Origin of the sequence: Falsirhodobacter halotolerans (genome assembly GCF_022899245.1) — a bacterium.
Lineage (GTDB): Bacteria > Pseudomonadota > Alphaproteobacteria > Rhodobacterales > Rhodobacteraceae > Falsirhodobacter > Falsirhodobacter halotolerans.
Window position 1 is genome coordinate 57,229 of sequence record NZ_JALJAZ010000003.1, and the last position, 55,837, is coordinate 113,065.

The window sequence follows — 55,837 nt, forward strand, 5'->3', positions numbered from 1 at the left end:
CCGGAGGTCGGCTCCACCAGCCCCGCGATCATCCGCAGGATGGTGGTCTTGCCGCAGCCGGACGGACCCAGCAGGGCAAGCATTTCCCCCCGTGGAAGCGAGAAGCCGACATCATCGACCGAAGGCGTGGCCGCGCCGGGATAGGTCTTGACCAGATGTTCGACGATGACATGGGAATCGGTCACGAAAGACCCTTTCAGTTGAAGGCGATGACTTCGCGGTTGATGCGCTGGATCCATTGGGCATAGACATCCGCGACCCACGGCCAATCCAGCGTCATCTGCGCCGCTTGCGCCTCGGGGCTGCCATAGATGCGTTCGGCCACCTCGGGGGGCAGTTCGACCTTGGTGTTGACGGGGCCATAGAAGCTCTGCTCGGCGAAGGCGGTCTGCGCCTCGGCGCTCAGGGCATAGTTGATGAAGGTCTGCGCGGCTTCGGCATTGGCCGACCCTTCGATCAGGTTGATCGTGTTCGTCTGACCGATCGACCCTTCGACGGGGGCCGACACGCCGATGATCCCGCCTTGCGTGTCGTGCAGGTATTGCGACCGGCCGTTCCAGCAGATCGACAGGTCCACCTCGCCCGACTGGACGACGGCATAGCAGTCGGGGGCGGGCTCCCATGTCAGGACGTTCGGGGCGAAGGCCTTCATCGCCTCGATCCCCGGATCGATGCTGTCCTTGTAATCGCCGCCCGCGATATGGGTCAGGATGGGCAGCAGGATGACGCCGCGCGTGTCGCCCAGCTTGGCCGCGATACGCCCCTTGTATTCCGGGTCCACCAGATCGTTCCACGAGGTCGGGGGTTCGGACACCGTTTCCGTGTTGTAAAGGATGGTCAGGTTGTCCTGCGAGAAGGCGATGGTGCGATCATCGTCGATCCGGGCCCAGTCGGGCTGATCGGCCAGGTTCGGCACCGCCGCTTCGTCCAAGCGTGCGAACAGGTCGGATTCGTTGGCCTTGATGGCGACGGCCACGTCGATCAGCGCCACGTCGATGGTAGGGTTGCGGGCCTGCCGCGTCAGAAGGGCCAGCGTCTCGGCCGAGTTCTTGGAGGGCTGGTAGTTCACCGTGATGCCGGGATTGGCCTGTTCGAACGGGTCGATGATGAACTTCTGGTAATTGTCGGCGAACACGCCGGAAAAACCGATGACATTGATCTCCTGCGCCTGCGCCGTGCCGGTGGCAAGGAGGGCTGCGAGGGTGAGTGATAGGGCCTTCATGTCCGTCTCTCCTGTCTCAGGTGGTGGGGGTCCAGGCGGCGTCGAACAGACGCATCCAGTTCCCGCCCAGAATGTCCGTCACGTTGTCGTTGCCCCAGCCGCGTGCCAGCATCCTGGCGGTCATGTGGGGCATGTCGGTCATCCGCCGCACGCCCAAGGGCTTGTTGATCTTCACGCTGCCGAATTCGGTCAGCTTGCGGGCCGTGCCCTTGTCCTTGTTGGCCCAAAGCAGCCAGTCGGACGGGCGCGGACGGTCGAGGCTGAAATCGGTGCCGATGCCCACATGATCGACGCCGACAAGGTCGATCACATGCTCCATCGCGTCCAGAACATCCTCCACCGTCGCGTCGTTGCCGGCCTTCAAGCCGGGCGCGAAGAAGCTGATGCCGATCAACCCGCCCTTTTCGGCGCAGGCCAGAAACAGATCGTCGTTCTTGTTGCGCTTCACATCGTGCAGGGCGCGGGGCAGGATGTGGCTGATGCAGACCGGCGCCTTGGAATAGGCGATGGTGTCGGCCGAGGTCTTGTCGCCCACATGGCTCAGATCGCACAGCACGCCAAGGCGGTTCATCTCCGACACCACCTCGCGGCCAAAACCCGTCAGGCCGCTGTCGTTCTCCTCCAGATAGCCCGCGCCGGAATAATTCTGGGTGTTGTAGGTCAGCTGCATGATGTTGACGCCCAGATCCTTGAAGATCTCGACATGATCCAGCTTGTCCTCCAGCGGCGAGGTGTTCTGCCAGCCAAGGATGATGCCCACGCGGCCTTCGGCCTTGGCCGCGCGGATGTCGGCCGTGGTGCGCACGGGGCGCAGGATGTCGTCATTCTCGCGCAGGAAGCGTTTCCACATGGAGACGTAGTCGATCCCCTCGCGGAAATTCTCCCACAACACGGTGGAGACGTTCACGGCGGTCAGGCCGCCGGCCACCATCTCCTCGAAGATCGGGCGGCCCCACAGGCAGGTCTGCAGGCCATCGACCACGATGGCGCGGTCGTGCAGGGCTTGGGCATCGGCGGGAACGGGGGTGTCCATCATGCGGGCTCCTTCATCTTGGTCAGGGCGCGGGCCACGAAATCGAGGCGGTCCTGACCCCAGAACAAGTCGTCATTCACGACATAGGTGGGGGTGCCGAAGATGCCCCGCCGTTCGGCTTCGGCCAGATTCTCGTGCCAGTCGGCCACGATGTCGGGCGTCTGCGGATCGCGCACAAGGCTGTCGTCGCCAAGGGTGGCACGGGCCAGGTCCCGCAACGTGTCCAGATCGGCGATGTCGCGATCCTCGGCCCACAGCGCGCGCTGGATGGCGAAGGAAAATCCGGTGGCGTCGATCCCGGCCTTCTGCACGGCGATCACCGCCTGCGCCGCCGTCTCGATGGTGCGGCAGGGATAGTATTTCGGTTTCAGGTTCAGCGGGATGCCCAGATGCGTCCGCCAGCGGTCCAGCTCCACCTCGTGATATTTCTGGCGGTAATCGGGGCGGGTGCGCAGGGGGATGCCGCCATTCGCCTCGATGATGCGGATGGGGCGCAGGATCAGCCTCGCCCCCACGTCGCGCGCGATCTGCCCCATCCGCTGCGCCCCGAAATAGGCCCAAGGGGAGGAGATGCCGTAAAAGGCCTGCAGGACGGGTTCAGACATGCGACGGTTCCTTCAGGTCGGCATCGGTGAATTCGTCGCCCAGAAGTTCGGGCGTGGTGAAATCGTGAAAGCGTTGCAGATGCAGGTCGCCCTCCTCGACGAAGATCGACCGCGCGATGCCCTGGGCCAGACGCATGGCCCCCTCGCCGATGGAGGGCACGCCGCTTGTGATCTTTCCATGGCTGGGCACGGCGGGATAGGCGAAGCAGTGCACATGCCCGACATTCGCGCCCGCCACCTTGGGCAGGAATTCGAAGGCCGGCCCCAGATAGGGCATGGAACCCAAACCGTCATGATCCATCCCGGCCGGGGGCGCATAGGCGTCGCGCCACAGACGCACCTGCCCGTCCAAAGCGGCAAATTCGGGGCGCTTGGCGAAATCCACCGTGAAGCCCGTGGCGAAGATCGCGAAATCCACGGGATAGCGGCCCTTGGGCGTGGTGATGACGATGCCGTCGCCCACCTCGGCCATATCCTCGATTGGGCTGGACAGGTGGAACCGCGCGCCCTTGTGCCGGACGACGCGCAGGACGCTGTGGCGCGGCGGGGGGATCTGCGCGCGCTCGCCTGCGACCATGAAGGCCCATTTGAGCGCGTCCGGCAGGGCGACATAGCCTTGGGTCATCCCCTGGCTGCCGATCCCCGTGAACTTGTCCACGCGCGGAATGTCGGGCCGACGCACGAAAATGTCGACCGAGGCGGCCCCCGCCTCCAGCGCCGCCGCCGCGTTGTCCATCGCCGATGCGCCCGCGCCGATCACCGCGACCCGTCGGCCCTGAAGGGCGGCCATGTCGATCATGTCGGCGCCATGGGCCACGAAGCGGGACGGCACGCGGCCCGCCACCGCGGGCAGGCTGGGTGCGCCCAGGCCGTCCAGGCCGGTGGCGATGACCACCCGGCGGGCGGTCAGTCGTTCGCCCCCCGCCGTCAGATGCACCACGTCGCCGTCGGGTCGCACCTCCGTCACGGCGGCGTCGTTCGTCAGCGGCAGGTCCAGAACGCGGCGATACCAGACCAGATACTCCATCCACTGCGCGCGGGGGATCAGGCCAAGCGCGTCCCACGCCGCCGCGCCGAACTGCGCCTCATACCATGCGCGAAAGGTGAGGGAGGGGATGCCGAGCGCCGGCCCCGCGGCCTCTTTCCGGGTGCGCAGGGTTTCCATGCGGGCATAGGTGATCCACGGACCTTCCCGCCCTGCCGGGGCACGGTCGAACCCGCGAATGTTGGTGATGCCCACGCGCCGCAGGGCGGCCAGCGCCGTCAGGCCCAGAACGCCGCCGCCGATCACCGCCACGTCCAGAACGCCCGCCCGCTCCGGCACCCATGCCTTGGGCGGCAGGTTCAGCCAAGCAAGATCCTGCGCCAGGCGCTGTTCCAGATGATCCAAGGGGTGGGGCGTCATCATGCCATTCCGCGATACTCTCGAAAGTATTTTGCGCAATCTACATGATAAGCAAGCGATGATTTCGCGGGCCGGCAAGATCGGACCCCTGTCCCACCCTCTGACCGTGTCGCGGCACGTTGTTCCAATAATCGGGCGTTGTGCGAAGGATTCGTTCGTGATCGCGGGGCTGCTTTTATTTCATCACCCCCGGCGAATAATCGTGGCGTGCCATAGCCCATTCATGCACAGATGTGAATCGGACGGGCGACATCGCGGTCCGGGTCTTTCCACGGCATCCGACCAGATCGGCCCGCGGGACGGGTCCGGCCCATGCGATCCCCGCGCCACGGCGTCCTGCGGGATGGGAGTGACCCCGCCGGACCTTCTGGAACATGGGGAGGAGAGGATCATGGACCGCAGGGGTTTCTTGATGACGACGGGGGCCGTCGGCCTGATGGCGGGGATTCCCCATCTGGCTTGGGGGCAGGAGATGGACTCGCTGGAGCTGTTCGTTCCGGCGGCACCGGGCGGCGGCTGGGATCAGACCGCGCGGGTGATGGATCAGGTTCTGCGCCAGGATGGGCTGATCGGATCGTCGCGCATCACCAATGTGGGCGGCGCGGGCGGCACGATCGGCCTGCCGCAGTTCATCAATCAGTATGCGGGCGAAGGCAACGCGCTGATGGTGGGCGGCATGGTGATGGTGGGGGCCATCATTTCGAACAACGCGCCGGTGACGCTGGACATGGTGACGCCCATCGCGCGTCTGACCGGGGAATATCTGGCGGTGGTCGTCCCCGCCGCGTCCGAGGTGCAGTCGCTCGATGATCTGGTGGCGATGATGAAGGCCGATGCCGGGTCGGTCTCCTGGGCCGGGGGCAGCGCGGGCGGCAGCGATCACATGCTGGCAGGCCTGATCGCGCAGGCCGCGGGGGTGGATCCCGTGGCGATCAGCTATGTCGCGTTCGCGGGCGGAGGCGAGGCGCTGGCGGCTCTTCTGGGCAATCAGGTCACCTGCGGCGTGTCCGGGTGGGGCGAGTTTTCCGAACAGGTGGCGGCGGGCGCCTTGCGCGTGATCGCCCTTTCCGCACCGGAGCGGGTGCCGGGCATCGACGCGCCCACCATCCGCGAACAGGGGCTGGATGTCGAACTGCTGAACTGGCGCGGCGTCTTCGGCCCGCCTGACATCAGCGATGACGACCGCGCGGCGCTGATCGACCTTGTCACGAAGATGGACGCCTCCACCCCTTGGCAGGAAGCCTTGGCCGCCCGATCCTGGGATCGCCTGTTCCTGACGGGGGATGAATTTTCCGAGTATCTGACGGCGGATACGGCGCGCATCCGCAACGTTCTGGTCGGCCTCGGTCTGGCACAGGGGTAAGACGGTGCTTCGCGCCCGGCTTGGCCCCGTCGTCGTCGCGCTGGTGGTGCTTGTCACGGGGATCGGCGTGGTCTGGGCGACCACGCTGATCAACGTCTCGCCCGCCTATGCCCGCATTGGCCCGAACGTGTTTCCGCGCATCGTCGGGGGGGCCTTGGCCGTGTTCGGCCTGTTGCTGCTGATCACCGCCATCAACGGCCGGTGGCAGTGCGAGGCGACCGACCCGGACGAGCCGCGCCCCGATCTCGGCCCGCTTTTGTGGGTGGGCGGGGGGCTGGTGCTGAACCTGCTGCTGATCAAGGCGATCGGGTTCATCCTGTCCTCCACGCTCATGTATGTTTGCATCGCCAAGGGGTTCGGTGCGCGGCGGTGGTGGCTGGCGGCCCTGATCGGGTTCGCGCTGGCGCTTCTGGCCTATTACGGATTCGCCCGCCTGCTGGGTCTGCGCATGGGCGGCGGATTGATCGAGGATCTGATCTGATGGACGGTTTCGTGTCACTTGCCCACGGGTTTTCGGTCGCGCTGACGGCGATGAACCTTCTGTGGTCGGTCGTCGGGGTCACGCTGGGCACCGCGATCGGTGTGCTGCCGGGATTGGGACCGGCGTTGACCATCGCCCTTCTGCTGCCCATCACCTTTCAAGTGGAACCGGCAGCGGCGTTCATCCTGTTCGCCAGCATCTATTTCGGGGCGATGTTCGGCGGATCGACAACCTCGATCCTGATCAACACCCCCGGGGAAAGCGCAACCATCGTCACCGCGCTGGAGGGGCACAAGATGGCTAAGGCGGGACGTGGCGGCCCCGCGCTGGCGACGGCGGCCATCGGGTCGTTCGTCGCAGGCACCATCGGCGTCGTGGGCATCACGCTTCTGGCGCCGGTCATCGTGCGGCTGGCGCTGTCCTTCGCGCCGGCGGATTATTTCGCGCTGATGGTTCTGGCCTTCGTCACGGTGTCCGCCGTCCTTGGCACTTCCGTGCTGCGGGGACTGTCGGCGCTGGCGGTCGGTCTGCTGATCGGCCTGGTGGGGGTGGACCTTCAGACGGGGCAGGCGCGGTTCACCTTCGGGCAGATGTCGCTTCTGGATGGAATCGACGTGGTCATCGTCTGCGTGGGCCTGTTCGCGGTGGGCGAGACGCTGCATCTGGCCGCCCGCTATCGGCGGGGGCAGGATGAGATCGTGCCCATCAAGGGGTCGCTGTGGATGACCGCGTCGGACTGGGCACGGTCGTGGAAGGCGTGGCTGCGTGGGGCCGCCATCGGGTTTCCCATCGGGGCGATGCCGGCGGGCGGGGCGGAGATTCCGACCTTCCTGTCCTATTTCATCGAAAAGCGCCTGTCGAAAAAACCCGAGGAGTTCGGCAAGGGCGCGATCGAGGGCGTGGCCGGGCCGGAGGCGGCGAACAACGCCTCGGCCGCGGGAGTGTTCGTGCCGCTGCTGACGCTGGGCCTGCCCACCTCGGCCACGGCGGCGATCATGCTGTCGGCATTCCAAAGCTATGGCATCAATCCCGGTCCGCAACTTCTGTCGTCCCAGCCCGATCTGGTCTGGGGTCTGATCGCCAGCCTTTATATCGGCAACGTGATGCTGCTGATTCTGAACCTGCCGCTGGTGGGCCTTTGGGTGCAGATCCTTAAAATCCCCGCCCCCTATCTTTATGCGGGCATTCTGGTGTTCGCGACCATCGGCACCTATGGCATCAGCCGGTCGGTCTTCGATCTGGGATTGCTTTACGGCATCGGGCTGATGGGGTTCTTCATGCGACGCTATGATTTCCCGACCAGCCCGGTAATCATCGGCATGATCCTGGGGCCGTTCGCGGAACAGCAATTCCGCCGCGCCATGACCATCAGCCAAGGGGATCTTTCCGTTTTCTACACCCGCCCGATCGCCGGAACGATCCTGGCCATCGCCGCCCTGGCCATTCTTGTTCCCATCGGGCTGGAGGTTGCGAAAGCCGTCCGTGCCGCGCGGGCGCGGCCGAAAAGGACAGGGTGATAAAATAATGAAGTGGCCGGGAATTGAACGCTTGCCGGATGCGCACCCCGTTTCTAATCTGATGTGATAAAACAGGGTGCTGCCGCCGGGGGAGTGGCGGACAGCACGCGAAGATGGGGGGGAAGGCCATGGGCGCAATGCTCATGCTGTCACGTGCGATTGACGCGCTCAACACGTTCATCGGCAAAGCGGCCTCGTGGCTTATTCTTGTCGCGGTGCTGATCAGCGCGGTCAACGCGGTGATGCGAAAGCTGTTTTCCATCAGTTCCAACGCATGGCTGGAATCGCAATGGTATCTGTTTTCCGCGGTCTTTCTTCTGGCGGCGGCTTATACCCTTTTGAACAACCAGCATGTGAAGGTCGATCTCGTCTATTCCGCGCTGTCGCGGCGCGCGCAATTGTGGATCGAGGTTCTGGGCACGATCTTCTTCCTATTCCCCTTCTGCGTGATCACCATCTGGCTGTCCCTGCCGATCGTTGCCGCTAAAATCGCCTCGGGCGAGGTGTCGAACAACACCGGCGGCCTGATCCAGTGGCCGGTCTGGATCCTGATTCCCATCGGATTTGCGCTGTTGGCGCTTCAGGGGGTTTCGGAATTGATCAAGCGCATCGCCATCCTGAAAGGGGACATCCCCGATCCGGTGCTTGAGGCGGATGCCGAAGCGGCCAGATTGTAAGGGGGCGGGATGTACGAATTCTTTGCGGAAAACCTCGCCCCGATCATGTTCGCATCGCTGATCGTGGTGCTGTTGATCGGATATCCCGTGGCCTTCGCGTTGGCCTTTGTCGGCTTTGTCTTCGGCTTCATCGGGATTGAGATGGGGCTGTTGCCAATCAACCTGTTCCAGGCGATCCCCGACCGGATCTTCGGGCAGATGTCGAACGAGACATTGCTGGCCATCCCCTTCTTCACCTTCATGGGCCTGATCCTGGAACGATCCGGCATGGCCGAGGCGCTTCTGGACACGATCGGCCAGTTGTTCGGCACGGTGCGGGGCGGTCTTGCCTATGCCGTGGTGTTCGTGGGGGCGATTCTGGCGGCGACAACGGGGGTTGTCGCGGCGTCGGTCATATCCATGGGGTTGATCTCGTTGCCGATCATGCTGCGCTATGGCTATGACCGCCGGGTGGCGGCGGGCGCGATTGCGGCGTCCGGCACGCTGGCGCAGATCATCCCGCCCAGTCTGGTGCTGATCATTCTGGCCGACCAGCTGGGCCGGTCGGTGGGGGATATGTACAAGGGCGCGCTGGTGCCCGCGCTTATGCTCGTGGCGGCCTATGCCGCCTATATCGCCGTGGTGTCCTTCGTCAGCCCCGCCAAGGTTCCGGCCCTGCCGCCCGAGGCGCGGACGCTGCACGGCTGGCGGCTGGCGGGGCGCGTGCTGACCGCGCTGGTGCCGCCGCTGGTCCTGATCTTTCTGGTTCTGGGCACGATCTTCTATGGCATCGCCACCCCGACCGAGGGGGGCGCCATGGGGGCCGTCGGGGCGCTGGTGCTGGCGGCGATGAATCGCAAGCTGAACATGGACCTGTTGCGCCAGTCGCTTTATTCCACCGCGCGGCTGTCGGCCTTCGTGCTGTTCATCCTCCTGGGGGCGCGGGTCTTCTCGCTGACTTTCTACGGCGTGGACGGGCATGTGTGGGTCGAACATCTGATGACCTCGATCCCCGGCGGGGTGGTGGGATTTCTGATCGTGGCGAACCTGCTGGTCTTCTTTCTTGCGTTCTTTCTGGATTATTTCGAACTGGCCTTCATCATCGTGCCGCTTCTGGCGCCGGTGGCCCATGTGCTGGGGATCGACCTGATCTGGTTCGGGGTGATGCTGGCGATGAACATGCAGACCTCGTTCATGCATCCGCCCTTCGGCTTCTCGCTCTATTTCCTGCGCTCGGTCGCGCCGACGCGCGCTTACCGCGACCGGATCACGGGGGCGACGATCCAGCCCGTGACCTCGGGCCAGATCTATATGGGGGCGGTGCCGTTTCTGGTGATCCAGCTGGTCATGGTCACCACCGTCATCGTTTTTCCCGATCTGGTCATGCATTACAAATCCGGCGCGGTGGAGTTCGATCCGGCCACCATTCAGTTGAACGTGCCGATGCCGGGGATGGAGGCGCCCTTCGGCGCCACCCCCGCGCCCAGCTTCGGCGGGGCGGCCACACCGGCCCCCACCTTCGCACCACCACCCCCGCCGTCCTTCGGCGCACCGCAACCATGATGTTTCTGGGAGGAAACCGATGACCATCGACCGCCGTAAATTCCTGTCGCGCAGCGCCGTCGCGGGCGTGGCCGCCGCAGGCCTTGCCAGCCCCGCCGTCGCGCAATCGGGTGCCCCGCAGGTGCGCTGGCGTCTGACCTCGGGCTTTCCCAACAACCTCGACACCATCTATGGCGGGGCGGTGGTCATGGCGGACGCGCTGCGCGCCATGACGGGGGGCCGGTTCGACATCCAAGTGTTCCAGGCGGGCGAACTGGTGCCCGGCCCGCAGGCCATCGACGCCGTGCAGGCCAACACGGTGGAGATCGCGCATACCTGCGGCTATTACTTCACCGGCAAGAACCCCACCTTCGCCATCGGCTCCGCGCTGCCCTTCGGCCTGAATTCCCGCTTGCAGAACGCGTGGCTGTATCACGGCGGCGGGAACGAGGCGTATGACGAGTTCCTGTCGGCCTATGACATCATCGGCAAGCCCGGTGGTGGGACGGGCGCGCAGATGGGCGGATGGTATCGCAAGGAGATCAACAGCCTGGCCGACCTGCGCGGGGTGAAGATGCGGATTGCCGGCGTGGCGGGCGAGGTGATGTCCCGTCTGGGCGTCGTGCCGCAGCAGCTTCCGGGGGGCGACATCTATCCCGCGCTGGAACGCGGCACGATCGACGCGGCGGAATGGGTCGGCCCTTATGACGATGAACGGTTGGGGTTCTATCAGATTGCGCCCTATTACTATTACCCGGCGTTCTGGGAAGGCGGGCTGACCATCCACTTCTATATCAACCGTCAGGCGCATGAGGCCTTGCCCGAGGAATACAAGGCCGCGCTCGACACCGCCTGCAAGGCCGCGAACATCAACATGCAAGCCCTGTATGACGTGAAGAACAAGGATGCGATCCGGTCGCTGGTCGGCAAGGGGGCGCAGCTTCGCCCCTTGCCCGCTGACGTGATGCAGGCCGCCTACAAGGCGACGTTCGAGCTTTATGCCGAATATGGCGAACGTTTCCCCGAATGGGCGGCGATCTATCCCGGTTGGAAGACCTTCCGCGACCAGGGGTTCGAATGGTTCCGCGTGGCCGAATACAGTTATGACAACTATGTCTTCGGGGCGCAGGCCGCGGGGCAATAGGGCCGCATCACGCGGGCACGGCAACCGGCGGTCCGTTCGGTCGCGTCAGAACCGTCATCGGCAGGCCATAGACATGGCGCAGGGTGTCCGGGCGCATCAGGTCGGCGGGCGTGCCCTGCATCACCACGGCCCCGTCGCGCAGGGCGATGACATGGTCGCAATAGCGGGCGGCCATGTTCACCTCATGCAACACGACCACGGCGCTGCGCCCCTGATCGTGGCACATGGCGCGGACCAATGTCATCACCTCCACCGCATGGCTGACATCCAGCGCCGAAATCGGCTCGTCCAGCAGCAGCGCCTCGGCCCCTTGCGCGACCATCATCGCCAGCCATGCCCGCTGCCGTTCGCCCCCCGACAGGGTGTCCACAAGGCGATCGGCCAGCCCCGCCACCCCGCATTCGGACAGGGCGCGCGCCACCGCCGCGTGATCGTCGGGGGTGAACCGGCCAAGCGCGCCGTGCCAAGGGTAGCGCCCAAGTGCTACCAGTTCCGCCACGGTCATCCCGTCGGCGGGCGGGGTCGCCTGCGGCAGAAAGGCCAGACGGCGGGCGATCGCCCGGGCGGACCACGCCCCCAGATCGCGCCCATCCAGCCGCACCGCCCCGCCCGAGGTGGGCATCTGCCGCGCCAGCGTCTTCAGCAGGGTCGATTTTCCCGACCCATTATGCCCGATCAGCGCGACCAGCTTGCCCTTCGGCACCTCCAGCGTGAGCCCGTGCAGGAGGCGCCGGCCGGGCACATCCACGGTCAGATCGGTCAGGGAAAACAGCGTCATCGCACCCGTCTCATCATCAGGCCGATCAGCCAGGGCGCGCCGATCAGCGACGCGAACAGGCCAAGCGGCAATTCATAGGGGAATCCGGCCATGCGGGCACCGAAATCGGCCGCCAGCATCAGACCCGCCCCGATCAGCGCGGCCCCGGCCAGATGCGCGCCGGGCGACATCAGGCCCAGGCGGCGTGCCATGTGCGGCGCCATCAGGCCGACAAAGCTGAGCGGGCCGACAAGGATCGTGGCCCCCCCGATGGCGACCCCCGCCGTCAGGATCAGGGCCAGCCGCGCCTGCACGGTGCCCACACCCACCCCATCGGCGATGCCCGCGCCCAGGGGCAGGATGGCCAGCCAGCGCCGCGCCGCGACCGCCGCCCCCGCCACCACGGCGACGACGCCCGTCAGCGCCGCCGCGCCAAGCGGCGTCACCGAGGCCGCCGATCCCGACAGCCAGGCCAGAATGACGAAGGCCCGCGTATCCCCGACGGACATGATCGTCGCCAGCACCGCCGAGGCCAGCGCCGATACGGCGATCCCGGCCAGCAGGATGCGTTCGGGCGGCATCTGCCGGCGGCGCGTGAACAGGGCGACCACCCCCAAAGCGCCCGCCGCCCCCATCATCGCCCCAACGGACAACGCGACGATGCCGGGGGTGGTCAGCGCTAGGACCGTCGCGGCATAGCCAAGCGCGGCCCCGCCCGACACGCCCAGAACCTCGGGCGAGGCGAGGGGGTTCGCGGTCAACCGCTGCAGTATCGCGCCCGCAAGGCCAAGCGCCGCCCCCGCCGCCGTGGCCGCCACAAGGCGCGGCAGGCGCAACGGCAGGAAGGCGGCCATGCTGTCGCGGTCCAGAACCGCCCAACCGCCCGGCAGACGGCCGACCCACAGGAACACCATCCCCGCGAGCATGATCCCCGCCGCCATGCCCAGCATCCGCCGCAGGGGGCGGCGGGCGCGATGGATCACACCCTCGGCCTGTTCGGTGCCCGGCGGCGTCGATCCCCGCAGGCGTGGCAGCAGCGCGATCAGAAGGGGGCCGCCGATCAGCCCGGTCAGCGCGCCGGTCGGAAAACTCTCGGCCCCACGCCCGGCCAGCATCAGCACCACCCCATCGCTGAGCGACAGAAGAACCGCCCCGCTCAGCGCCGACCAGATCATCAGATGGCCGATGCCGCGTATCCCCAGGGTGCGGGCCACCGCCGGTCCGGCCAGACCCACGAACGCGATCAGCCCCACTTCGGCCGAAACGGAGGCCGCCATGACCACCGCCACCATCACCGCAAGGAAGCGGATCAGACGGACGTTCAGCCCCAATCCCTGCGCCCCCTGCACCCCCAGCGACAGGACGCGCAGCGGGCGGGCCAAGGCCGCCGCCACCGCCGCCCCCACGATCAGGATCGCAAGCAGCGTGCGCACCCCGGACCAGTCCTGCTGCACCAGCGATCCGCCGTTCCAGATGACCAGCGACAGCAGGTATTCCCCCTGCGACAGGGTGACGGCGGTGGCGATGGCGCTGCAGGTCATCCCCACCAGCATCCCCGCGATCACCATCGTCACGGGGGCGAAGGCGCGTCGTGCCCCGATGCCCATCACCAGCGCCGCCGCCAGCGCCGCCCCGCCATAGGCCAGCGGCCAGCGTCCGTAATCCATCAGGCCGGGGGCCGCAATGGTGCCGAAAACCAATGCCACCTGCGCGCCGGACTGAATCCCCAGCGTGGTGGGATCGGCAACCGGATTGCGCAGCACGACCTGAAGAACCGCGCCCGACAGGCCCAGCATCGCCCCCGCGATCAGCGCCATCACCCCACGCGGCATCAGCCCGAAGGCCAGCCGGATCTGATCCAGCGTCATCGTTGCCGGATCGAAGGGGAAGGGCGGCCAGTGCCCCCCCGCAAGCGGGATGGCGGCCAGAAGCCACAGGCCTGCCGCCAGCGTCATGGCGCCGCCGATGGCCGCGCTGCGGATCATGCGATCTCCTCGGGTCCGCGCTTCAGGGCCTGCACCAGCGCCTCGGCGAACCGCAGGGCGGAGGGCACGGCCCCGAACGGGTTGAGCGGGGGGAGAACGTGCACGCGCCCCTCGGCCACGGGCGGCAGGGCGTGCCACAGCACGCTGCCCCGCAGGGCGCGACGCGCGGCGGGGGGCGGGGGGCCGATGACGATGATCCGCGCCTCGGGCATCTTGGCCAGTGTTTCAATCGGAACGGGGGCCATGAAGCTGAACGCCGTCGGCTGGCTGCGCGCGTTGGTCAGGTGAAGCCGCGCCAAGGTGCTGCCGAACAGGCTGTCGGGTCCGAAGGCCCGCATGTGCCGCGCGTCGCCGATGTCGATCAGGGCCAGCGGCCGATCGTTGAAACGGGCCAGTTCAACGCTCAGGGCATCGAACCGCGCCTCGGTCCGGGACAGGGCGCGCGCCCCGGCGGCAACATCGCCGATGTCGCGCGCCAGATCGGACAACGCGGCCAGCGCGCGCGGCAAAGGCGGTTCGCCCTGGGCAAAGAATGTCAGCGACAACACGGGCGCAATCGCCCGCAGCCGCGTTTCGAACTGCGTGTAATAGGGGGAGGACAGGATCATGTCGGGGCGGACAAGCTGCAAAAGTTCGAAATTCGGCGCGCCGCGCAGGCCAAGGTCCACCACATCGGGGGGAATGGCGGGCTGCCCCACATCGGCGCGGTAACGGATGAGTTCGGCCCCCGCCACCGGCATGTGGCCCAAGGCGATGGCGGTTTCCATCATCGCCCAGTCGATCGCCGCCAGCCGGGGGCGCCCGCCCGCAAGCGCCCCGGAGGTGGACGCCGCCAGCATCACGCCGGCGGCGGTCAGAACGGCGCGGCGCGTGATCACCAAGTGTAGGCGACTTTGGCCGACACGGTCCGCCCCTCGCCATAGGAGCAGTAGGAGAAGCCGCAGGCGCTGACATACACTTCGTCCGTGACGTTCTGGACATTCACCGAGGTGCGGATGTTTTCCCAGTCATAGCGCAGGGCCAGATCCACCAGCGTCACGCTTTCCAGTTTGCTGGCATTGGCGTTGTTGCGATACCGGTCGCCGATATACCGCAGGCCCGCGCCCGCGCTGATGCCGTTTTCAAAGTCGTGATCGACCCACAGGCTGGCCAGGTGGTTGGGCGCGTCGGCCAGTTCGTTGCCGTTCAGCGGATCGCCGTTCGGGGCCACCTGTTCAGTCTTGTTGTAGGCATAGCCGCCGCGAACGGACCAGCCCTCGGCCAGTTGGGCGGTCGCCTCCAGTTCCAGCCCTCGGGATTTCACCTCGCCGATCTGGCGGAAACCACGACGGACCTCGCCGCCGATCGTTTCCTCCACGGTGCGGTTCACATCCGTCTGGCGCAGGTCGTAAAGGGCGGCGGTGAACAGGCCGTCAAACCCGAGGGGGCGGTATTTCACACCCACTTCCAGCTGCTCGCCCTTGGTCGGCTTCAGCGCGCCGCCTTCGATATCCGTGCCCGCCTGCGGATCGAACGAGGTGGAATAGGTGCCGTAGGGTGTGACGCCATTGGCCATGACATAGGACAGCCCGACGCGCCCGGTCAGCTGGTTGTCCTTGAACTCGGACGCCGCGCCATAGCGTTCGCCCTCCTGCTCCACCCAGTCATAGCGCAGGCCCAGAACCCCGCGCCAGTTGCCATAGCTCAGCTCGTCCTGCGCATAGGCCCCCGCCTGACGCAGCACGACATCGCCCGCGTTCGGGGCAAAGAACGCGCGTTCGCCCCCCACGCTCTGCCCCGTGCGCCAGTTGATCGCGGGGGCGGTGCCGAACTGGCTGCTTTCGAACGCGTCGTATTTGCGGATATCGGCGCCGAACAGCAGCTGATGGCTGACATCGCCCGTGACCACCTGTCCCGACAGGCGGGTATCAAGGCTGATCGTGTCGGTATTCTCGCGCTGGCGGCTGGACCCGCGGGAGAAGATGTCCCCCCCTGTATAGGCGCTGGCATAGGTGCCGTCGTAACTCCAGTTGAACGTCTCGTAACGCAGACCCTGGCCCAGCGTCCAGCCGTTGCCCAGATCGTGGCTGATCTCCACCCCGAAGCTGATCATTTCACGATCGCTGTCGTCGAAATCCTTCTGGCCGGTGTAAAGATCGCGCAGGTCCTTGCCGTCCGCCACCTCGGTCAGGGCGAAGGGCACACCCGTCGGCGACAGAGGCGCGTCCTTTTGATAATTCAGAAGCACGTCCACCGTCGTCGCATCGTCGGGCGTCCAGCGCAGGGCCCCGGCAAGATAGCCGCCCTTGTTGTCCAGATCCTCGATCTGCGTGTTCTCATCCCGGGCGATGCCGGTCAGGCGCAGGGCCAGCGTGTCCGACAGGGCGCGGTTGGCGTCGAAGAAGGCCTGCGCGCTGCCGTTGGAATCGGTGCCCACGCCCACCTCGCCGAAATCGAAGGACCGGGCGCGTTTCTGGACCATGTTGATCACGCCAAGGGGCGATCCCGCGCCGTAGATGGTCGAGGAAGGGCCGCGCAGCACTTCGATCTGTTGCAGGCCGTAAATCTCCTGCGCCGCCGCGCCGAAGAACCGGCCTTGGCGCAGGCCGTTCACATATTGCGCGCCATTCGCGTCGAATCCCCGGATTCGCGGGGAATCGAACCGGGGGTCGCGGCCGAAGGGTTCGGCCAGCACACCGGCGGTGTAGCCTAGCGCCGCGCCCACGCGTTCGGCGCCCTGATCGTCGATCTGATCCTCCGTCACCACCGACAGGGACTGGGGAATCTCGTCCACCGGCAAGGTGGATTTTGCGGCCTGCGCCCCGGTCGCGACATATCCCGCGACATCGTCGGCCTGCACGATGATGGGGCTGAGGACGATGACCCGGTCGCTGTCCTGCGCCTGTGCGGTGCCGACGGCCAGAAGGCTTGCCCCGGCAAGCAGGATGGAACGTGCGGAATTGGTCATGTGAAGGCCCCCGTTATCGACGAATGCCCATCCTCTGACCTGCGTTCACGGCGCTGTCAATGAAATTGACAAGTTTTGTCGGAATAAGGTGATCCAATTCAGGGCGGGGCTGGATCTACCAGCCGGTCATCCCCTCGCGCGCGGGCAGGGGGACCGGTTGCGTGACCAATGCACGCGGCCTGCGTTCATAAAACGCGTTGCCGCCCGTGGTCAGGACGTAATGCATGTTGGTGTATTCCGCGCGATAGGAGGCGGCGTGAAAGAACTGCGCGTTCCCCACCAGCGGGTGGCGTTCGCCGCGCAGAACGGCCCGCGCCGCCTCGCGCAGGCGGGGGGCGGAGGCGGTGTTCATCTTGCGCGACATGACACCGGGGGCGAACTGGTTCTTCTGGGCCACGACCTTGCACACGGTGCCCGGATAGGCGGGAGATTCGACGCGGTTCATCACCACGCTGCCCACGGCCACCATCCCGTCGCGGCTGGATCGGTTGCTTTCGAAATACATCGCCCGCTCCATGCAGTCGAGTTCGGTGTGACGCTGGAATATCCCGCATCCCGACAGAAGGGTCGCCACGCTCAGGCCTAGGATAGTCATTTTGGTCATGCGCGCGGTCGTCCCTTTGATCCACTGTGGGGCAGGTGTAACGGAACCGTGCCGCGATGCAACGCGGGCGGTGGGTCGCCGTCCTGTTCCAGCGCGCGTCCGACGTCCCGGACCACGTCGCGGACCAGCGTCAGGATCGGGCGGCCGGGATCCTCGATGCCGATCAGATGGGTAAGGGCCATATCGGGGGCGGGGGCAAGCGGGCGGAACACCACGCCGTCACCCCCCGCAAAGCGCGCATGTGCCGGCAGGATCGCCACACCCAGCCCCACACCCACCAGCGACAATATGGCCCGCGCCTGCGCCATGCCCTGCACGACATCGGGGGCGACAGCGTGGGCGGACAGCGTGCGGCGGATCAGGTCGTGCATATACGGCGCGTCGGTGGAATATCCGATGAAGGGCAGCCCGTCGATCTGCGCCAGCCGAACCGTGCGGCGGCGGGCAAGGGGATGGTTGGCGGGCATCGCCACGACCAGCCGTTCGCGCAGGACGATGTCGGTGCGCAGCCCGTCGGGCTGGGGCGAGGGGCGGACCAGCCCCATGTCAAGCCGCCCGAAGGCAAAGGCCTCCCGCTGACCGGCGGCATCCAGTTCCTTCAAGTCCAGCCGGATGCGGGGATATCGGTCCCGCACTGCAAGGATCACGCGCGGCAAAAGGCGGAACGCGGCGGCGCCGTAGAATCCCAGCCGGATCGTGCCCTCAGGCTCTTCAGTGCGGGCGCGCACCGAAAGTTCGGCGGCCTGCGCCTGGTTCAGGAGGCGGCGCGCCTCGGTCAGAAAGGTCTGGCCGGCCGGGGTCAGGGTGACGCCCGTGCGCGCGCGGTAGAACAGGCGAACGCCCAAGCGCCCCTCCAGCAGCATGATATGTCGGCTGAGCGGGGGTTGGGACAGGCTCAGTTTGGCCGCCGCGCGACCGAAATGCCGTTCCGTCGCCACCGCGACAAAGGACCGGACATGCACCAGATCAAGCATGACGATACATGATCGACATCGAACCCATCCAACCTTGATATTAGACTGATATGTAAGACAGGCGTATCACGAGGGGCAACCCAAAGGATGTTCCCCATGTTCGATCTTGCCGACGGCAAACGCCTTCTGCCCGTGAATCCCCTGAATGCCGGTCTTCCCCCGGGCGAGGCCACGACCGACCGCGTGGTGGGGATCCGCCTGTCACGCGTCACGCTGCCGCTGCACTCCGCCATATCGGACGCGAAGGTTCTGGCCGGGCGGCAAAAGCCAATGACCGAGATCGCGTTCCTGTTCTGCGAACTGAAAACCGAGCAGGGGTTCGAAGGGGTCGGCTATTCCTATTCCAAACGTGCGGGCGGGCGGGGGCAATACGCTCATGCGTGCGAGATCGCCGACGCCCTTCTGGGCGAGGATCCGAGCGACATCGCCCGGTTGTGGGAGAAGATGAATTGGGCGGGCGCGTCGGTGGGGCGGTCGGGTCTGGCGACGCAGGCGTTGGCCGCGTTCGACATCGCGCTGTGGGATCTGAAGGCGCGGCGGGCCGACCTGCCACTGGCGAAGTTGTTGGGCGCGCACCGCGATTCCGTGCGCTGCTACAACACCTCCGGCGGGTTCCTGTCGATGGAGATCGCCGAGGTGAAGGACCGGGTCACCGCCGCGCTGGATCAGGGGATCGGGGCGATCAAGCTGAAGGTGGGGCAGCCCGACCCGATGATCGACCTGCAGCGGATCGAGGCCATTCGCGCCCATGTCGGCGGCAATGTGCCGCTGGCGATCGACGCGAACCAGCAATGGGACCGCACGACCGCGCTGCGCTTTGGCCGCATCGCCGAACAATTCAACCTGACCTGGATCGAAGAGCCGCTGGACGCCTATGACGCCGAAGGCCACGCGATGCTGGCCGCCGAGCTGGCCACCCCCATCGCGACGGGAGAGATGCTGACCTCGGTGGCCGAGCATTGGGAACTGATCCGCCATAACGCCGTCGATTTCATCCAGCCCGATGCGCCGCGCGTGGGGGGGATCACGCCGTTCCTGAAAATCTGTGCATTGGCCGATCACCACAAGCTGCAACTCGCGCCGCATTACTGCATGGAGATCCACCTGCACCTGACCGCCGCCTATGGGCGCGAGCCGTGGGTCGAGCATTTCGAATGGTCCGAAGCGATGTTCGAACACCGGCTGGAGGTGAAGGACGGGCGCATGATCGTGCCGAACCGCCCCGGCCTGGGGCTGACCCTGTCGGGTCAGATGCGCGCTTGGACGGATGAGACGGCCTGTTTCGGCACCGGATTCTGATCCATCCCCACGATATGAAAAAGGCCCCGCAGATGCGGGGCCTCTGTATCGTTCCTGCGGGCTTCAGACGTTGTCGCCCAGCTTGCCCTTGACCGTGCCCGACACGTCCTGTGCCGCGCCTTTGGCCTTCTGGGCTTTGCCTTCGGCCTGAAGATCGGGATTGTCGGTCGCCTTGCCGATCGCATCCTTCGCGCCGCCGGCCAGCTTGTTTCCAGCTGCCTTTGCCTTGTCTACCATCTCGCCCATGGAACCCTCCTGTCGCGATAAATCACTCATGCAAGGATAACACGCGTACAGCGCCTTCGGTTCCCTCGGGGCGCGGCATGTGTGTCAGAGGGGCACGATATCCACATCCACGCCGGTGGCCCGCAGATCGCCCAGGGCCTGCGGGGAAATCCGGTCGTCCGTGACGATCCGGTCGATCTCGGTCACATGCGCGAACCGGCAGAAGGCGCGAGTGAAGATCTTGCTGCTGTCCACCAGAAGGATCACGGTGTCCGCGGCGGCGACGATGCCGCGCTTGATCTCGGCCAATTCGATCGAGGTGTCGGAGAGGCCGTCGATCGCAACGGCGTGGGCCCCGAGGAACGCGATGTCGGCATGAAGGCGTCCGAGGTCGCGAAGGCAGGCCGCCCCGATCAGCGTGTCCGATCCGTGCCGCACCCGACCGGCGGGCATGTGGCATTCGATCTGCGTGGCGGGGGCCAAGGTGGCGGCGATCATCAGATCGTTGGTGGTCGCGGTGAACGGCACCCCGCGTTTCATCGCGGCGCGGGCGCAGGCGGCGGTGGTGCTGCCGCTGTCGAACAGGACGGTCTGGCCCGGCTCGATCAGGGCGGCGGCGTGCTGGCCGATGCGGTCCTTCGCGCCCCGTTCGATCTGGGAGGAGATGGCAGGCTCCGTCTCGCGCGCGCGTTCGCCGCTGGAATTGATCATCGCGCCGCCATGCGTGCGGGTCAGATGGCCCGTCAGGCACAGATATTCGACATCCCGCCGCGTGGTCGAAAGCGAGGCCCCCACCTGCGCCGCCAGATCGGGAAGCGCCACGATGCGGTCCCGACGCAGGATTTCGATGATCCGGGCGCGGCGTTGTGCGGGAAGCATGACCCATCCTTCGAAAAACGCAACCCTAGGCGGGCGCGCGGGGGCGGTCAACATCGGTCAAAAGATGCCAGCAGCGTTCATCGGGTTGCATGATCGGTCAATCTGGGCCAAGGATGTGCCATCGGCCTCAGCCGGGTGTTCCCGCCCTGCGGCCCCAATGGCGGAGGATTCATGCAGATCAAGGCGACACTCGAACGCATTCCCGGCGGCATGATGGTCGTGCCGCTTCTTCTTGGGGCCACGATCAACACGCTGGCGCCCGATCTGCTGCGGATCGGCAATTTCACCGAAGCCCTGTTCGTCAACAGCGCAAGCACGCTGATCGCCCTGTTCCTGCTGTGCGCGGGCGCGCAGATCAACCTGTCGAATGTCGGCACCGCGGCGGCCAAGGGGGCGACGCTTCTGGTCGTGAAATGGCTTGTCGGCGCGGCGGTGGGTCTTCTGGCCTTCCTGCTGGCGGGGGAGAACGGGCTGTTCTTCGGCATGGTCCCGCTGGCGATCATCGCGGCCATGACCAATTCGAACGGGGGGCTGTATGTCGCCATCGTGGGGCAATATGGCCGCGCGGACGACAAGGCGGCCTATTCCCTGCTGGCGCTGAACGACGGGCCGTTCCTGACGATGGTCGCGCTGGCGATCTTCGGCGCGATGGGCTTCGTCGACGGGTTCTTTTCCATCGTGACCTTCGTGTCGGTGCTGCTGCCCATTCTGGTGGGGATGGTCCTTGGCAATCTGGACGGCAACATGCGTGCGTTCCTGGCCAAGGGAAGCGACATGCTTATCCCCTTCTTCGCCTTTGCCCTTGGGATGAACATCAGCTTTTCGGCCATTCTGGCGGGCGGGTTGTCGGGCGTCCTGATCGGGGTGCTGACGGTGTTCGTGACCGGCACGGCGGGATACCTTGTCTTCCGCATGTTGGGCTGGAACCCCATCGTCGGGGCGGCCGAAGGCTCCACCGCGGGCAACGCCGTCGCGACCCCGGTGGCGATCGCCGCCGCCAACCCCGCCTTTGCGGCGCTGTCGCAACTGGCGACGGTGCAGGTGGCTGCGTCCGTGGTGACGACGGCCATCCTCATGCCGCTCTACATCTCGTTTCTGGTGACGCGCACGGACCTAACCGGCCTGCGCGATCCCGATCCCATCCACGACGACCGCTGAAAGGATCCTGACATGACCGAGGCCGAGATGAAGCCGATCATCGCCATCACCATGGGGGACGTGTGCGGCGTGGGCCCCGAGATCGTCGCGCGCACGATCGCGGATCCCGCCACCCATGCCATGGCCCGCCCCATCGTCGTGGGCGACGCGGCCATGCTGGCCCGCGCGGCCGAGATCGTCGGCGCGACCTTCAAGATCGTGAAGGTCGCCCCCGGCGCCCCCCTTCCGGCGGACCCTTCGACCGATGTGGCGATCTGCGTCGATCCGGGGCTGGATGTCGGCGACCTGCCTTTCGGCAAGGTCGATCCGCGCGCGGGCCATGCCGCCTATGAATTTCTGCGCATCGCAGTGGAAATGGCGCAGGCCCATACCGTTGCCGCCATCGCCACCGCCCCCCTGAACAAGGAGGCGCTTCACGCGGGCGGGCACCTGTTCCCTGGCCATACCGAGATTCTGGCCGAACTGACGGGCACCGACAGCTACTCCATGATGCTGGCGACGCCCAAGATGAAGGTCATCCACCTGACGACCCATGTCGGGTTGATCGAGGCCATCCGCCGCATCACACCCGATCGGACGTATCAGGTGGTGAAGCTGGCGCATGACACGCTGTCGGCGGCCGGGCAGGCGAACCCGCGCATCGCCGTGTGCGGCATCAACCCCCATGCGGGCGAAAACGGCTTGTTCGGTGAGGGGGAGGAGGAAGAAAAGCTGATCCCCGGCATCGAACGCGCCCAAGCCGACGGCATCGACGTTCAAGGGCCGCTGCCCGCCGACACGCTGTTCTATCGCGCAAGCCGGGGGGATTTCGACGTGGTCGTGGCCTGTTACCACGATCAGGGGCATGGGCCGGTCAAGGTTCAGTCGATCGACGAAGGGGTCAACATCACCGTGGGCCTGAACGACAACATCATCCGCACCTCGGTCGATCACGGGACGGCATTCGACATCGCGGGCAAGGGCATCGCGCGGTATGAAAGCCTGGTCGCCGCCATCCGCTATGCGATCCAGCTGGCGCCGGAAGGGCGGGGACGCCAGGCCCTCTGACCTGCGGCATCGGGGCCGTCCGCGCCACAAATCGGTGCGGACGAACCTGCGGTTTCTTCGAAATTTCTGGCCGTGCCTGCGGATCGCCATATCATCTGGTCACACCCGCGTTACAGGACACGCCCATGCCCACCGTAAAGACGATAGCCCTTGCCCTGATTCTGGCGTCCGGCCCCGCGACGGCGCAGGTCGTCGTATCCTCCAAGATCGACACCGAAGGGGGGGTTCTTGGCAATATCATCCTTGCGGTGCTGGATGATGCCGGGGTGCCGGTCCAGAACCGCCTGCAACTGGGGGCGACGCCCATCGTGCGTCAGGCCTTGTTGGCGGGCGAGATCGACATTTATCCCGAATACACCGGAAACGCCGCATATTTCTTCGAACTCGCCGATGATCCGGTGTGGAAGGACGCCGCCGCCGCCTATGCCAAGGCGCGCGATCTGGACGCGGAGGCGAACGATCTGGCATGGCTGACGCCCGCCCCCGCCAACAACACCTGGGGCATCGCCCTGCGCGACGATGTGGCGGAACCGGAGAACCTGCGCACGCTGAGCGATTTCGGCACGTGGATCGCGGAGGGCGGCATGGTCAAACTGGCCGCGTCGTCCGAATTCGTGAACTCGGCCCCCGCGCTGCCCGCGTTTCAGACCGCCTATGGGTTCGCCCTGACCGCCGATCAACTGATCGTCCTGTCGGGCGGTGACACGGCGGCCACGATCCAGGCGGCGGCGAACAACACCAGCGGGGCCAATGCCGCCATGGTCTATGGCACGGACGGGGCCATTCCCTTCGCCGATCTGACCGTGCTGGAGGATGACAAGGGTGTGCAGCCCGTGTATCAGCCCGCCCCCGTCATCCGAAACGAGGTGCTGGAGGAATACCCCGTGATGGCCGAGCGGCTTGCCCCCGTCTTCGACGCCCTGACGTTGGAGACGTTGCAGTCCCTGAACGGGCGGGTTCAGGTCGAAGGCCTTCCGGCCGAACAGGTGGCGACCGAGTTTCTGGCGGAAAACGGATTTCTGACGCCGTGAAACGGTCCGGCGCGCTTTCGTTGGTCTTGGGCCTGCCGGCCCTTGCGGCGCTGGCGCTGCCTTTTGTCGGGGTCCGCCCCAACCGGATCGCCCAGCCGGAGGCCCTGCATCTGCATCAGGTTTTCGGCTGGGGCGGCACGGCCCTTGGGCTTGCGATCGTCGGCGCGCTTGTTCTGACGCAGCGTGCCCCCATCCGCGGCGCGCTGGCGGGGATGGGGCTTTGCCTTTGGATTTGGGCCTTGGGCATGGGCGCGGCGGGGCAAATGGCGGAGGCCAGTCCCGCCGCGCGCGTCTCGCCCGCCGTCGGGTTCTGGATCGGCGGCGCGGCGCTGACCCTGTTCATCATGGATGCCGTTGCGCGGATGCAGCCCGGCCCGATGCTGCGCCTTGCCCTTCTGGCGGGCGTAGCGGGGCTGATCGGGGCAACGTTTGCCACCGGGGTTCTGGACCACATCTCCATCCTGCAGGAATACGCCGCGCGACGCGCCGTGTTCTGGACCGAGGGCGGGCGGCATCTGACGCTCGCCTTCGGATCCTTTCTGGCGGCCATGGGCGTGGGGGTTCCGCTGGGCATCCTGTGCCAGCGCAAGGCGCGGGCGGGCGGGGGGATCCTTGGGGTCCTGACCCTGATCCAGACCATCCCGTCCATCGCCTTGTTCGGTATGCTCATCCTGCCGCTGGGATGGGTGGCGGCGCATGTTCCGGGGGCGCGGATGCTGGGGATCGGCGGCATCGGGATGACGCCCGCGCTGGTCGCCCTGTTTCTTTACGCCCTGCTGCCCGTGGTGGCCAACACCGTGGCGGGCCTGAACGCCGTCCCGGCCACGGTGGTCGAGGCGGCGCGCGGCATGGGGTTCACCAAGACGATGCGGCTGCGTCAGGTTGATCTGCCTTTGGCATTGCCCATCATCCTGACGGGGGCGCGCATCGTTCTGGTGCAGGGCATCGGTCTTGCCACCGTCGGCGCCCTGATCGGGGCCGGGGGATATGGAACATTCGTGTTTCAGGGGCTTGGCCAGACGGCCCCCGACCTTATCCTTCTGGGGGCCCTGCCCACCGTCGCGCTGGCCTTTTGCGCCTCGATCATCCTGGGCGCGGTGATCGATTTGACCAAGGGGGTCCGATGATCGAACTCGACAATCTCTCCAAACACTATGGCGATACCCGCGCGGTCGATGACGTGTCGCTGCGTATCGAAAACGGGTCGGTCACGGCCATCGTGGGCACGTCGGGGTCCGGCAAGTCCACGCTGCTTCGGCTGGTGAACGGGCTGGTCACGCCCACATCCGGCACGGTGCGCATCGACGGCGTGGACACGCGCGACATTCCCGCCCACGACCTGCGGCGCCGGATCGGCTATGTCATTCAGGATCACGGCCTGTTCCCGCATTGGACGGCCGCGCGCAACATCGGCTGCGTTCCCGCGCTGCTGTCCTGGCCGCAGGATCGCATCGACGCGCGTGTGGCCGAACTGATGCGCCTGTTGCAGTTGGATCCCGACGTCATCGGGCCGCGCTTTCCCCATCAGCTGTCGGGCGGGCAGGCGCAGCGGGTGGGCGTGGCGCGGGCCCTTGCGGCGGAGCCGTCGGTTCTTTTGATGGATGAACCTTTCGGCGCCCTTGATCCGGCGATCCGGGCGCAGGCGCAGACCGATCTGGCGGCGATTCAGGCCCGGCTGGGCACGACGATCCTGCTGATCACCCACGACATGGCCGAGGCGACGCGTCTGGCCGACCGTGTCGCCGTGATGCGGGCCGGCCGGATCGAGCAGTTCGGCACCCCGATGGATATTCTTGCCGCCCCCGAAACCCCCTTCGTGCGCAGCCTTGTTCCTGAAGGTGACCGCCCGTTCCGCATCCTGTCGCTGGGACGGGTGGAGGCGCTGGTCGAACCCGGACCCTCGACCGGGCCCGATGTGGCCGACAGCGCATCCCTGGCCGATGCCCTGGCGCTGATGATCCGCAGCGGCCATGCCGACCTGCGCGTCACCACGCCCGAAGGCCGCCCCCTCGGTCGTCTCCGGCGCGAGGCGGTGATCGCGGCAGGCGCGGCATGAGGGGGATCGCCGTCCTGATCCTGCTGATCGCGACGGGGACGTTCCTGCTGGCGCCGAATCTGTTTCGCCCGCTGCTGCAACCGCTGGCGGGGCAGGGGGCGGCGATCTATGACCGGGCCGATCTTGGGGCGCTGGCGCTGTCGCATCTGGGGCTTGTGGCGGCGGCGCTGATCCCGTCCGCCATCGTCGCCATCGGGTTCGGCATCTTCGTTACCCGCCCCGCCGGGGCGGAGTTCCTGCCCCTGTCGCAGGCCATCACCAGCTTCGGCCAGACATTCCCGCCCGTAGCCGTTCTGGCGCTGACGGTGCCGATGCTGGGCTTTGGGGCGCGGCCGACCATTCTCGCGCTGTTCCTTTACGGCCTGTTGCCGATTTTCGAAAACACCCGGACCGCCTTCGCCACCCTGAACCCATCGGTGCGCGAGGCTGCGGCGGGCATCGGCATGACCAGCGCCCAGCGTTTGTGGCGGGTGGAACTGCCGCTGGCGCTGCCGCTGATCCTTCAGGGGGTGCGCATATCGGCGATCATCGCCCTGTCCACCGCGACCATCGGATCGACCATCGCCGCCCGCAGCCTGGGTGAGGTGATCATCGCGGGTCTGAACACCCAGAATCTCGCACTTGTCATGCAGGGGGGATTGCTTACCGGCGCGCTTGCGGTGCTTGTATCCGAAGCGTTCGGATTTGCCATTCGGCAGATCTCGATCGGTCCCGGAACCAGAGAAAGCGCATGACGGACACCGCCGAAGCCCAGCCGAATTCGCGAAAACGTTTCATCTTCATCGCCTTGGCCGTGGTTCTTGTGATCGGCATCGCGGGGTTCGGGTGGCGGTGGTGGACCCATGGCCGCTTCATGATCGAAACCGACGACGCCTATGTCCAAGGCGACATCGCCCTGATCGCCAGCCGGGTGCAGGGATATGTGGCGGAGATTCCGGTGGCGGACAACCAGACGGTGGCGGAAGGCGACGTGATCGCCCGGATCGACGACGGCGATTACCGCATTGCGCTGGACACGGCGCAAAGCCGGTATGACACGGCGGATGCGACGCTGGCCCGGATCGACGCGCAGACCACCGCCGCCGAAGCCGCGGTGCAAGAGGCCGAGGCCGACCGCAACGCCGCCCGCGCCCAGGCGAGCACCGCGCGCACGGCGGCCGAACGTGCCCGCAACCTGCTGGCCGGCAATGCGGGCACGCAGGCGCAGGTGGACACCGCGAATGAGGGCGAGGCGACGGCCGCAGCGAACCTGTCGCGTGCGGAGGCGGCGGTCGCCAGCGCCACGGCGCAGGTCGCCGTGCTGCGCGCCCAACGGGCCGAAGCGGTGGGCGACCAGCGGCAGCTGCAACTGGCCGTGCGGCAGGCGCAACGCGATCTTGACCTGACCGTCCTGCGCGCCCCCGTGGACGGGACGATGGCCAACCGGGCCATGCAGGTGGGCGATCTGGTCAGCCCCGGCGCACGTCTGGCCGCCATCGTTCCCGCCCAAAGCCTGTATATCGAGGCGAATTTCAAGGAGACCCAATTGGGCGACATCCGCCCCGGCGCGCAGGTGCACATCACCTTCGACGCGCTGCCGGATCAGGAGTTCACCGGCACCGTCGCCTCCTTCGCCCCCGCGACGGGTGCGGTGTTCTCGCTTCTGCCGCCCGACAATGCGACGGGCAATTTCACCAAGGTGGTGCAGCGCGTGCCCGTTCGCATCGCCATTCCCGACGCGGCGCTTGCCACGGGCCAATTGCGCGCGGGCCTCTCCGCCGTCGTGACCGTCGACCGCCGCACGGGGGGATGACGCGGTGGACGAGGAGTTTCCGCCTCTCACCCCCCGCCGGATGGCCGCCTTCCTCATCATGGTCTTCGGGATGTTCATGGCGATCCTGGACATCCAGATCGTCTCGGCCTCCTTGCCCGAGATTCAGGCGGGGTTGGCGGCGGGGCCGGACGACATCGGCTGGGTTCAGACCAGCTATCTGATCGCCGAGGTGGTGATGATCCCCCTGTCGGGCTTTCTGGCCCGGGTCATGTCCACGCGCATCCTGTTCGCCCTGTCCGCTGCCGGATTCACCGCCGCCAGCTTCATGTGCGCCACATCCACATCCATCAACGAGATGATCCTGTGGCGCGGCGTTCAGGGGTTCATGGGCGGGGGGATGATCCCGTCGGTCTTTGCCGCGGCCTTCACCATCTTCCCCCCGAACCGCCGCACCATGGTGTCGCCCATGATCGGTCTGGTGGCGACGCTCGCCCCCACGATCGGGCCGACGGTGGGGGGGTATCTCAGCTCGGCCCTGTCGTGGCACTGGCTGTTTCTGGTCAACGTGATCCCCGGCATCGGCGTGACCCTCGGCGCTGTGCTGCTGATCGATTTCGACCGCCCGAACTGGAAACTGATGCGCAAGTTCGACTGGTGGGGGCTGATCGCCCTGGCCGCAGGCTTGGGCGCCCTGCAATACGTGCTGGAGGAGGGGCCGAAGGACGATTGGTTGCAGGACCGAACCGTGGCGATCCTGATGGTGGTGATGGTTGTGGGCGGCATCGTGACGCTGTGGCGGGCCTTCACCCGGCCCGAGCCGGTGGTGGACCTTTCGGCCTTTTCCAACACGAATTTCCTGCTGGGCAGCCTTTTCAGCTTCGTTCTGGGGATCGGTCTTTACGGGCTGACCTATCTCTATCCGCTCTATCTGGGGCAGATCCGGGGCTATGACAGCCTGATGATCGGCGAGACGGTGTTCGTCTCGGGCCTTGCGATGTTCGCCACGGCCCCGATCGCGGGGATCTTGTCGGCACGGGTCGATCCGCGTCTGATGCTGTTTGCGGGTTTCGTGGGCTTTGCCACCTCCACCTGGATGCTGACCGGGCTGACCGCCGACTGGGATTTCCGGGAATTGCTGGTGCCGCAGATCCTGCGCGGCATGTCGTTGATGCTGTGCATGGTGCCGGTGAACAACCTGGCGCTTGGCACCCTGCCGCGCAGCAAGGTGCAGCAGGCCTCGGGCCTTTACAACCTGATGCGCAACCTTGGCGGGGCGGTCGGACTGGCGACAATCAACACCATCCTGACCGACCGCAGTGCCCTGCATTACCAGCGGCTGTCCGAAGCGGTGAACTGGGCCAATGCCGAGGCGGTGGCCCAGATCGACACCATGCAACGCGCGCTGGAGGCACGGGGCATCACCGATCCGGCGGCCGCCATCGCGCAGATGGCGCAGCGGGTGCGGGGTCAGGCCAGCGTGATGTCGTTCATCGACATCTTCTTTTTGCTGGCCGTGTTGTTCGGGGGGCTGGCCCTCAGCGCGGTCCTGATGAGGAAGCCGCAATCCTCAGGCGGTGGCGGGCATTAGCCGCCGAAGGAGGATCGCGCCGCCCCGCTGGACCCGAAGCCGCCCCGGCTGGCGACGTCGGCCCGGCTCATCGCCGGTTGGCCAAGGGTGGTCGGGGCCTTCTGGAACGCCTGCGCCCCCATGGTGCCCTTGCCCGCGTTCGAGGTGATTCCGGTGCCGCCCGGCGTGGCGTAGCGTCCGTTCGGGGTGTTGACCAGCGGCTGGCTCATGAACCCGCCCCGGCCCGACAGCATCTGCCCGATCATGAACCCGGCCAGAAGCGGCATGAAGGAGAATCCGCCCGACCCGTTGCTCGCCTCCTGACAATTGCCTGCGCCATGTTCCTCCTCGCACACCGCCAGCGCGTCGTAACGCGGGGCGGTCTCGGTGTAATCCGCCTCGGCCTGGGCAAAGGCCGCGTCGCAATCGGCGGCGGTGAAGGTCAGGCTGCCCGCCTCCGCCTGCGCGCGGCAGGAGGCCAGGTCGGGGAAGGAGGTCACGTCCGACTGCTCTTCCCGGCAGGCGGACAGGGCGAAGGCCGCGCCCATCAGGGTCAGTGCGACGGTGCGGGAACGTTTGCTCATGCTTTCAGCCTCGGATCAGATGCGGTTTGAAGCGCGACAGGTCTTGGGTGATCTTGGCACGATCCTCGCGGATACCCAACCCCACACAGGTTTCGCCCACGATCCACGCGCCCAGGATCGGGTGGAACCCGTCGAACATCGGCAGGGGGGCATAGGCCTGCACGATCTTTGGGTGATCGTCATAGGCGCGGTCCTTGGCCATTTCCAGCGGTTGCCCGCCCGCGATGATGTCCACGCTGGCCCCTTCGCGCGAAAAGACCGGTTTGATGACGTGGCTCCGCATCGCATCGCGCGCCCGATCGAAGATCGCGGGGCCACCGGTCCCGTCGCGCAAGGCCCCCGCCACATCGTCCAGGTGGAAGGCGGGCAGCAGGTTGGGATGGCCTTCGAACATTTCCCACAGGACGGGCAGGATCGCCTTGTTCGACACCAGCGCCTTCCATGGTGGTTCAAGAAAGCGGCAGCCCGAAGTGGCCATCGCCGCCCCGAAATCGTCCAGAAACGCATCTTCCCACGGATAGAGCTTGAACAGCGTGCCGATCACCCGATCTTCGGCATCGGTGAACTGGCCCTGATCCGAAAGGCCGATCTTGCCCAGGTCGGTGTAATGCGCGCCCATGCCGCCTTCGCGCGCGGCCCAGGCCATCGCCTCCACCGTGGCGAAATCCTCGGCCACGCCTTCGGCGGCGGCGAAATGGATGTCGGTATCGGCGGGGAAGATGTCCGCAAACCGTTCGGCCAGCGCCTCATGGATGCGGTTGAACTGGTCGTCGCCTTGGTGCAGTGCGCCGCGTTCGACCTGCTGTTCCAGCCATTCCCATTGCAGCGAGGCGGATTCGTAAAGCGAGGTCGGCGTGTCGGCGTTGTATTCCAGCAGTTTCGCGGGGCCTGTGCCGTCATAGACCAGATCCATCCGGCCATAGAGTTCGGGGTGGAACGCCTTCCAACTTGACGCCACGAAATCCCAGCGGGCGCGGGGGATGGCCATGCGCTCCATCTTGCCCTCATCGGCCAGAATGGCGTCCACCGCCTCGCGGCACATGGCATGAAGTTCGGTCGCGGGGGCCTCGATCCCGGTCTCGATCTCCTCCAGCGTGAAGCGATAGGCCGAGGTTTCGTCCCAATAGGGTTCGCCATGCATGTCGGCGAAGGTGAAGCCATGGGCGCGGGCGGTTTCGGGCCAATCGGCGCGTTCGGGAAGGGCGATCTTTTCCATGCCCTCCATGGGCCGGAAATGCCGCCCGCCGTCAAGCGCCGCATTCGTCACGAAACCGTCGTCATTTCGTCGCACCCCCGACATGGAACGGGCGCACACCCCGCGCAAGCCATATGGGGATCCTACATGAACCGCCTGCTTCTCACGTCCGTCCTTGCGCTGGTCGCCGCACATCCGGCGCTGGCGGACACGACGTTCAACCGCATCGCCAGCTTTGCCACGCCGGACAACATGGCGATGGGCGAAGACCGCGCACGCGAAACCTCGGCCGAGATCATCTCGGTGTCCGAGGACGGCATGACGCTTGTCTATTCCGACAGCCCGCTGGGGGTCTTGGGCTTTGTGGACATCACCGATCCCGCCGCGCCCAAACCCTTGGGCAATGTGGCGATGGAGGGCGAGCCGACCACCGCCGTCATCATCGGCGACCGCGTCTTCGTGGGCGTGGACACGACCACGGATCTGGACATGCCGTCGGGCGCGCTGCGGATGCTGGATTTGAACACGGAGGAGGTTCTGGAAAGCTGCGATCTGGGCGGCCAACCCGATTCCGTGGCAAAGGCCAAGGATGGCAGCTTCCTTGCCGTCGCGATCGAAAACCAGCGTGACGAGGACGAGAATGACGGCGCCCTGCCGCAGATGCCCGCAGGTTTCGTCGTCAAGCTGCCGGTCGTGGACGGCACCATCGATTGCGCGGCAGTGCAGACCATCGACGTGACGGGTCTGGCCGACATCCATCCCGAAGACCCCGAACCGGAATATGTCGACGTGAACGACGCGGGCGAGATCGTGGTCACGTTGCAGGAAAACAACCACGTCATCATCATCGGGGCGGACGGTCGGGTCGCCTCGCATTTCAGTGCGGGCACGGTCGATCTGGACGGCATCGACGCGCAGGACGACAAGGCGCTGAACTTCACCGACAGCCTGACCGACGTGCCGCGCGAACCCGATGGCGTGAAGTGGCTGGGCACCGATCACATCGTCACCGCGAACGAGGGCGACTGGAAGGGCGGCAGCCGTGGCTGGACCATCTTCGATCGCGACGGGGGTGTGGTGTACGATTCCGGCAACAGCTTTGAACTGGCCGTCGCCGCCATCGGCCATTACCCCGACAAGCGGTCCGATGCCAAAGGGGTGGAGCCGGAAACGATCGAGATCGCGGAGTTCGACGGCACCCCCTATATCTTCGTGGTGTCCGAGCGGGGATCGGTGATCGGCGTTTATGATGCGACCGACCCGGCAGCGCCCGTTCTGACGCAGCTCCTTCCCTCGGGGATCAGCCCCGAAGGTCTGGTGGCGATCCCGGAGCGGAACCTGCTGGTGTCGGCCAACGAGGCGGATCTGGGCGAGGATGGCGGCGCGCGGGCGCATGTCATGGTGTATCAGGGCGGCGACGGCCCGGCCGCCTATCCCATGCTGACCGCCGATGCGGGGATCGGCTGGGGCGCGCTGTCCGGGCTGGCTCTGGACGGGGACATGCTGCGGGCGGTGTCGGACAGCGTCTATGCCGCGCAACCGGCGATCTTCACCATCGACCCCACGCAGACCCCCGCGCGGATCGTGGCGAAAACCGTGGTGACCCGCGACGGCGCGCCGGCGGACAAGCTGGATCTGGAAGGGATCGTGGCCGACGGGCAGGGGGGCTTCTGGCTGGCGTCCGAAGGCAATCCCGAAAAGGACGTGCCCCATGCCCTGATCCGCGTGGACGCGAACGGTGCCATCACGGACGAGGTGACCTTGCCCGACGATCTGGCCGCCGGGGCCACCCGCTATGGGTTCGAAGGGGTGGTGGTCGTGGACGGCATCGTCTGGCTGGCCGTGCAGCGCCCGTGGGACGGCGACGACAACGTGGCCAAGCTTTTGGCCTATGACCCGACGGCGCAGGCGTGGCTGGGGGCCGTCGCCTATCCCTTGGACACGGCCGAGGAGGGCTGGATCGGCCTGTCGGACCTGGCCGTGCATGGCGACCACCTTTATCTGATCGAGCGGGACAACCTGATCGGCGAGGCCGCCCGCCTGAAGGCCATCACCCGCGTGGCGCTGGCCGATCTGACGCCGGCCCCGTTCGACGCCGCCCCCGTGATCGCGAAGGAGACCGTGCACGATCTGATCCCCGATCTGCGCCGCACGAACGGCTTTGTCGTGGACAAGGTCGAAGGGCTGACCATCGCCGAGGACGGCACCGCCTTTGTCGTGACCGACAATGACGGCGTCGATGACAGCTCGGGCGAGACGCTGTTCTTCACCGTCCCCCTGAACTGATCTGTCGGCAGATGTGATGACGGCGGCGCGGGGCATCCCTTGCGCCGCCGTTGGCATGGGGGTATGTGCCCCGGAACCCGGTCGCAGCCTACCCGGGTCATCAAAACAAGGGTATTGTGATGAAGACGATTGTTATCTGCTCCGGCGGACTGGATTCCGTATCCTTGGCGCATCGCGTGGCGGCCGAGGGGGCGCTGCACATGCTGGTCTCCTTCGACTATGGCCAGCGGCACCGCAAGGAGATCGACTATGCCGCCCGCGCGGGCGAACGGCTGGGCGTGCCGCACCGGATCATCGACATGCGCGGCATCGGCGCGGCGCTGACCGGATCGGCGCTGACGGACGATCTGGACGTGCCGGACGGGCATTACGCCGAAGAGACGATGCGCGTGACCGTGGTGCCGAACCGCAACGCCATCATGCTGACCATCGCCTTCGGCATCGCCATGGCCGAAGGGGCGGACGCGGTGGCCACGGCGGTGCATGGGGGCGACCACTTCATCTATCCCGATTGCCGCCCCGCCTTCACCGAGGCGTTCGGCGCGATGCAGGCGGCGGCGCTGGACGGGTATGCCAAGGTCGCGCTGCTGACCCCTTATGTTCACCGCACCAAGGCCGATATCGTGACCGACGGCGCGGCGGCGGGCACACCGTTTGCCGAAACGTGGTCCTGCTACAAGGGCGGGGCGGTGCATTGCGGGCGCTGCGGCACCTGCGTCGAACGGCGCGAGGCCTTCGATCTGGCGGGGATCGCCGATCCCACCGTCTATGCCGATCCCGACTTCTGGCGCGCGGCGGTGGAGGGACGTCATGTATAGGATCACCAAGGAATTCGCCTTCAGCGCGTCGCATCAGCTGATCGGCCTGCCGGTCGAACATCAATGCGCCCGCCTGCACGGCCACAATTACGTTGTGGTGGTGGAACTGGCCGCGCCCACGCTGAACGCCCACGGGTTCGTGCGCGACTACGGCGAACTGGCCCCGTTAAAGACGTGGATCGACGACACGTTCGACCATCGCCACCTGAATGATGTTCTGGTCGACGACATGGTGACGGCGGAAAAGCTGGCGAAGGTGATCTTCGACTGGTGCGCCGCCCGCTGGCCCGAAACCGCCGCCGTGCGGGTGTCGGAAACGCCGAAGACCTGGGCGGAATACCGGCCCGGAACCGCATCATGATCCGCGTTGCCGAAATTTTCGGGCCGACGATCCAGGGGGAGGGCGTCCTGATCGGCCTGCCCACCGTCTTCGTGCGGACGGGGGGATGCGATTACCGCTGTTCGTGGTGCGACAGCCTGCACGCCGTGGACAGCGCCTTTCGCCACACCTGGACCCCGATGGAGCCTGAGGCCGTCATGGCCCGGATCGAGGATCTGTCGGGGGGCCGACCGCTGACCGTGTCGCTGTCGGGGGGCAACCCGGCGATCCAGCCGCTGGGGCCGCTGATCGCCTTGGGCCATGCCAAGGGATACCGGTTCGCGCTGGAAACCCAAGGCTCGGTCGCCAAGCCGTGGTTTGCCGATCTGGACACGCTGGTTTTATCGCCCAAGCCCCCTTCCTCGGGCGAGGTGACGGATTGGGACGCCTTTGCCGCCTGCTTGGTGCCGGGGCCGGAGACGATCATGAAGATCGTGATCTTCGACGACGCCGATTACGCCTATGCCCGCGCGGCCCATGCGCGGTTTCCGCAGCTTCCGCTTTATCTTCAACCCGGCAATCCCATGGTGGACGAGGCGAAGGCGGTGGATCAAAACGGTCTTGTGGACCGGATGCTGTGGTTGATCGACAAGACGGTTCAGGATGGCTGGTTCGCCCCCCGCATCCTGCCGCAACTGCACGTCATCCTTTGGGGCAATCGGAGGGGCGTATGAGCGAGACCATCTATTCCGGCCTGCAACAGCTTGGGGGGGCCACCGTCATGCCCGCCTCGCCCGAAGAGGCGGTGCTGGAGCGGGTTCAGAACCCGCAGGACGTGGCCTATCTGGTGCGCTTCACCGCGCCCGAGTTCACGTCGCTGTGCCCGATGACCGGCCAGCCCGATTTCGCGCATCTGATGATCGACTATGTCCCCGGCGACTGGCTGGTGGAATCGAAGTCGTTGAAGCTGTTCCTCGGGTCGTTCCGCAATCACGGCGCGTTCCACGAGGATTGCACCGTGTCCATCGCGCGCCGGCTGGTGGAGTTTCTGGCCCCGCAATGGCTGCGCATCGGGGGATACTGGTATCCGCGCGGCGGCATTCCGATCGACGTGTTCTGGCAGACGGGCGAGGCGCCGAAGGGGGTCTGGATTCCCGATCAGGGGGTGCCCCCCTATCGCGGCCGTGGCTGACGCGGCGAACCTTGCGGGGCGGGTGTTGCTGGCCCTGCTGTTTCTGGGCGGGGCCGCCCAGAAATGGGCCGACCCTGCGCCGGTGATGCAGATGATCGGCGGCCTGGGCCTGCCCGAGACGCTGATCTGGCCGGTGGCCGCGTTCAACCTGATCGCGGGTTTGTGCCTGATCCTGGGGCCGAAGGTGCGGGTCTGGGCCATTATCCTCGCCCTTTATTGCATCGGCACAAGCTGGTTTCACTGGCAGCTGCGGGCCGATCCTTGGCAGGTCACCATTGTCGTCAAGAACTGGGCCATCGCGGGCGGCCTTCTGGTGCTGGCGGCCCAGGGGCCGGGCCGCCTGACGATCTGGCGCTAGATCTCCATCCCGGCGGTGCCGAGGATCGCGGCCAGCGCCGCCGACTGCCCACGAAGCGAAAGGTCCGGTTCCACGTCGATCCATTCCTCCAGGCTGTGGGCGCGACCGCCCGCGCCGCCATGGCCGAACTTCACCGCAGGCACGCCAAGGCTCATCGGGATGTTGGCGTCGGTGGAGGAGGCGGTGCGCTTGGGCGAAAAGCCGAAGGCGCGGATGGCCGCCTCGGACGCGGCGACGATACGGGCATCCTCGGGGGTGGAGCCTGCGGGCCGCGCCCCCAGAACCGAGAAGGACACGGTGATGGTGCCAGACGCCGTGTCGCCCCGCGTGTTTTCGGCCTGCGCGGCCTCATCGGCCAGCCGGCGCACCTCGGCGTCGATCCGGTTCAGTTCGTCCGGGCTGACGGAGCGAAGGTCGATCTCCACCCACACCTCTTCGGGGATGGCGTTCACCGATGTGCCGCCCCCGAACACGCTGGCGCAGAAACTGGTGCGGGGGTCCTTCGGCACCTCGATCCGGGACATGCCCGACAGGAACTGCCCCAGGGAATAGGCGGGATTGACCGTGCCGAACGCGCCAAGGCTGTGCCCGCCCGGCCCGTTGAACACCACCTTGTAGCGGTTGGACCCCACGGCCTTGGTCACCAGATCCTCCGTCTCGATCCCGTCGATGGTGAAGAACGCCGTCACCTTGTCGCGCAGGGGGTTGTGGGCGAAGAAATGGCGCACACCGCGCAGGTCGCCTTTGCCCTCCTCGCCGACATCGCCCATGAACAGGATGTCGTGGTCGGTCCGGATGCCGCCCGCATCCAGCGCGCGGATATAGGACAGAAGCGACGCAAGGCCGCGCGTGTCGTCGCCGATGCCCGGCGCGAACAGCTTCGTCCCCTCGCGCCGGACGGTCACGTCGGTGCCTTCGGGAAAGACCGTGTCCAGATGCGCCGACACGACGACGACCGATCCGTTGCCCCGCCCACGCCGCAGACCCATGACATTGCCTTCGGCGTCCTGCGTGCACTCCTCCAGCCCGTGCGCGCGCAGCATCTCCAGATAGGCCTGGGCGCGGCGCTCCTCCTTGAAGGGCGGGGCGGGGATTTCGGTCAGGGTCACGATCTCCTCCACGAAGCGGTCGTGATCGCGGCGCAGCGCCTCGGTCGCGGTGGCAAAGGACGGGTGGGCGAGGATGTCGGCAACGTCGTGGGTCATGGGGATCCTTGGGGGGTGATCGAAGTGGCGGCAGGGTTTCCCATGCCTTGCGCGAATGCAAGGCACGCCCCCACCCCGCGCCGCATATCCCCGCGATATGCCCTGAATTTGCGCAGATGACGAACGCCGGGCCGATCGCCGGGCATCCGGCCCTTGCCAGACCGGCCGCCTTGCGCGGATAACGGCGCCGTGATCCAACGCGCGACTCAAGAGGTGGCCGAATGACGTATTTCCCGAAATGGCGGCGGGCGACCGGCCCCATGGTGATGCCGGATGAACGGCTTGGCGGCGGCGCGAGCGTGGTGCTGGGGTTGCAGCACCTTCTGGCAATGTCGGGGGCGACGATCCTTGCGCCGTTGCTGATGGGGTTCGATCCGAATCTGGCCATCCTGTTTTCGGGTATCGGCACCCTGATCTTCTTCGTGGCGGTGGGCGGGCGGATGCCCAGCTATCTCGGGTCGTCTTTCGCGTTCATCGCGGTGGTGATCGCGGCCACGGGATATGCGGGCAGCGGGCCGAACCCGAACATTGGCGTCGCGCTTGGCGGAATCATCGCCTGCGGCGTGGTCATGGCGGTGATCGGGGCCATCATTTCCGCCACCGGCACGGGGTGGGTGGAGCGGTTGATGCCCCCCGTCGTCACCGGCGCGGTGGGATCGGCCATCGGCCTGAACCTTGCGCCCGTCGCGGTGTCGGGGATCGAGGGAACCGGGGCGCACACCTTTGTGGCGCTGCTGACCATCCTCACGACCGCGCTGGCCGCCGTCTATGGCCCGCCGACGTTGCGGCGGTTGTCGATCCTTCTGGGAATCGCCGCGGGCTATGCTGCCGTGCTGATCCTGGGGAACGGAATGGGGTGGCTTCCGGGCATCGATTACGCCGCGCTGGCTGCCGCGCCGTGGATCGGGACGCCCAGCTTCGTCGCGCCGCAGTTTCAATGGGCGGCCATCGGGCTGATCGCGCCCGTCGCCGTCATTCTGGTGGCCGAAAATCTGGGCCATATCAAGGCTATCGGTGCGATGACCGAGCGCGACATGAACCCTTACATCGGACGCGGCCTGATCGGGGACGGAGTGGCCACGATAGTGTCGGGCATGGGCGGCGGCACGGGGGTCACGACCTATGCCGAGAATATGGGCGTCATGGCGGTCACCCGCGTCTATTCCACGCTGATCTTCGTGGTCGCGGCGGTGGTGGCGATCTGCCTGGGATTCTCGCCCAAGTTCGGGGCGGCCTTGCAGACGATTCCCGGCCCGGTTCTGGGCGGGCTGTCGGTGGTGGTCTTCGGGCTGATCGCGGCGGCGATGATCCGGCTGTGGGTGGACAACCGGGTCGATTTCTCGGACCCGCGCAATCTGGTGACGGTGGGCGTCACGCTGATCTTCGGCGCGGGGGATTTCAACGTGACGCTGGGCGGTTTTGCCGTGGGCGGCATCGGCACGGCCACCTTTGCCGCGATCCTGCTGCACCAGCTTCTGGGCCTGCGCCGCGCGGCCCCCGTAAGCCTGCCGCTGGACGAGGGGACGGCACGTCACCACTGAACACTTCACGAACATCATGGCCTGTGCCATGATGTTTGCGTTCGGATTAGGGAGGTATGGGATGCAATGGCGCACGTGGATGGACAGCCCCGTCGGGCGGCTGCAACTGATTGCCACGGATGACGGGGTGTCCGCCGTGCTGTGGGAGGGGGAGGACGGGTCCCGCATCGGCCAGGGGCCGGTGCAGGACCGCGACGACCATCCCGTGCTGGAAGAAACCGCGCGTCAACTGAACGAATATTTTGCGGGCACCCGACAAAGTTTCGATCTGCCGATGGACGCCCGCGGGACGCCCTTCCAGCATGAGGTCTGGGCGGCGCTGCGCGCGATCCCCTATGGCGAGACGCGCAGCTATGGCGACATCGCGCGATCCCTGGGGCGGCCGAAGGCGTTCCGGGCGGTCGGGGCGGCAAACGGCCGCAATCCCCTTTCCATCGTGTCGCCCTGTCACCGCGTGATTGCGACGGGTGGTGGACTTGGGGGCTTTGCCGGCGGGCTGGCGGTCAAGTCCCGCCTTCTGGACATGGAACGGTCAGACCGGCCCTGAAAGGTAGATGTGCCAGGCCATGAGGGCCACGACCCCGCGCCAGGGACGCCACTCTTCGGCCATCATGCGCAGGGCCGGTTCGGGCGGGCGCGGGTCGGGCAGGGACAGGATGCGGGCCGTGCCGATCCGCACCGCCAGATCGCCTGCGGGCCAGATGTCGGCGCGATCCTCGGCCATCAGAAGATAGATTTCCGCCGTCCACCGTCCGATCCCCTTGACGGCGGTCAGGGTGGCAACGGCCGCATCGTCGTCCCGTGGCAGCGCCGTCAGGTCCAAGGTGCCCGAGGCCACATGATCGGCCAGGCTTCGGGCATGGCCGATCTTCTGCCGCGAAAAGCCCGCCGCGCGAAACACCTCGTCCGGGGCGGCGGCGACATCGGAGGGGTCGTTCACGTCCAACACCGCTTCCAGCCGCGCGAAACAGGCGGCGGCAGAGGCCACGCTGACCTGCTGGCCCAGGATGATCCGCAACAGCGCGCCCATGCCAGGGGCGATTCCATGGGGCGGGGGAAGGCCGCGCGCCTCCACCTCGCGGGCGAAGGCGGGATGGCGGCCGGCCAAGGCGGCGCATCCTAGGGCAATCTGATCGGGCGACAAGCTCATCCTTCGCAATCTGGGGCAGGGGAACAGGGCGGGCAAGTTGAACGTTCCCCAGCGAATGGGCGCATCGGCAAAGCGGGGGAAGGCGGACATGAACCGGATCGCGACACCCGTTGTGCCCCCCCATTCCGCCCCCCACCCTCTGTCGGTTTTTTCGCACGCGCAGGACGAATTGAACCGCAGGTGTGGATTTTCAGCATCACCTGCGCTATACTCCGGACCTCATGCAAAGCTCCGATACCCGCCTCCCGCCTTCGCCCGGACCTGCGTCCGATACCGCCTCGCACAAACCTTATGACCGCATTGCCGTGATCGGCGGTGGGGCGTGGGGCACGGGATTGGCCACCGTCGCCGCCCGTGCCGGACGCGATGTCCGCCTGTGGATGCGCGACCCCGCGCAGGCCGAAGAGATGGCCACCCGCCACACCAACAGCCGGTATCTGGGCGATCTGGCCCTGCCGCGGTCCATCCGCCCCATGACCGACATGGCGCAGGCGCTGGACGGGGCCGAGGCGGTTCTGCTGGTCACGCCCTCCACCACCATCCGCGACATGGCCGGGCGGATCGGCGCCTTGGCCGCGCCGGGCGTTCCGATCTTCGTCTGCGCCAAGGGGATCGAGGCGGATACCGGCCTTCTGATGTCCGCCGTGGTGGAGGAAGCCGCCGAGGGCCGCGTGATCGGCACCGTGACCGGCCCGACCTTCGCCGCGGAAACGGCGGCGGGGCATCCGACCGCCGTCACCGTGGCCTGCACCAGCGCGGACGACACGCCCCCCCGCGCGCGCGCCGCATCGCGCATGGCGCTGGCGCTGACCACCGGCAGCTTCCGCCCCTATGTCTCCGACGACATGGCCGGGGTCGAGGTGGGGGGCGCGGTCAAGAACGTGATCGCCATCGCCTGCGGCATCCTTGCCGGTGCGGGCTTTGGCGACAATTCCCGCGCCGCCATCATCACGCGCGGTCTGGATGAGATGAAGGAGCTGGCCGTGCGCCTTGGCGGACGGCGTGAGACGGTGACGGGGCTGGGGGGTCTGGGCGATCTGATCCTGACCTGCTCCTCCCGCCAGTCGCGCAACTTCTCCTATGGGTTCCAACGGGGGCAAGGCATCCCCGACGCACAGGTGTTCGAGGGCCGCCCCGTCGTGGTGGAGGGGCGCCACAACGCCATCACCGTCACCGACCTTGCCCGCAAGCTGGGGCTGGAGATGCCCATCTGCGAGATGGTCCGCGCCATCACCGCCGAAAGTCAGCCCATCGCCATCGCCTTCGCGAACTTCTGGGCCGCGCCGCTTCGAGGGGAACCCCGCGCGCTGGATCTGGAATTCGATCACCCGGCCGTGGAGGCCGTCACCCGCCATTTCGAGGACAAGTTTCAATGACCAGACCCATTCCCGCCGATTGGCGTTTCACGCTGGCCACCGATCTGGACGGCACCTTTCTTGGCGGCACCGACGCCATGCGCAAGACGCTGTATGACTGGATCGAAGCGCGTCGGAGCGAGGTGGGCCTGATCTTCGTCACCGGACGCGATCCCGACTTCATCGCCCGGATGTGCGCGGACGGCGTCATGCCGTGGCCCGATTTCATCGTGGGGGATGTGGGCACCACCATCGCCGGGGTGGACGGACGGACCATCGCGCCGATCGCCGAGCTGGAGCGCCACATCACCGACACCTGGGGCGACCGGGGCGATCATGTGCGCGGCGTCCTGAAGGACGCGCCCGGCCTGGTGGAGCAGGATACGGCGTTCCGCCACCGCGTCAGCTATCACTGGGATCCCGCGACCTATGACCCGGCCAGCGTGACCCCGCTGGAGGAGGCGTTCGACATCCTGATCTCGCACGGCTGCTATCTGGATGTGCTGCCCAAGGGGGTGTCGAAGGGGCCGTCGCTGCTGCGCCTCCTGGATCAGTTGGGGATCGACCCCGAAACGGTTCTGGTGGCGGGCGATACGCTGAACGATCTGTCGATGTTCCAGACGGGCCTGCACGGCGCGGTGGTGGGCGAAAGCGAACAGGGTCTTCTGGACGCCACGCGCGATCTGCCGCGGGCGCGCCACTGCGACGCCCCCGGCACGGGCGGCATTCTTGAGGCGATCCGGGCGTTCGGCCTGCATCCCGATGTGGCCGAGGTGCCGGCATGAGTTCGGATCTCGTCGTCGTCTATCACCGCCAGCCCTATGAAGAACACGTTCTGCCCGACGGCTCCACGGAACTGCGCGAAAATGCGTCGCCCAACGGAATCGTGCCCACGCTGAAGGGTATCATGGGCCGGATGGGCAACGCCGCCTGGGTTGCATGGAAACACGCCGACGATCCCGCCAACCCGGACTTCGAACGGGTGATCGAGATTGACGACAGTTTCGGCAAATACAAGGTCAGCCGCCTGCCGCTGACGCCGGCGCAGGTGTCCAGCTTCTATCACGTCACGTCGAAAGAGGCGTTCTGGCCGATCCTTCACGGGTTCAAGGAGAAATACAATTACGACCCCGTCGATTGGCCGACCTTCCGCGAGGTCAACTGGGCATTCGCCGAGGCGGCCGCGCGCGAGGTGTCCGACAACGGCGTGGTCTGGATCCACGATTACAACCTGTGGCTGGTGCCCGGCTATCTGCGTCAGATCAAGCCCGACGTGAAGATCGCGTTCTTCCACCACACACCTTTCCCTTCCGCCGACATGTTCAGCGTCCTGCCCTGGCGGGAGGAGATCGTCCGGTCGCTTCTGGCCTGCGACCAGGTGGGGTTCCACATTCCGCGCTACGCCCAGAACTTCGCCTCGGTCGCGCATTCGCTGACCAAGGCGCGAACCATCACGGACGAGTTGACATCGGACACAATGACCCCGCGCGGCGCGGCGCTGTCGGAACGGTTCACCCCCGTGACGATGGAACATCGCGGGCGGCGCATCCAGATCGAGGTGAACCCCGTCGGCGTCAACACCGACTTCATCGCCGAGATCGCGAGCACCCCCGAGGTGGACGAAAAGGTCGAGCAGATCCGCGATTGGCTGGGGGATGCGCAACTGGTCGTGTCGGTCAGCCGCACCGATTACACCAAGGGCAACATCGAACAGCTTGAGACGTTCGAGCGTTTGCTGGCCCGTCGCCCCGAATTGCATGGCAAGGTGCGGTTGATGCTGGTGTCGGTCGGGGCGAACCGCGCCATGACCGCCTATGAGGAGGTGCAGCAGCGCATCGAGGAGCTGACGGGCCGGATCAACGGCACCTATGGCAGCTTCGAATGGCAGCCGGTTTCGCTGATTTCGACCGCGATCCCGCTGGCGGAACTCGTCGCTTACTACCGGGCGGCGGATGTGGCCTCAATCACGCCGCTGGCGGACGGGCTGAATCTGGTCGCCGCGGAATACTGCCTGTCAAAGCAGCCGGGCGATGTTCCGGGCACGTTGATCCTGTCGGAATTCGCAGGGTGCGCTGTGCTGCTGAACGGCGAGATTCCGGTCAATCCCTTCTCCTACGCGTCGATGGACCGGGCGCTGGATCAGGCGCTGGCGATGAGCGAGGAGGAAAAAGTCCCCCGGATGACCGAATTGCGCACCTCGGCCAAACGGTGGAGCATTTCGGCTTGGAGCGACCGGACCACGCGTCAGTTCGAGCTTTTGCGGCGGGCCGATACCGGTCTGGACGGCGCGATCACCTGACAAACGCGCGGTCGGGACGCTTAGTTTGCCGGCCGCGCGCATTATGCCGTTGACGTATCCGAACGCCCGTTCCAAAACAGCGTCAGGTGGCGCGGCCCGCGCCAAAGAACCGAGGCGCAACGGATGCCGGACGTCCGTTCAATACGAGATACGTCATGACCAAGACATCCACCCCCCTTCTTCGCGCCGCGTTCCTTGGAACGGCCATGGTCCTGCTGGCGGGGTGTGGGGTTATGGATTACACCGCCCCCACGGCCGACGTGTCGCGTGAATTCAGCGCACCGGCCCCGGCGCGGGATGCCGCGCGGGGGATGCAATGGTGGGCGGCCTTCAACGACCGTCAGTTGAACGCGTTGATCCAAGCAGGCCTTGCCCGCAACCTGAACGTGGCACAGGCGATCGAGGCGGTGAACGAGGCGCGGGCCAACGCCCGGCTGGTGGGCGCGAACGACCTGCCCGATGTGGCGGTGGGCGCGGCGGCGACGCGGGGCGACACCGAAGGGGCGGGGCGCGTGGTCGACACGACATCGGCCAACGCCAGCGTGTCGTGGATGATCGACCTGTTCGGCCGCAACCAGAACGCCCGCGCGGCGGCAGGGGCGCAGCTTGACAGCGCCTATCTGTCCATCGACGTCGCGCGCCTGACGATGATGAGCGCGATCGCCCAGGCCTATATCGACGTGCGCTATTTCCAGGAAACCATCGCCCTGACCCGTCAGAGCATTTCCAGCCGTCGCGAATCGCTGGGCCTGACGGAGACCAAGGTCGAATACGGCAGCGCGCCACGTCTGGAACTGGTGCAGGCGCAGCAATTGGTGGCGCAGGCCGAGGCGCAGTTGCCCGCGCTGGAGGTCGGGTTCGACCAGGCGGTCAACCGTCTGGCAACCCTGACCAACCAGCGGACCGCCACGCTGAAGGCGCAATTGCAACGCGGCGCGCCGCAGCCCCGACCGCGTTACGCCGCCAGCGTCGGCGTCCCCGCCGAGGCGATCCGCAACCGCCCCGACGTGATGGCGGCGGAGCGGGATTATGCCGCCAGCGTGTTCAATGTCGGCGTGGCACGCGCCGCATTCTACCCCTCGCTGTCGTTGACGGGGAATATCCAGCCGATCAACATCTCGGGCGGGGGAAATTTGAAGGTCTGGAGCTTCGGGCCCCAACTGAACCTGCCGATCTTCAACGCGGCCAACAACGCCAACCTGTCGGTGGCCGAATCGCGCGCGGTGCAGGCACGGCTGGGATGGCAATCGACCGTCCTTGGCGCTGTGGAAGAGGTGGAGAACGCCCTTGCCGCCTACAACCGCGACGGGCGCAACATCGCCGCCCAGCAACGTCTGGTCAGCGCGGCGCAGGAAACCGTCAACCTGTCGCGCACCAGCTTCGACATCGGCGACACCGAATTCTTCACCGTTCTGGATGCCGAACGCACCCTTCTGGATGCGCGCAACTCGCTCAGCCAGGCGGTGCGGCAGCAGGCGCAGAACTACGTCACGCTCAGCGTGGCCACGGCGGGATCGGGGCTTGGCCCCCGCGCGGTGCAAACCGCGGCCGTGCCAGCGGCGGCCAATTGACACCTGAGGCAAACGCCATAGATTGCCGTCAGTCGCCCCTGTGGGTGGGCCACCGACGGCAGGGATTATCGTGAACGAACGCGACGACTGGCATCTGACGGATCTGCTGCGATACGAACGCGGGCGCGGCGACCCGTTCGCCGCCGCCGTTCGGGCCACGCGGATGCCGATGTTGGTCACCGATCCACATCAATCCGACAATCCCATCGTGTTCGTGAACGAGGCGTTCCAGACGCTGACGGGATATTCGCGCGATGAATGCGTGGGGCGGAACTGCCGGTTCCTGCAGGGGGAGCGGACGGACCCCCACGCCGTTGGCGTCCTGCGCGAGGCGGTGCGCAACGGCAAGGATGCAACCGTGGACATCCTGAATTACCGCAAGGATGGCACCTCGTTCTGGAACGCGCTTTATATCAGCCCCGTGCGCAACGACGATGGTGAGGTGGCGTTCTTCTTCGCCTCGCAGTTGGACATTTCCGATCGGGTGGCGGAACGTCAGGATATCGAACGCCAGCGCAACGTGATCGCCGACGAGGTGGAGATGCGCACCTCGGAACTCAAGGACGCGCTGGCCGCGAAGACCCGTCTGCTGGACGAGCTTGACCACCGGGTGAAGAACAATCTGGCGATGATCGGCAGTTTTCTGCGGCTTCAGGCCCGCGCGGTGAACGATCCCAAGGTGCGCCGCATGGCCGAGGCGACAATGATGCGGGTCGATACCCTGTCCGCCGTCCACCGGCACATCTATCTTGATGGCCAGCTTCTGCCGCTGGACGTCGCGGATTTCGCGCAGACCCTGCTGACCGATTTCACCCGCCAGAAGGGGCAGGGGCGTGTGCGGATCCGAACCGAGATCGAGCCGTCGCCCGTGCGCGCGCCCGTTGCCTCGACCATCGGCATCGTGATGGGGGAGATTGTGGACGGCATGATCTCGCACACCGCTGCGACGGGGGGGGATGTTGCCTTGCACGTCAAAAGCACGATCGGAGCGTCGGTCATCACGCTGAGCACGACGGCCGCGGATTTCACGCTGTCCTCGGTCGATCCCGACGGGCTTCGCGGAACGCTTATCGCGCGGCTGTCGCGCTCGTTGGATCTGACGATCGTGGAAACGCGCGACGATCACCGCGCCACCGTCATCATCACCATTCCCGCCCGAAGGATGACGAATTGAACCGCCCTCTGCCATCCCTGAATGTCCTCCTGATCGAGGATGAGCCGCTGATCGCCATGGACATGCAGATGATGCTGGAAGATGCGGGTCACACGGTCGTGGCCGAGGCGACCACGATGTCCGAACTGGAAGACATTCTGCCGGGTATCGCCCCCGATGTGGCCTTCGTGGACATCCAGCTGGGCGACGGGTCGTCGGGTGTGGATGCCTGTCGCCTGATTCGCAACGCATGGCACGACACCGTCGTCATCTTCGTGACCGCCAACCCCGCCATGATCCCGCAGGATTATGCCGGAGGGCATGGCGTGATCGCCAAGCCCTTCACGCAAGACGGCTTCATGTCGGCGATGCAGTATCTTGGCGAAGGCATCAGCGATCCCCCGCCCACGGTGGCGAAGCCGAACGCGTTTTGCGCATCCCCGGCCTTTGCCGCGCGGTGGGGGGCCTAAGGTCTCTTGCCATCCGGCCCCGCGTTTCGCAGAACGGCGCGCATGGGCCAGGCAAGGAACCACGGATGACACGACCGGAAGTAACAGGATTTTACGAACCACGCAGCGGGTCGATCCAGTATGTCGTGGCCGACCCTGCGACGAACCGGTGCGCGATCGTCGACCCCGTTCTTGATTATGACGAGAAATCGGGGCGCACCGGCACCACCGAGGCGGATCGCATCCTGACCTTCGTGGCGGACCGGGGCCTTGCGGTCGATTGGGTTCTGGACACGCATCCCCATGCCGATCACTTCTCGGCCGCGCCCTATCTGTCGGAAAAGACGGGCGCACCGATGGGCACCGGCGCCCGGGTGGTGGACGTGCAGGCGCTGTGGAAGGATTTCTACAACTGGCCCGAATTCCCCGCCGACGGATCGCAATGGGATCACCTGTTCCAGGAAGGGGAGGTGTTCGCCATCGGAAACATGACCGGACGGGTCATGTTCTCGCCGGGGCACACCCTGTCTTCGATCAGTTTCGTGATCGGTGACGCGGCGTTCATTCACGACACGCTGTTCATGCCGGACAGCGGCACCGCACGCTGTGATTTCCCGGGCGGATCGGCCAACCGCCTTTGGACATCCATTCAGGATATCCTGGCCCTTCCGGACGACACCCGCCTGTTCGTCGGGCATGATTACGGACAGGGCGGGCGGGAGCCTGCGTGGGAAAGCACGGTCGGGGAGCAAAAGCGCACGAACCGCCACATTGCCGCCCACCGGACCGAGGAGGAGTTCGTGGCCGCCCGGACCGCCCGCGACCGCAGCCTGCCCATGCCACGCCTGATCCTTCACGCACTGCAGGTGAACATCGCGGGCGGCCGCCTGCCCGCGCCCGAGGCGAATGGCCGCCGGTATCTGAAAATCCCGCTGGACCTGCTGGGCGACGACTGAGGGGCGGGAACAGCCCCGACCCCACATGCGTTGCCGACCGTAAGATCGGAGGCGCGAATGAAACGGTGGGTATGGGCGGCACTTCTGGCAGGGACGGCCTGCTGCGCCCTCAGCCGGTCCACACGCCTGCCACCGCACGAGCCGGAGGGGACGCGCCCAGCCAGACCCCATCCGAAGGAGACCCGGCTTGGCCGTGCCGCGCGGCGGCGGGTCGGTCTGCATCTGGGGAAATCTGGCATCCATCTTCTGACCGACGCGCAGGATTCCTTTGCCGCGCGGGTTCTTCTTGCCCGTCAGGCCGAACGGACGCTCGATCTGCAATATTACATCTGGCACGGCGACCTGACCGGCACGATCCTGCTGGACGAGGTGTTGCGCGCCGCCGAACGGGGCGTGAAGGTGCGCCTGCTGCTGGATGACAACGGCATTTCGGGGATGGACCGGATCCTGGCCTCGATGGATCGGCACCCGAACATTCAAGTCCGCATCTTCAACCCCTTCCTGCCGCGATTCCCGAAATCGTTGGGGTTTCTTCTGGATTTCCATCGTCTGAACCGGCGGATGCACAACAAGGCCTTCATCGCCGACAACGCCGCCACCATCGTCGGCGGGCGCAATGTGGGGGATGAATATTTCGGGGCGGGCGATGGCGGGTTGTTCGCCGATTTGGATGTGTTGGCCATCGGGCCGGTGGTGCAGGATGTGACCACCAGTTTCGAGGATTATTGGCACTGCCGCTCCGCCTATCCCGCAGCGCGCATTCTGGGCCGCGGGTCGGCGCGCCTGTTGCGCCGGCTGCACCGCCGCGCCGCCCGGCTGGAGCGGGATCCCAAGGCGGAAGACTTCATGCGCAGCGTCGCGGCCCTGCCCATCATCACGCGATTCCTGAGCGGCGATCTGCCCTTGTCCTGGGCCAAGGTGCGGATGATGGCGGACGACCCGGAAAAGGCCTTGGGCAAGGCCAGTCGGAATGGGCTTCTGGCGGGACGCATGTTCGACGCGATGGGACGCCCACGTCATGAACTGGGCATCGTTGCCGGGTATTTCGTTCCGGGCCGCAATGGGGTGGCGGCCCTCGCACGTCTGGCCCGCGCGGGGGTGTCGGTGTCGGTTCTGACCAACGCCTATGAGGCGACGGATACCGGCATCGTCCATGCAGGCTATGCCCCGTCGCGCCTGCCGCTTTTGCGCGCCGGGGTCCGCATGTTCGAAATGCGCGGCAAGACCGCCGCGCCATCGCTGCAAGGCAGCGGCCCGCTGCGCACGCCGCGCGGGATCGGCAGCCGCTGGCGCGGTTCGGGGCAGGGATCGACGGCACGGCTGCGGGCCCACGCCTCTACCCTGCACGCGAAAACCTTCACCGTTGACCGCAAACGCATCTTCATCGGATCGTTCAACTTCGATCCCCGTTCGTGGGAATTGAACACGGAAATGGGGTTCGTGATCGAAAGCGCAGCGCTGGCCGCCCGCGTGGCCGACGCGTTCGAGGCGGGTGCGCCGCACAACGCCTATGAACTCCGCCTTCGGGGGCGCAAGATCGAATGGCTGAAGCGCGACGAGGGGCGCCTGACCCGCATCCGCAAGGAGCCGGGCCTGGGCCCCATGGGGCGGATCGCCCTGCGGGCCGCCACGGCCGCACGGATTCAGTGGTTGTTGTGATCGCCCCGGAAGGGTGGCATCTGTAGGGTCTTATTTCAGGAGGCCGCATGACCGTTCCCCCCGCCACCATCGCCCGCATCGTCGGGGTGATCGACCTGACGAACCTGTCCGACGATACCCCGCGCGAGGCGATTGTCGCGCTGTGTCGAAAGGCGCGGGACCGGGGTGTGGCGGCGGTGTGCGTGCATGTTCCTTGGGTGGCCGAGGCGCGGGATCTTCTGGCGGGAAGCGCGGTGCGCGTTGCCACGGTCCTGAACTTTCCCACGGGATCCGCCTCTGTGCCGGACGTTCTGACCGAGGCCCGCCGTGCGGCCGAGGCAGGCGCCCAGGAGTTGGACCTGGTCGTGCCCTATCGGCAAGGGCCGGACGCGGTGAAGGCGATGGTGCGTGCCGTGCGGGAGGCGCATCCGGGCCTGACCCTGAAAGCGATCCTTGAAACGGGCGAATGCCGGGAGGAGGATCACGCAACGCTGGCGCGCGCGGCCATCGCCGGGGGGGCGGACATGCTCAAGACCTCCACCGGGATGGTTCCGGTCGGGGCAACGCCTGCGGCCGCGGGTGCGCTGCTGGGGGCGATCGCCGCAGCGGACCGGCCGGTGGGGTTGAAGGTTTCGGGCGGCATTCGAACCGCCGACGCCGCCGCCGGGTTTCTGGCGCAGGCCGATGCCGCGTTTGGCCAACAGGTGACGCCGGCCCTGTTCCGGATCGGCTGCTCCGGCCTGCTGGACGCCCTTGAGGATGGATCGGTTCGGGACGGATACTGATATGGCGCTGCTTCTGCACACCGGCGGAACCATCGGGATGGTGGCGGGACCGGACGGCCTTCGTCCCCGCGCCGGCGTGGTGGAGGCGGCGGTGGCAGCCCGCCGGTCGGGCCTGACGGTTCACGTCTTCGATCCGCTGCTGGACAGCGCCGATGTCGGACCTGCCGAGTGGAACCGGATGCTGGACGCGATCGACCGGCATCCGGGCGTGCCGGTTCTGCTGACCCACGGGACCGACACCCTGTCCTTCACCGGGGCGGCCCTGTCGCAGGCCTTGGCGGGGACGGGGCGCCGGGTCATCCTGTGCGCGTCCATGACCCCCCTGGGGCAGGGTGGCGATGCGGAGGGCAACCTCGACATAGCCCTGTCCGCCCTGGATGGGGAGGGCGGCGTTTTTCTGGCGTTCAACGGGGCGCTGCTCCCGGCAGGGGGGCTGGTCAAGATCGACAGCCACCAGGCGGATGCTTTCGTTGCGATCCCGCAGGCCGTGGCTGCGGCGCCGGATCTGCGTCGGTTCGACGGGCGGCGACTTGCCATTCTGACCCTGACGCCCGGCCTTACCCCCGAGGTGCTGGAGGCGATGCTGGCCCCCTTGGACGGGGCCGTGCTGCGGGTGTTCGGGGCCGGCACGATGATGGCGACCCCCGGCTTGGCGGAGGTCATGGCCCGCGCCGTGACGCGGGGCACGCGCATACGGGTGGTCAGCCAGTGCCTGCGCGGTGGACTTGCGGCGGGAAGCTATGCCGCCGGGGCCGCGCTTTGGCAAACGGGGGTGGAAGACGGCGGCACCGACACGCCCGAGGCGGCGATGATACGCCTTTGGCTCACCACTCCCTGACCGCCAATTCCCCCTGCTCAGATGGCCAATTCCTTTGGCTCCATTCCCCGTTCAATGGCCGCGCTGTACCATTGCGGTTTGCGCCCCCGGCCCGACCAGGTGTCGTTCGGGTTGTCGGGATTGGCGTATCGTGCTGGCAATCCTGGGCGGGCATTCCCCGATTGTGCCGCGTCGATCAGCTCGTCCATGCTAACCCCTTGTTCACGAGCCACATTCTGAAGAACATCAAAAAGTCTCTTTTTATGACGTGCTTCGAACGTGGCAATCGCCTTGCCAATTTTCTTATCCAGCGCCTTCAATTCGGCAAGTGAGAGATCGTTCAGTTCAGGTTCCATGGCTGGGTCACCTTATTCATAAATCTGAAAACAGCATAAACTCGGATACGGGCAAGGCACCTTATCAAGATGATCCTAATTCCGAATATGTGGGCCGACAAGTTAAATGGCGCGAAAAAGGGCCTACTTGTCAAAATGCTACGGGTGTGATTTGCCGAATGCCAATCCCCATACCACGAAGGATCATCCCCATGCGCACCCGTGCCGCCGTCGCCGTCGCCCCCGGCCAACCGCTTGAGATCATGGACGTGAACCTGGAAGGCCCCAAAGCCGGAGAGGTTCTGGTCGAGATCAAGGCCACCGGCCTGTGCCACACGGACGACTTCACCCTGTCCGGGGCCGATCCCGAAGGGCTTTTCCCCGCCATTCTGGGCCATGAGGGTGCGGGCGTCGTCTTGGAAGTGGGCGAAGGGGTCACCTCGCTCAAACCCGGCGATCACGTCATTCCGCTCTATACACCCGAATGCCGCGAATGCCCCAGCTGCCTCAGCCGCAAGACGAACCTGTGCACCTCGATCCGCGCGACGCAGGGGCAGGGGCTTCTGCCGGACGGCACGACGCGCTTTTCCATGCTGGACGGCACGCCGATCCACCACTACATGGGCTGTTCCACCTTTGCCAACCACACGGTCGTGCCCGAAATCGCGCTGGCCAAGGTGCGTGATGACGCTCCATTCGACAAGATCTGCTATATCGGCTGCGGTGTCACGACCGGGGTCGGGGCCGTCCTGAACACCGCCAAGGTGGAGATCGGTTCCAAGGCGGTGGTCTTCGGTCTGGGCGGGATCGGGCTGAACGTCATCCAAGGGTTGAAGATGGCCGGGGCCGACATGATCATCGGCGTCGACCTGAACAACGATCGCAAGGAATGGGGCGAGCGGTTCGGCATGACCCATTTCGTCAACCCGACCGAGATCGAGGGCGACATCGTTTCGCATATCGTCGGGATGACCAAGACCCCGTTCGATCAGATCGGCGGCGCAGATTATTCGTTCGACTGCACGGGTAACGTCAAGGTCATGCGCGACGCGCTGGAATGCACGCATCGCGGTTGGGGCGTGTCCGTGGTGATCGGCGTGGCGCCGGCGGGGGCGGAAATCCAGACCCGCCCGTTCCAGTTGGTGACCGGGCGCGTGTGGAAGGGCACCGCCTTTGGCGGCGCGCGCGGACGGACCGACGTCCCGCAGATTGTGGACTGGTACATGGACGGCAAGATCGAGATCGACCCGATGATCACGCACACCCTGCGGCTTGAGGATATCAACAAGGGGTTCGAGATGATGCATCGCGGCGAAAGCATCCGCAGCGTCGTCGTCTTCTGAACATGCGGCCCGCCGTGATGGCGGGCCGCCCTTTGTCAGGCCAGCTGCTTCAGATCCTCGGCGTGGAACCCGCGCAGGTCGCGGCCAAGGCGCACATTGCGCACCCATTCCGAGTCCGAGATCAGCGCCCGGCCCACCGCGATCAGGTCGAACTCCTCCCGCTCCATCCGGGCGACCAGATCGTCGAGCGAAGAATGATCCGAGCTTTCGCCCGAGAATGCCGCAAGGAATTCCGAGCTCAGCCCGACCGAGCCCACGCTGATCGTCGCGGCCCCGGTCAGCTTCTTCGCCCATCCGGCGAAGTTGAGCGTGGGATCCAGATCGGCGAATTCGGGTTCCCAGAAGCGCCGTTGCGAACAGTGCAGGATGTCCACCCCCGCATCGACCAGCGGGGCAAGCCAGTCCGTCATCTCGTCCGGGGTGGTGGCTAGGCGCGCGGTGTAATCCTGCTGCTTCCACTGGCTGACCCGCAACAGAACGGGGAAGTCGGGCCCCACGGCGGCGCGGACGGCCCTCACGACCTCCAGCGCGAAGCGGGAGCGATCCTTGATCGTCGCGCCGCCGAAACTGTCATCCCGCAGGTTGGTTTCCCCCCAGAAGAACTGGTCGATCAGATACCCATGCGCGCCATGGATCTCCACCACGTCGAAGCCGAGCGTCTTGGCGTTCTCCGCCGCCTTGGCGAATGCGGCAATGGCGTCCGCGATATCGCGGTCGTTCATCACCTTTCCGCGCGTCTCACCCGGGCCGACCAGACCGGAGGGGCTTTCGACCGGGGCGTCCGGCTCCCATTCGCTGGCGCGGGTCGATCCGGTGTGCCAGATCTGCGGGCCGATTTTGCCCCCGGCGGAATGCACTGCGCGCGCGACATCGGCCCATCCGTCCGAGGCCGGTTTGCCGTGGAAAAGCGGAATACCCGGCAGGTTGCGCGAGGCGGGACGGGCGATCACCGTGCCTTCGGTCAGGATCAGGCCGACCTCGCCCTCGGCGCGGCGGCGATAATACTCGGCTTGGGGTGTGCCGGGGATGCCCTCCGGGGCCATGCCGCGGGTCATCGGGGCCATGACGATACGGTTGGGAAGCGTCAACCCCTTCAGGGTAAACGGGCGAAACAGGGGGTCGAGCGACATGGTCTTCCTTTCGAATTACCAGGTCGAGGTAGATACGATCCGCCGCTGTTCAATCACACGCCGTTACTGAACCGGTCTTTTTTGCCGCCTCGTCCGTTGGACGCGTGTTCCACCGAGTCCATACCGCGCCAAATGGCCATGAGGGCGTCCTGAACCACCACTGCAATCGGCGGCGTCACATCCACCATCACCCCGTTTTCATCGGCGCCCAACGGTTCCAGCGTGTCGAACTGGCTTTGCAGAAGGGAGGATGGCATGAAATGCCCCGACCGATCCTTGATCCGCGACAAAAGCACGTCCTGCGGTGCATGAAGATGCAGGAACACAAGCCTGCCATCGACGGATTGCCGCAGAAGATCACGATAGGAGCGCTTCAGGGCCGAACAGGCGGCCACGGTTGGCCGCCCTTCCGCAGTCATCCTAAACGCGACACGGCGAAGCCAGTCCCATCGGTCGTCATCCTCAAGCGGGATGCCATCGCGCATCTTCCGCCGGCTGTGTGCGGAGTGAAACGCGTCCCCTTCGATGAAAGGGCGGCCAAGCTGGGCCGCCAATTCCTTGCCGATATGGGACTTTCCACACCCGGAAACGCCCATGACGATAATATGCGAGGCCATTCGGTCCTTTCAGCGTGAGGGGTGGGGCGGGGGCGAACCCCCGGGCCCCGATCAGCGCGCCTGCGCCGTTTGCAGAAGCGGCGTGATGATCCGCACCGCAACCCGGCGGTTGCGCGGTTCATCCTGCTGCGTGTCCACGCGCAGATCGCTTTCGCCGTAACCCTGCACGACCATGTTCGCCGGCGGCACATCGAAATACTCGGTCAATGCCAAGGCCACGGATTCCGCGCGCCGGTCCGACAGCGCCAGATTGGATGCGGCAGAGCCGATGGCGTCGGTATGCCCTTCGATCAGGAACACCTCGCCCGGGCGGTCGGCGATCATGTCGCGCATCAGATTGCCCAGCTCCGAAAGCTGTTCGGCCTGCGAAACGTCGATCGCCGCGGATCCCGACCGGAAGGTGATGTTGTTGACATCGACCACCGGAGCCAGGGCGCGCACCTGACGGTAATCGCGGACCTGCGACAGCGAATAGGCCCGGGCGTTTTCCCGCGCCGCAATCCGGTCCAGCGCGGCCTGCAGGCCGGAGCGGTCGCTGGCCGCCACGCGGACGTCGTCGCGCGCCTGGGGCAGGACCGAAGTGTCGACGGGCGCGACCTGCGCCGTGTCATCGAACAGGCGGACCTGTTGGCCGACCGGGTCGATCCGTTCGCGGCGCAGAACACGGCCCGAAGCATCGCGCACGGTCACCACACGCGATCCATCGGTGTATTCGACCGTGGACCGGGTGGACCCGTCGGTGAAGTTTTCGGTCCGCACCGTGCTGCCCGGTTGGCGCAGAAGGGCGTCATCGTCCTTCAGGACGGTATAGTTCCCGTCGTTCTGACGCACCACGACCCGGTCGCCGGTGTTCGAGACAACTTCGTTGCCATTGCCCAGCAGGGCACCGACGGTCAGGCCACCAAGGGCCAGAAGCCCGGCCTTCTGCAGATCGCTGAGCCCGCCGCGATCGCGATTTTCCGAACGGGTTTCGCCGGATGCGGTGGTCGCGAAATCCTCGGAGCTGGAGCGTGCGTTCTCTTCGGTAATCTCGGTGGTGGTCTCCTCGGTCGCGGCGGAATCCGGTGCGTCGGTGGCCGCAGCCCCGGCGGCGACTCCGCCAAGTCCTGCGCCGCCCAGAATGGCATCCAGAACGCCCTCCGCCTGTTCGGACGGCTGCTGTTCGGACGGCTGCGCGTCGGCCGGGGCCTCGGTCGCGGTGGTGGATGCAGTGGGGGCCGGTTCGGCCTTGGGCGCATCCCCCTGTGCCGCCGGGGCGGCCTCGGGCTCGGCTTCCGGCGTGGCTTCCGGTTCGGCGGCCTCGTTCGACATCGGCGCCGTGGCCGGTGCGTCATCTGCCGGCGCTTCGGGTTCGGGCGCGGGGGCCGGCTCCGTCGTCTCAGAGGTTTCGGGTGCATCCGTTGCGGGCGCGGGGGCCGTCTCCGGTGCCTCGGAGGCTTCGGGCGCAGCGTCCGACGCAGCTTGAGGCGCATCCATTGCGGCCTCGGGGGG

At 66.3% G+C, this 55,837-nt stretch carries 55 protein-coding genes (2 of these 55 running past the window's edge); 34 read left to right on the forward strand and 21 right to left on the reverse strand.

What is annotated here, in order from left to right; all coding sequences use genetic code 11:
• The 5 genes in view from MU449_RS14940 to MU449_RS14960 are tightly spaced (at most 16 nt apart) and all read right to left on the reverse strand, a layout consistent with a single transcriptional unit that may run on beyond the window.
• Window positions 1-185, reverse strand: partial view of an ABC transporter ATP-binding protein gene (locus MU449_RS14940; protein ID WP_244739474.1) — the start only. The gene continues 874 nt to the left of window position 1, outside the view; the window shows 185 of its 1,059 coding nt (coding positions 1-185); its start codon is at window positions 183-185; the stop codon falls past the left edge of the window.
• An 11-nt stretch (window positions 186-196) separates the two neighbouring features.
• On the reverse strand, window positions 197-1,222 hold the full coding sequence (locus tag MU449_RS14945) for an ABC transporter substrate-binding protein (protein WP_244739476.1): 1,026 nt from the start codon (window positions 1,220-1,222) through the stop codon (window positions 197-199).
• Window positions 1,223-1,238: 16 nt separating this feature from the next.
• A complete protein-coding gene (locus MU449_RS14950; protein WP_244739478.1) occupies window positions 1,239-2,258 on the reverse strand; it encodes a dipeptidase in 1,020 nt (339 codons plus the stop codon).
• On the reverse strand, window positions 2,255-2,860 hold the full coding sequence (locus tag MU449_RS14955; RefSeq protein WP_244739480.1) for a 2-hydroxychromene-2-carboxylate isomerase: 606 nt from the start codon (window positions 2,858-2,860) through the stop codon (window positions 2,255-2,257). The genes MU449_RS14950 and MU449_RS14955 overlap by 4 nt, the downstream gene beginning before the upstream one ends.
• Window positions 2,853-4,268 (reverse strand): NAD(P)-binding domain-containing protein, encoded by a 1,416-nt coding sequence (locus MU449_RS14960; protein ID WP_244739482.1) that lies wholly within the window; start codon window positions 4,266-4,268, stop codon window positions 2,853-2,855. Before MU449_RS14960 ends, MU449_RS14955 begins: the two co-directional genes overlap by 8 nt.
• Before the next feature lie 388 nt (window positions 4,269-4,656).
• Here MU449_RS14960 and MU449_RS14965 point away from each other — a divergent pair, with 388 nt between their 5' ends.
• The 6 genes from MU449_RS14965 to MU449_RS14990 all read left to right on the forward strand — a co-directional run bounded on the left by MU449_RS14965 (window position 4,657) and on the right by MU449_RS14990 (window position 10,968).
• Window positions 4,657-5,628: a Bug family tripartite tricarboxylate transporter substrate binding protein gene (locus MU449_RS14965; protein ID WP_244739483.1), complete on the forward strand. Its 972-nt coding sequence runs from the start codon at window positions 4,657-4,659 to the stop codon at window positions 5,626-5,628.
• A 4-nt stretch (window positions 5,629-5,632) separates the two neighbouring features.
• Window positions 5,633-6,109, forward strand: coding sequence for a tripartite tricarboxylate transporter TctB family protein (locus tag MU449_RS14970; protein ID WP_244739484.1), 477 nt, complete (start codon window positions 5,633-5,635; stop codon window positions 6,107-6,109).
• Window positions 6,109-7,626, forward strand: coding sequence for a tripartite tricarboxylate transporter permease (locus tag MU449_RS14975; RefSeq protein WP_244739485.1), 1,518 nt, complete (start codon window positions 6,109-6,111; stop codon window positions 7,624-7,626). Before MU449_RS14970 ends, MU449_RS14975 begins: the two co-directional genes overlap by 1 nt.
• A gap of 128 nt (window positions 7,627-7,754) precedes the next feature.
• On the forward strand, window positions 7,755-8,303 hold the full coding sequence (locus MU449_RS14980; protein ID WP_244739486.1) for a TRAP transporter small permease subunit: 549 nt from the start codon (window positions 7,755-7,757) through the stop codon (window positions 8,301-8,303).
• Window positions 8,304-8,312: 9 nt separating this feature from the next.
• Window positions 8,313-9,845: a TRAP transporter large permease gene (locus MU449_RS14985; RefSeq protein WP_244739487.1), complete on the forward strand. Its 1,533-nt coding sequence runs from the start codon at window positions 8,313-8,315 to the stop codon at window positions 9,843-9,845.
• A 25-nt stretch (window positions 9,846-9,870) separates the two neighbouring features.
• Window positions 9,871-10,968, forward strand: a complete 1,098-nt coding sequence (locus MU449_RS14990; RefSeq protein ID WP_244739685.1) for a TRAP transporter substrate-binding protein — start codon at window positions 9,871-9,873, stop codon at window positions 10,966-10,968.
• 7 nt (window positions 10,969-10,975) lie between these two features.
• Here the strand turns inward: MU449_RS14990 and MU449_RS14995 are convergent, their stop codons facing one another.
• The 6 genes from MU449_RS14995 to MU449_RS15020 all read right to left on the reverse strand — a co-directional run bounded on the left by MU449_RS14995 (window position 10,976) and on the right by MU449_RS15020 (window position 18,235).
• Window positions 10,976-11,746 carry an ABC transporter ATP-binding protein gene (locus MU449_RS14995; protein WP_244739488.1) on the reverse strand — a complete coding sequence of 257 codons (771 nt, stop codon included), beginning with the start codon at window positions 11,744-11,746 and terminating at the stop codon, window positions 10,976-10,978.
• A complete protein-coding gene (gene fhuB, locus MU449_RS15000; RefSeq protein ID WP_244739489.1) occupies window positions 11,743-13,710 on the reverse strand; it encodes a Fe(3+)-hydroxamate ABC transporter permease FhuB in 1,968 nt (655 codons plus the stop codon). The genes MU449_RS14995 and fhuB overlap by 4 nt, the downstream gene beginning before the upstream one ends.
• Entirely contained in the window at window positions 13,707-14,549 is an 843-nt protein-coding gene (locus MU449_RS15005) for an ABC transporter substrate-binding protein (protein WP_244739686.1), read from the reverse strand. The genes fhuB and MU449_RS15005 overlap by 4 nt, the downstream gene beginning before the upstream one ends.
• A 35-nt stretch (window positions 14,550-14,584) precedes the next feature.
• A complete protein-coding gene (locus tag MU449_RS15010; protein WP_244739490.1) occupies window positions 14,585-16,657 on the reverse strand; it encodes a TonB-dependent siderophore receptor in 2,073 nt (690 codons plus the stop codon).
• A 115-nt stretch (window positions 16,658-16,772) separates the two neighbouring features.
• Window positions 16,773-17,261 carry a cell wall hydrolase gene (locus tag MU449_RS15015; RefSeq protein WP_244739491.1) on the reverse strand — a complete coding sequence of 163 codons (489 nt, stop codon included), beginning with the start codon at window positions 17,259-17,261 and terminating at the stop codon, window positions 16,773-16,775.
• Complete coding sequence (locus MU449_RS15020) at window positions 17,258-18,235, reverse strand: LysR substrate-binding domain-containing protein (protein WP_244739492.1); 978 nt, start codon at window positions 18,233-18,235, stop codon at window positions 17,258-17,260. The genes MU449_RS15015 and MU449_RS15020 overlap by 4 nt, the downstream gene beginning before the upstream one ends.
• A 96-nt stretch (window positions 18,236-18,331) precedes the next feature.
• Between MU449_RS15020 and MU449_RS15025 the strand changes: the two genes are divergently transcribed.
• Entirely contained in the window at window positions 18,332-19,534 is a 1,203-nt protein-coding gene (locus tag MU449_RS15025; protein WP_280517801.1) for an L-talarate/galactarate dehydratase, read from the forward strand.
• 63 nt (window positions 19,535-19,597) lie between these two features.
• Here MU449_RS15025 and MU449_RS15030 read toward each other — a convergent pair whose 3' ends face one another.
• Together MU449_RS15030 and MU449_RS15035 are read right to left on the reverse strand one after the other, a co-directional pair.
• Window positions 19,598-19,780: a CsbD family protein gene (locus MU449_RS15030; protein WP_244739493.1), complete on the reverse strand. Its 183-nt coding sequence runs from the start codon at window positions 19,778-19,780 to the stop codon at window positions 19,598-19,600.
• An 84-nt stretch (window positions 19,781-19,864) separates the two neighbouring features.
• Window positions 19,865-20,638 carry a DeoR/GlpR family DNA-binding transcription regulator gene (locus MU449_RS15035; RefSeq protein ID WP_244739494.1) on the reverse strand — a complete coding sequence of 258 codons (774 nt, stop codon included), beginning with the start codon at window positions 20,636-20,638 and terminating at the stop codon, window positions 19,865-19,867.
• A gap of 171 nt (window positions 20,639-20,809) precedes the next feature.
• On the opposite strand from MU449_RS15035, the gene MU449_RS15040 reads away from it, so the two are divergent.
• From MU449_RS15040 to MU449_RS15075, 8 genes are all read left to right on the forward strand, one after another.
• Window positions 20,810-21,796: a 2-keto-3-deoxygluconate permease gene (locus MU449_RS15040; protein ID WP_244739495.1), complete on the forward strand. Its 987-nt coding sequence runs from the start codon at window positions 20,810-20,812 to the stop codon at window positions 21,794-21,796.
• Window positions 21,797-21,808: 12 nt separating this feature from the next.
• Entirely contained in the window at window positions 21,809-22,843 is a 1,035-nt protein-coding gene (pdxA, locus tag MU449_RS15045) for a 4-hydroxythreonine-4-phosphate dehydrogenase PdxA (protein ID WP_244739496.1), read from the forward strand.
• 125 nt (window positions 22,844-22,968) lie between these two features.
• The gene (gene osmF, locus MU449_RS15050) at window positions 22,969-23,874 is read left to right on the forward strand and encodes a glycine betaine ABC transporter substrate-binding protein OsmF (RefSeq protein ID WP_244739498.1); all 906 of its coding nucleotides are present in this window, start codon (window positions 22,969-22,971) and stop codon (window positions 23,872-23,874) included.
• Window positions 23,871-25,001, forward strand: a complete 1,131-nt coding sequence (locus MU449_RS15055; protein ID WP_244739499.1) for an ABC transporter permease — start codon at window positions 23,871-23,873, stop codon at window positions 24,999-25,001. Before osmF ends, MU449_RS15055 begins: the two co-directional genes overlap by 4 nt.
• Window positions 24,998-25,930, forward strand: coding sequence for an ABC transporter ATP-binding protein (locus MU449_RS15060; RefSeq protein ID WP_244739501.1), 933 nt, complete (start codon window positions 24,998-25,000; stop codon window positions 25,928-25,930). The genes MU449_RS15055 and MU449_RS15060 overlap by 4 nt, the downstream gene beginning before the upstream one ends.
• Window positions 25,927-26,664, forward strand: coding sequence for an ABC transporter permease (locus MU449_RS15065; RefSeq protein ID WP_244739502.1), 738 nt, complete (start codon window positions 25,927-25,929; stop codon window positions 26,662-26,664). Before MU449_RS15060 ends, MU449_RS15065 begins: the two co-directional genes overlap by 4 nt.
• A complete protein-coding gene (locus MU449_RS15070; protein ID WP_244739503.1) occupies window positions 26,661-27,722 on the forward strand; it encodes an HlyD family secretion protein in 1,062 nt (353 codons plus the stop codon). The genes MU449_RS15065 and MU449_RS15070 overlap by 4 nt, the downstream gene beginning before the upstream one ends.
• Window positions 27,723-27,726: 4 nt before the next feature.
• Window positions 27,727-29,271, forward strand: coding sequence for a DHA2 family efflux MFS transporter permease subunit (locus tag MU449_RS15075; RefSeq protein WP_244739504.1), 1,545 nt, complete (start codon window positions 27,727-27,729; stop codon window positions 29,269-29,271).
• Here the strand turns inward: MU449_RS15075 and MU449_RS15080 are convergent.
• Both MU449_RS15080 and MU449_RS15085 read right to left on the reverse strand, forming a co-directional pair.
• Window positions 29,268-29,834, reverse strand: a complete 567-nt coding sequence (locus MU449_RS15080) for a DUF1190 domain-containing protein (RefSeq protein WP_244739505.1) — start codon at window positions 29,832-29,834, stop codon at window positions 29,268-29,270. The genes MU449_RS15075 and MU449_RS15080 overlap by 4 nt on opposite strands.
• A 4-nt stretch (window positions 29,835-29,838) precedes the next feature.
• The gene (locus MU449_RS15085; protein ID WP_244739687.1) at window positions 29,839-31,050 is read right to left on the reverse strand and encodes a glutathionylspermidine synthase family protein; all 1,212 of its coding nucleotides are present in this window, start codon (window positions 31,048-31,050) and stop codon (window positions 29,839-29,841) included.
• 126 nt (window positions 31,051-31,176) lie between these two features.
• Between MU449_RS15085 and MU449_RS15090 the strand changes: the two genes are divergently transcribed.
• From MU449_RS15090 to MU449_RS15115, 6 genes are all read left to right on the forward strand, one after another.
• Window positions 31,177-33,315 carry an esterase-like activity of phytase family protein gene (locus MU449_RS15090; RefSeq protein ID WP_244739506.1) on the forward strand — a complete coding sequence of 713 codons (2,139 nt, stop codon included), beginning with the start codon at window positions 31,177-31,179 and terminating at the stop codon, window positions 33,313-33,315.
• Between the two features lie 119 nt (window positions 33,316-33,434).
• Window positions 33,435-34,133 (forward strand): 7-cyano-7-deazaguanine synthase QueC, encoded by a 699-nt coding sequence (gene queC / locus MU449_RS15095; protein WP_244739508.1) that lies wholly within the window; start codon window positions 33,435-33,437, stop codon window positions 34,131-34,133.
• Complete coding sequence (locus tag MU449_RS15100; protein WP_244739510.1) at window positions 34,126-34,494, forward strand: 6-pyruvoyl trahydropterin synthase family protein; 369 nt, start codon at window positions 34,126-34,128, stop codon at window positions 34,492-34,494. Before queC ends, MU449_RS15100 begins: the two co-directional genes overlap by 8 nt.
• Window positions 34,491-35,186 (forward strand): 7-carboxy-7-deazaguanine synthase QueE, encoded by a 696-nt coding sequence (queE, locus tag MU449_RS15105; protein WP_244739512.1) that lies wholly within the window; start codon window positions 34,491-34,493, stop codon window positions 35,184-35,186. Before MU449_RS15100 ends, queE begins: the two co-directional genes overlap by 4 nt.
• Window positions 35,183-35,644: a preQ(1) synthase gene (queF, locus tag MU449_RS15110; protein WP_244739513.1), complete on the forward strand. Its 462-nt coding sequence runs from the start codon at window positions 35,183-35,185 to the stop codon at window positions 35,642-35,644. The genes queE and queF overlap by 4 nt, the downstream gene beginning before the upstream one ends.
• Window positions 35,637-36,002 (forward strand): DoxX family protein, encoded by a 366-nt coding sequence (locus MU449_RS15115; protein WP_244739514.1) that lies wholly within the window; start codon window positions 35,637-35,639, stop codon window positions 36,000-36,002. The genes queF and MU449_RS15115 overlap by 8 nt, the downstream gene beginning before the upstream one ends.
• On the opposite strand, the gene MU449_RS15120 is transcribed toward MU449_RS15115, so the two are convergent.
• Entirely contained in the window at window positions 35,999-37,207 is a 1,209-nt protein-coding gene (locus tag MU449_RS15120; protein ID WP_244739515.1) for a M20/M25/M40 family metallo-hydrolase, read from the reverse strand. The two genes, MU449_RS15115 and MU449_RS15120, sit on opposite strands and share 4 nt — an antisense overlap.
• A 221-nt stretch (window positions 37,208-37,428) precedes the next feature.
• On the opposite strand from MU449_RS15120, the gene MU449_RS15125 reads away from it, so the two are divergent.
• Together MU449_RS15125 and MU449_RS15130 are read left to right on the forward strand one after the other, a co-directional pair.
• Window positions 37,429-38,748 (forward strand): solute carrier family 23 protein, encoded by a 1,320-nt coding sequence (locus MU449_RS15125; protein ID WP_244739516.1) that lies wholly within the window; start codon window positions 37,429-37,431, stop codon window positions 38,746-38,748.
• A 61-nt stretch (window positions 38,749-38,809) separates the two neighbouring features.
• Window positions 38,810-39,295, forward strand: a complete 486-nt coding sequence (locus MU449_RS15130) for a methylated-DNA--[protein]-cysteine S-methyltransferase (protein WP_244739517.1) — start codon at window positions 38,810-38,812, stop codon at window positions 39,293-39,295.
• Here the strand turns inward: MU449_RS15130 and MU449_RS15135 are convergent.
• Entirely contained in the window at window positions 39,281-39,892 is a 612-nt protein-coding gene (locus MU449_RS15135) for a DNA-3-methyladenine glycosylase family protein (RefSeq protein WP_244739518.1), read from the reverse strand. The two genes, MU449_RS15130 and MU449_RS15135, sit on opposite strands and share 15 nt — an antisense overlap.
• 227 nt (window positions 39,893-40,119) lie before the next feature.
• Here MU449_RS15135 and MU449_RS15140 point away from each other — a divergent pair, with 227 nt between their 5' ends.
• The 10 genes from MU449_RS15140 (at window position 40,120) to MU449_RS15185 (ending at window position 50,942) form a co-directional block, all read left to right on the forward strand.
• Window positions 40,120-41,274: an NAD(P)H-dependent glycerol-3-phosphate dehydrogenase gene (locus MU449_RS15140; protein ID WP_244739519.1), complete on the forward strand. Its 1,155-nt coding sequence runs from the start codon at window positions 40,120-40,122 to the stop codon at window positions 41,272-41,274.
• Complete coding sequence (locus tag MU449_RS15145) at window positions 41,271-42,038, forward strand: HAD family hydrolase (RefSeq protein ID WP_244739521.1); 768 nt, start codon at window positions 41,271-41,273, stop codon at window positions 42,036-42,038. Before MU449_RS15140 ends, MU449_RS15145 begins: the two co-directional genes overlap by 4 nt.
• A complete protein-coding gene (gene ggpS, locus MU449_RS15150) occupies window positions 42,035-43,552 on the forward strand; it encodes a glucosylglycerol-phosphate synthase (protein WP_244739523.1) in 1,518 nt (505 codons plus the stop codon). The genes MU449_RS15145 and ggpS overlap by 4 nt, the downstream gene beginning before the upstream one ends.
• Window positions 43,553-43,707: 155 nt before the next feature.
• Entirely contained in the window at window positions 43,708-45,123 is a 1,416-nt protein-coding gene (locus MU449_RS15155; RefSeq protein ID WP_244739525.1) for an efflux transporter outer membrane subunit, read from the forward strand.
• A gap of 70 nt (window positions 45,124-45,193) precedes the next feature.
• On the forward strand, window positions 45,194-46,297 hold the full coding sequence (locus MU449_RS15160; RefSeq protein WP_244739526.1) for a PAS domain-containing protein: 1,104 nt from the start codon (window positions 45,194-45,196) through the stop codon (window positions 46,295-46,297).
• Window positions 46,294-46,746 (forward strand): response regulator, encoded by a 453-nt coding sequence (locus tag MU449_RS15165; RefSeq protein WP_244739528.1) that lies wholly within the window; start codon window positions 46,294-46,296, stop codon window positions 46,744-46,746. The genes MU449_RS15160 and MU449_RS15165 overlap by 4 nt, the downstream gene beginning before the upstream one ends.
• Before the next feature lie 65 nt (window positions 46,747-46,811).
• Window positions 46,812-47,681 (forward strand): MBL fold metallo-hydrolase, encoded by an 870-nt coding sequence (locus tag MU449_RS15170; RefSeq protein ID WP_244739529.1) that lies wholly within the window; start codon window positions 46,812-46,814, stop codon window positions 47,679-47,681.
• A 57-nt stretch (window positions 47,682-47,738) separates the two neighbouring features.
• Window positions 47,739-49,340, forward strand: coding sequence for a phospholipase D family protein (locus MU449_RS15175; protein ID WP_244739530.1), 1,602 nt, complete (start codon window positions 47,739-47,741; stop codon window positions 49,338-49,340).
• A 47-nt stretch (window positions 49,341-49,387) separates the two neighbouring features.
• Entirely contained in the window at window positions 49,388-50,104 is a 717-nt protein-coding gene (gene deoC / locus MU449_RS15180; protein ID WP_244739531.1) for a deoxyribose-phosphate aldolase, read from the forward strand.
• Window position 50,105: 1 nt separating this feature from the next.
• The gene (locus tag MU449_RS15185) at window positions 50,106-50,942 is read left to right on the forward strand and encodes an asparaginase domain-containing protein (RefSeq protein WP_244739532.1); all 837 of its coding nucleotides are present in this window, start codon (window positions 50,106-50,108) and stop codon (window positions 50,940-50,942) included.
• A 17-nt stretch (window positions 50,943-50,959) separates the two neighbouring features.
• Here MU449_RS15185 and MU449_RS15190 read toward each other — a convergent pair whose 3' ends face one another.
• The gene (locus tag MU449_RS15190; RefSeq protein WP_244739533.1) at window positions 50,960-51,277 is read right to left on the reverse strand and encodes an H-NS histone family protein; all 318 of its coding nucleotides are present in this window, start codon (window positions 51,275-51,277) and stop codon (window positions 50,960-50,962) included.
• 191 nt (window positions 51,278-51,468) lie between these two features.
• Here MU449_RS15190 and MU449_RS15195 point away from each other — a divergent pair, with 191 nt between their 5' ends.
• The gene (locus MU449_RS15195; protein WP_244739535.1) at window positions 51,469-52,599 is read left to right on the forward strand and encodes an S-(hydroxymethyl)glutathione dehydrogenase/class III alcohol dehydrogenase; all 1,131 of its coding nucleotides are present in this window, start codon (window positions 51,469-51,471) and stop codon (window positions 52,597-52,599) included.
• A gap of 35 nt (window positions 52,600-52,634) precedes the next feature.
• Here the strand turns inward: MU449_RS15195 and MU449_RS15200 are convergent, their stop codons facing one another.
• The 3 genes in view from MU449_RS15200 to MU449_RS15210 are tightly spaced (at most 53 nt apart) and all read right to left on the reverse strand, a layout consistent with a single transcriptional unit that may run on beyond the window.
• Window positions 52,635-53,729 (reverse strand): NADH:flavin oxidoreductase, encoded by a 1,095-nt coding sequence (locus MU449_RS15200; RefSeq protein ID WP_244739537.1) that lies wholly within the window; start codon window positions 53,727-53,729, stop codon window positions 52,635-52,637.
• Between the two features lie 53 nt (window positions 53,730-53,782).
• Window positions 53,783-54,346 (reverse strand): gluconokinase, encoded by a 564-nt coding sequence (locus MU449_RS15205; RefSeq protein ID WP_244739538.1) that lies wholly within the window; start codon window positions 54,344-54,346, stop codon window positions 53,783-53,785.
• A gap of 51 nt (window positions 54,347-54,397) precedes the next feature.
• Window positions 54,398-55,837, reverse strand: the 3' portion of a protein-coding gene (locus MU449_RS15210) for an OmpA family protein (protein WP_244739539.1). It continues 306 nt past the right edge of the window; 1,440 of the gene's 1,746 nt are visible here — the last part of the coding sequence; the start codon falls outside the window, past its right edge; it ends in the stop codon at window positions 54,398-54,400.

Excerpts from the sequence above, each read along its gene's own strand:
- MU449_RS15015 (WP_244739491.1), bottom strand. The coding sequence starts at position 17,261 with ATGACCAAAATGACTATCCTAGGCCTGAGCGTGGCGACCCTTCTGTCG.
- deoC (WP_244739531.1), top strand. The coding sequence starts at position 49,388 with ATGACCGTTCCCCCCGCCACCATCGCCCGCATCGTCGGGGTGATCGAC.
- queC (WP_244739508.1), top strand. The coding sequence starts at position 33,435 with ATGAAGACGATTGTTATCTGCTCCGGCGGACTGGATTCCGTATCCTTG.
- MU449_RS15195 (WP_244739535.1), top strand. The coding sequence starts at position 51,469 with ATGCGCACCCGTGCCGCCGTCGCCGTCGCCCCCGGCCAACCGCTTGAG.
- queE (WP_244739512.1), top strand. The coding sequence starts at position 34,491 with ATGATCCGCGTTGCCGAAATTTTCGGGCCGACGATCCAGGGGGAGGGC.
- MU449_RS15060 (WP_244739501.1), top strand. The coding sequence starts at position 24,998 with ATGATCGAACTCGACAATCTCTCCAAACACTATGGCGATACCCGCGCG.
- MU449_RS14965 (WP_244739483.1), top strand. The coding sequence starts at position 4,657 with ATGGACCGCAGGGGTTTCTTGATGACGACGGGGGCCGTCGGCCTGATG.
- MU449_RS15200 (WP_244739537.1), bottom strand. The coding sequence starts at position 53,729 with ATGTCGCTCGACCCCCTGTTTCGCCCGTTTACCCTGAAGGGGTTGACG.
- MU449_RS15155 (WP_244739525.1), top strand. The coding sequence starts at position 43,708 with ATGACCAAGACATCCACCCCCCTTCTTCGCGCCGCGTTCCTTGGAACG.
- MU449_RS15170 (WP_244739529.1), top strand. The coding sequence starts at position 46,812 with ATGACACGACCGGAAGTAACAGGATTTTACGAACCACGCAGCGGGTCG.
- MU449_RS15120 (WP_244739515.1), bottom strand. The coding sequence starts at position 37,207 with ATGACCCACGACGTTGCCGACATCCTCGCCCACCCGTCCTTTGCCACC.
- MU449_RS15190 (WP_244739533.1), bottom strand. The coding sequence starts at position 51,277 with ATGGAACCTGAACTGAACGATCTCTCACTTGCCGAATTGAAGGCGCTG.
- MU449_RS15030 (WP_244739493.1), bottom strand. The coding sequence starts at position 19,780 with ATGGGCGAGATGGTAGACAAGGCAAAGGCAGCTGGAAACAAGCTGGCC.
- MU449_RS14960 (WP_244739482.1), bottom strand. The coding sequence starts at position 4,268 with ATGATGACGCCCCACCCCTTGGATCATCTGGAACAGCGCCTGGCGCAG.
- fhuB (WP_244739489.1), bottom strand. The coding sequence starts at position 13,710 with ATGATCCGCAGCGCGGCCATCGGCGGCGCCATGACGCTGGCGGCAGGC.
- MU449_RS15125 (WP_244739516.1), top strand. The coding sequence starts at position 37,429 with ATGACGTATTTCCCGAAATGGCGGCGGGCGACCGGCCCCATGGTGATG.
- MU449_RS15185 (WP_244739532.1), top strand. The coding sequence starts at position 50,106 with ATGGCGCTGCTTCTGCACACCGGCGGAACCATCGGGATGGTGGCGGGA.
- MU449_RS15005 (WP_244739686.1), bottom strand. The coding sequence starts at position 14,549 with ATGCTGGCGGCGTCCACCTCCGGGGCGCTTGCGGGCGGGCGCCCCCGG.
- MU449_RS14985 (WP_244739487.1), top strand. The coding sequence starts at position 8,313 with ATGTACGAATTCTTTGCGGAAAACCTCGCCCCGATCATGTTCGCATCG.
- MU449_RS15020 (WP_244739492.1), bottom strand. The coding sequence starts at position 18,235 with ATGCTTGATCTGGTGCATGTCCGGTCCTTTGTCGCGGTGGCGACGGAA.
- MU449_RS15040 (WP_244739495.1), top strand. The coding sequence starts at position 20,810 with ATGCAGATCAAGGCGACACTCGAACGCATTCCCGGCGGCATGATGGTC.
- MU449_RS14975 (WP_244739485.1), top strand. The coding sequence starts at position 6,109 with ATGGACGGTTTCGTGTCACTTGCCCACGGGTTTTCGGTCGCGCTGACG.
- ggpS (WP_244739523.1), top strand. The coding sequence starts at position 42,035 with ATGAGTTCGGATCTCGTCGTCGTCTATCACCGCCAGCCCTATGAAGAA.
- MU449_RS15065 (WP_244739502.1), top strand. The coding sequence starts at position 25,927 with ATGAGGGGGATCGCCGTCCTGATCCTGCTGATCGCGACGGGGACGTTC.
- MU449_RS15205 (WP_244739538.1), bottom strand. The coding sequence starts at position 54,346 with ATGGCCTCGCATATTATCGTCATGGGCGTTTCCGGGTGTGGAAAGTCC.
- MU449_RS15035 (WP_244739494.1), bottom strand. The coding sequence starts at position 20,638 with ATGCTTCCCGCACAACGCCGCGCCCGGATCATCGAAATCCTGCGTCGG.
- MU449_RS14955 (WP_244739480.1), bottom strand. The coding sequence starts at position 2,860 with ATGTCTGAACCCGTCCTGCAGGCCTTTTACGGCATCTCCTCCCCTTGG.
- MU449_RS14980 (WP_244739486.1), top strand. The coding sequence starts at position 7,755 with ATGGGCGCAATGCTCATGCTGTCACGTGCGATTGACGCGCTCAACACG.
- pdxA (WP_244739496.1), top strand. The coding sequence starts at position 21,809 with ATGACCGAGGCCGAGATGAAGCCGATCATCGCCATCACCATGGGGGAC.
- MU449_RS15140 (WP_244739519.1), top strand. The coding sequence starts at position 40,120 with ATGCAAAGCTCCGATACCCGCCTCCCGCCTTCGCCCGGACCTGCGTCC.
- MU449_RS15100 (WP_244739510.1), top strand. The coding sequence starts at position 34,126 with ATGTATAGGATCACCAAGGAATTCGCCTTCAGCGCGTCGCATCAGCTG.
- MU449_RS15080 (WP_244739505.1), bottom strand. The coding sequence starts at position 29,834 with ATGAGCAAACGTTCCCGCACCGTCGCACTGACCCTGATGGGCGCGGCC.
- MU449_RS15010 (WP_244739490.1), bottom strand. The coding sequence starts at position 16,657 with ATGACCAATTCCGCACGTTCCATCCTGCTTGCCGGGGCAAGCCTTCTG.
- MU449_RS15085 (WP_244739687.1), bottom strand. The coding sequence starts at position 31,050 with ATGGAAAAGATCGCCCTTCCCGAACGCGCCGATTGGCCCGAAACCGCC.
- MU449_RS15145 (WP_244739521.1), top strand. The coding sequence starts at position 41,271 with ATGACCAGACCCATTCCCGCCGATTGGCGTTTCACGCTGGCCACCGAT.
- MU449_RS15025 (WP_280517801.1), top strand. The coding sequence starts at position 18,332 with ATGTTCGATCTTGCCGACGGCAAACGCCTTCTGCCCGTGAATCCCCTG.
- MU449_RS14945 (WP_244739476.1), bottom strand. The coding sequence starts at position 1,222 with ATGAAGGCCCTATCACTCACCCTCGCAGCCCTCCTTGCCACCGGCACG.
- MU449_RS15090 (WP_244739506.1), top strand. The coding sequence starts at position 31,177 with ATGAACCGCCTGCTTCTCACGTCCGTCCTTGCGCTGGTCGCCGCACAT.
- MU449_RS14995 (WP_244739488.1), bottom strand. The coding sequence starts at position 11,746 with ATGACGCTGTTTTCCCTGACCGATCTGACCGTGGATGTGCCCGGCCGG.
- MU449_RS15175 (WP_244739530.1), top strand. The coding sequence starts at position 47,739 with ATGAAACGGTGGGTATGGGCGGCACTTCTGGCAGGGACGGCCTGCTGC.
- MU449_RS15130 (WP_244739517.1), top strand. The coding sequence starts at position 38,810 with ATGCAATGGCGCACGTGGATGGACAGCCCCGTCGGGCGGCTGCAACTG.
- MU449_RS15070 (WP_244739503.1), top strand. The coding sequence starts at position 26,661 with ATGACGGACACCGCCGAAGCCCAGCCGAATTCGCGAAAACGTTTCATC.
- osmF (WP_244739498.1), top strand. The coding sequence starts at position 22,969 with ATGCCCACCGTAAAGACGATAGCCCTTGCCCTGATTCTGGCGTCCGGC.
- queF (WP_244739513.1), top strand. The coding sequence starts at position 35,183 with ATGAGCGAGACCATCTATTCCGGCCTGCAACAGCTTGGGGGGGCCACC.
- MU449_RS14950 (WP_244739478.1), bottom strand. The coding sequence starts at position 2,258 with ATGATGGACACCCCCGTTCCCGCCGATGCCCAAGCCCTGCACGACCGC.